Source organism: Streptacidiphilus sp. MAP12-16 (assembly GCF_041262165.1).
Taxonomy (GTDB): Bacteria; Actinomycetota; Actinomycetes; order Streptomycetales; family Streptomycetaceae; genus Streptacidiphilus.
This window is the reverse complement of sequence record NZ_JBGCBY010000007.1, coordinates 1-56,526: the sequence shown is the minus strand read 5'-3', so window position 1 is coordinate 56,526 and position 56,526 is coordinate 1. Positions and strand designations below refer to the sequence as shown.

At 70.0% G+C, this 56,526-nt stretch carries 53 protein-coding genes (1 of these 53 only partly in view); 28 read left to right on the top strand and 25 right to left on the bottom strand.

Features of this window, described 5'->3' with window-relative positions; translation table 11 throughout:
- From ABIA33_RS11000 to ABIA33_RS10985, 4 genes are all read left to right on the top strand, one after another.
- Positions 1-439, top strand: the end of a protein-coding gene (locus ABIA33_RS11000) for an ABC transporter ATP-binding protein (RefSeq protein ID WP_370079920.1). It extends 464 nt beyond the left edge of the window; the window shows 439 of its 903 coding nt (coding positions 465-903); its start codon lies off the left edge, out of view; its stop codon occupies positions 437-439.
- Entirely contained in the window at positions 436-1,647 is a 1,212-nt protein-coding gene (locus tag ABIA33_RS10995; protein WP_370079918.1) for an ABC transporter permease, read from the top strand. The genes ABIA33_RS11000 and ABIA33_RS10995 overlap by 4 nt, the downstream gene beginning before the upstream one ends.
- Before the next feature lie 46 nt (positions 1,648-1,693).
- Positions 1,694-2,359, top strand: a complete 666-nt coding sequence (locus ABIA33_RS10990; protein WP_370079916.1) for a hypothetical protein — start codon at positions 1,694-1,696, stop codon at positions 2,357-2,359.
- A gap of 76 nt (positions 2,360-2,435) precedes the next feature.
- Positions 2,436-3,164, top strand: coding sequence for a response regulator transcription factor (locus ABIA33_RS10985; protein WP_370079914.1), 729 nt, complete (start codon positions 2,436-2,438; stop codon positions 3,162-3,164).
- A 37-nt stretch (positions 3,165-3,201) separates the two neighbouring features.
- Here the strand turns inward: ABIA33_RS10985 and ABIA33_RS10980 are convergent, their stop codons facing one another.
- The 7 genes from ABIA33_RS10980 to ABIA33_RS10950 all read right to left on the bottom strand — a co-directional run bounded on the left by ABIA33_RS10980 (position 3,202) and on the right by ABIA33_RS10950 (position 11,761).
- Complete coding sequence (locus ABIA33_RS10980) at positions 3,202-4,638, bottom strand: GDSL-type esterase/lipase family protein (protein ID WP_370079912.1); 1,437 nt, start codon at positions 4,636-4,638, stop codon at positions 3,202-3,204.
- A gap of 210 nt (positions 4,639-4,848) precedes the next feature.
- Complete coding sequence (locus ABIA33_RS10975; protein WP_370079910.1) at positions 4,849-6,702, bottom strand: leucine-rich repeat domain-containing protein; 1,854 nt, start codon at positions 6,700-6,702, stop codon at positions 4,849-4,851.
- A 30-nt stretch (positions 6,703-6,732) separates the two neighbouring features.
- Positions 6,733-7,083 (bottom strand): UBP-type zinc finger domain-containing protein, encoded by a 351-nt coding sequence (locus tag ABIA33_RS10970; protein ID WP_370079908.1) that lies wholly within the window; start codon positions 7,081-7,083, stop codon positions 6,733-6,735.
- Positions 7,080-8,528 (bottom strand): ATP-binding protein, encoded by a 1,449-nt coding sequence (locus ABIA33_RS10965; protein WP_370079906.1) that lies wholly within the window; start codon positions 8,526-8,528, stop codon positions 7,080-7,082. Before ABIA33_RS10965 ends, ABIA33_RS10970 begins: the two co-directional genes overlap by 4 nt.
- Positions 8,525-10,201, bottom strand: a complete 1,677-nt coding sequence (locus tag ABIA33_RS10960) for an FAD-dependent oxidoreductase (RefSeq protein ID WP_370079904.1) — start codon at positions 10,199-10,201, stop codon at positions 8,525-8,527. The genes ABIA33_RS10965 and ABIA33_RS10960 overlap by 4 nt, the downstream gene beginning before the upstream one ends.
- Before the next feature lie 282 nt (positions 10,202-10,483).
- Positions 10,484-10,876 (bottom strand): DUF1206 domain-containing protein, encoded by a 393-nt coding sequence (locus tag ABIA33_RS10955; protein WP_370079902.1) that lies wholly within the window; start codon positions 10,874-10,876, stop codon positions 10,484-10,486.
- Positions 10,877-10,990: 114 nt separating this feature from the next.
- Complete coding sequence (locus ABIA33_RS10950) at positions 10,991-11,761, bottom strand: hypothetical protein (protein WP_370079900.1); 771 nt, start codon at positions 11,759-11,761, stop codon at positions 10,991-10,993.
- A 313-nt stretch (positions 11,762-12,074) separates the two neighbouring features.
- On the opposite strand from ABIA33_RS10950, the gene ABIA33_RS10945 reads away from it, so the two are divergent.
- The gene (locus tag ABIA33_RS10945) at positions 12,075-12,269 is read left to right on the top strand and encodes a DUF4236 domain-containing protein (protein ID WP_370079898.1); all 195 of its coding nucleotides are present in this window, start codon (positions 12,075-12,077) and stop codon (positions 12,267-12,269) included.
- A gap of 356 nt (positions 12,270-12,625) precedes the next feature.
- On the opposite strand, the gene ABIA33_RS10940 is transcribed toward ABIA33_RS10945, so the two are convergent.
- Positions 12,626-13,477, bottom strand: coding sequence for a DUF1206 domain-containing protein (locus tag ABIA33_RS10940; protein ID WP_370079896.1), 852 nt, complete (start codon positions 13,475-13,477; stop codon positions 12,626-12,628).
- A gap of 138 nt (positions 13,478-13,615) precedes the next feature.
- Here ABIA33_RS10940 and ABIA33_RS10935 point away from each other — a divergent pair, with 138 nt between their 5' ends.
- The 4 genes from ABIA33_RS10935 to ABIA33_RS10920 all read left to right on the top strand — a co-directional run bounded on the left by ABIA33_RS10935 (position 13,616) and on the right by ABIA33_RS10920 (position 18,869).
- Positions 13,616-15,118 (top strand): bifunctional phosphatase PAP2/diacylglycerol kinase family protein, encoded by a 1,503-nt coding sequence (locus ABIA33_RS10935; RefSeq protein WP_370079894.1) that lies wholly within the window; start codon positions 13,616-13,618, stop codon positions 15,116-15,118.
- A 57-nt stretch (positions 15,119-15,175) separates the two neighbouring features.
- A complete protein-coding gene (locus ABIA33_RS10930) occupies positions 15,176-15,637 on the top strand; it encodes a hypothetical protein (protein WP_370079892.1) in 462 nt (153 codons plus the stop codon).
- 125 nt (positions 15,638-15,762) lie between these two features.
- Positions 15,763-17,052, top strand: a complete 1,290-nt coding sequence (locus ABIA33_RS10925) for a magnesium transporter MgtE N-terminal domain-containing protein (RefSeq protein ID WP_370079890.1) — start codon at positions 15,763-15,765, stop codon at positions 17,050-17,052.
- Positions 17,049-18,869, top strand: coding sequence for an Nramp family divalent metal transporter (locus tag ABIA33_RS10920; RefSeq protein WP_370079888.1), 1,821 nt, complete (start codon positions 17,049-17,051; stop codon positions 18,867-18,869). The genes ABIA33_RS10925 and ABIA33_RS10920 overlap by 4 nt, the downstream gene beginning before the upstream one ends.
- Before the next feature lie 162 nt (positions 18,870-19,031).
- Here the strand turns inward: ABIA33_RS10920 and ABIA33_RS10915 are convergent, their stop codons facing one another.
- The 8 genes from ABIA33_RS10915 to ABIA33_RS10880 form a co-directional block, all read right to left on the bottom strand.
- Complete coding sequence (locus ABIA33_RS10915; protein ID WP_370079886.1) at positions 19,032-20,093, bottom strand: phosphatidylinositol-specific phospholipase C domain-containing protein; 1,062 nt, start codon at positions 20,091-20,093, stop codon at positions 19,032-19,034.
- A gap of 187 nt (positions 20,094-20,280) precedes the next feature.
- Positions 20,281-21,528, bottom strand: a complete 1,248-nt coding sequence (locus ABIA33_RS10910) for an MFS transporter (RefSeq protein WP_370079884.1) — start codon at positions 21,526-21,528, stop codon at positions 20,281-20,283.
- 19 nt (positions 21,529-21,547) lie between these two features.
- Complete coding sequence (locus tag ABIA33_RS10905; protein ID WP_370079882.1) at positions 21,548-22,225, bottom strand: TetR/AcrR family transcriptional regulator; 678 nt, start codon at positions 22,223-22,225, stop codon at positions 21,548-21,550.
- Positions 22,226-22,333: 108 nt separating this feature from the next.
- Complete coding sequence (locus tag ABIA33_RS10900) at positions 22,334-22,618, bottom strand: hypothetical protein (RefSeq protein ID WP_370079880.1); 285 nt, start codon at positions 22,616-22,618, stop codon at positions 22,334-22,336.
- A 79-nt stretch (positions 22,619-22,697) separates the two neighbouring features.
- On the bottom strand, positions 22,698-23,564 hold the full coding sequence (locus ABIA33_RS10895; RefSeq protein ID WP_370079878.1) for an NAD-dependent epimerase/dehydratase family protein: 867 nt from the start codon (positions 23,562-23,564) through the stop codon (positions 22,698-22,700).
- Positions 23,565-23,682: 118 nt separating this feature from the next.
- Positions 23,683-24,543, bottom strand: a complete 861-nt coding sequence (locus ABIA33_RS10890) for a LysR family transcriptional regulator (protein WP_370079876.1) — start codon at positions 24,541-24,543, stop codon at positions 23,683-23,685.
- A 321-nt stretch (positions 24,544-24,864) separates the two neighbouring features.
- Entirely contained in the window at positions 24,865-27,603 is a 2,739-nt protein-coding gene (locus ABIA33_RS10885; RefSeq protein WP_370079874.1) for a GNAT family N-acetyltransferase, read from the bottom strand.
- A 201-nt stretch (positions 27,604-27,804) separates the two neighbouring features.
- Positions 27,805-28,170, bottom strand: coding sequence for an STAS domain-containing protein (locus tag ABIA33_RS10880; RefSeq protein ID WP_370079872.1), 366 nt, complete (start codon positions 28,168-28,170; stop codon positions 27,805-27,807).
- A 340-nt stretch (positions 28,171-28,510) separates the two neighbouring features.
- Here ABIA33_RS10880 and ABIA33_RS10875 point away from each other — a divergent pair, with 340 nt between their 5' ends.
- From ABIA33_RS10875 to ABIA33_RS10850, 6 genes are all read left to right on the top strand, one after another.
- A complete protein-coding gene (locus ABIA33_RS10875; RefSeq protein ID WP_370079870.1) occupies positions 28,511-29,203 on the top strand; it encodes a CBS domain-containing protein in 693 nt (230 codons plus the stop codon).
- A complete protein-coding gene (locus ABIA33_RS10870) occupies positions 29,193-30,404 on the top strand; it encodes a hypothetical protein (protein ID WP_370079868.1) in 1,212 nt (403 codons plus the stop codon). The genes ABIA33_RS10875 and ABIA33_RS10870 overlap by 11 nt, the downstream gene beginning before the upstream one ends.
- Positions 30,405-30,417: 13 nt before the next feature.
- Positions 30,418-30,759 (top strand): hypothetical protein, encoded by a 342-nt coding sequence (locus ABIA33_RS10865; protein WP_370079866.1) that lies wholly within the window; start codon positions 30,418-30,420, stop codon positions 30,757-30,759.
- A 49-nt stretch (positions 30,760-30,808) separates the two neighbouring features.
- Positions 30,809-31,738 (top strand): ABC transporter ATP-binding protein, encoded by a 930-nt coding sequence (locus tag ABIA33_RS10860; RefSeq protein ID WP_370079864.1) that lies wholly within the window; start codon positions 30,809-30,811, stop codon positions 31,736-31,738.
- Positions 31,735-32,565, top strand: a complete 831-nt coding sequence (locus ABIA33_RS10855) for an ABC transporter permease (protein WP_370079862.1) — start codon at positions 31,735-31,737, stop codon at positions 32,563-32,565. The genes ABIA33_RS10860 and ABIA33_RS10855 overlap by 4 nt, the downstream gene beginning before the upstream one ends.
- A gap of 73 nt (positions 32,566-32,638) precedes the next feature.
- Complete coding sequence (locus ABIA33_RS10850; protein WP_370079860.1) at positions 32,639-33,262, top strand: hypothetical protein; 624 nt, start codon at positions 32,639-32,641, stop codon at positions 33,260-33,262.
- Between the two features lie 138 nt (positions 33,263-33,400).
- On the opposite strand, the gene ABIA33_RS10845 is transcribed toward ABIA33_RS10850, so the two are convergent.
- Positions 33,401-34,276: a universal stress protein gene (locus ABIA33_RS10845; protein WP_370079858.1), complete on the bottom strand. Its 876-nt coding sequence runs from the start codon at positions 34,274-34,276 to the stop codon at positions 33,401-33,403.
- A 424-nt stretch (positions 34,277-34,700) separates the two neighbouring features.
- Between ABIA33_RS10845 and ABIA33_RS10840 the strand changes: the two genes are divergently transcribed.
- From ABIA33_RS10840 to ABIA33_RS10825, 4 genes are all read left to right on the top strand, one after another.
- The gene (locus tag ABIA33_RS10840; protein WP_370079856.1) at positions 34,701-35,474 is read left to right on the top strand and encodes a PspA/IM30 family protein; all 774 of its coding nucleotides are present in this window, start codon (positions 34,701-34,703) and stop codon (positions 35,472-35,474) included.
- Complete coding sequence (locus ABIA33_RS10835) at positions 35,471-35,755, top strand: hypothetical protein (RefSeq protein WP_370079854.1); 285 nt, start codon at positions 35,471-35,473, stop codon at positions 35,753-35,755. Before ABIA33_RS10840 ends, ABIA33_RS10835 begins: the two co-directional genes overlap by 4 nt.
- Positions 35,756-35,760: 5 nt before the next feature.
- Entirely contained in the window at positions 35,761-36,666 is a 906-nt protein-coding gene (gene htpX, locus ABIA33_RS10830) for a zinc metalloprotease HtpX (RefSeq protein WP_370079852.1), read from the top strand.
- A 212-nt stretch (positions 36,667-36,878) separates the two neighbouring features.
- Positions 36,879-38,591: a GAF domain-containing protein gene (locus ABIA33_RS10825; protein WP_370079850.1), complete on the top strand. Its 1,713-nt coding sequence runs from the start codon at positions 36,879-36,881 to the stop codon at positions 38,589-38,591.
- 78 nt (positions 38,592-38,669) lie between these two features.
- Here the strand turns inward: ABIA33_RS10825 and ABIA33_RS10820 are convergent, their stop codons facing one another.
- A complete protein-coding gene (locus tag ABIA33_RS10820; protein ID WP_370079848.1) occupies positions 38,670-39,362 on the bottom strand; it encodes a CBS domain-containing protein in 693 nt (230 codons plus the stop codon).
- A gap of 559 nt (positions 39,363-39,921) precedes the next feature.
- On the opposite strand from ABIA33_RS10820, the gene ABIA33_RS10815 reads away from it, so the two are divergent.
- Complete coding sequence (locus ABIA33_RS10815) at positions 39,922-40,536, top strand: hypothetical protein (protein WP_370079846.1); 615 nt, start codon at positions 39,922-39,924, stop codon at positions 40,534-40,536.
- A 44-nt stretch (positions 40,537-40,580) separates the two neighbouring features.
- Here ABIA33_RS10815 and ABIA33_RS10810 read toward each other — a convergent pair whose 3' ends face one another.
- Positions 40,581-41,087 (bottom strand): hypothetical protein, encoded by a 507-nt coding sequence (locus tag ABIA33_RS10810; protein WP_370079844.1) that lies wholly within the window; start codon positions 41,085-41,087, stop codon positions 40,581-40,583.
- Positions 41,088-41,552: 465 nt separating this feature from the next.
- Here ABIA33_RS10810 and ABIA33_RS10805 point away from each other — a divergent pair, with 465 nt between their 5' ends.
- The 5 genes from ABIA33_RS10805 to ABIA33_RS10785 all read left to right on the top strand — a co-directional run bounded on the left by ABIA33_RS10805 (position 41,553) and on the right by ABIA33_RS10785 (position 47,593).
- Positions 41,553-42,596 carry a zinc-dependent alcohol dehydrogenase family protein gene (locus ABIA33_RS10805; RefSeq protein WP_370079842.1) on the top strand — a complete coding sequence of 348 codons (1,044 nt, stop codon included), beginning with the start codon at positions 41,553-41,555 and terminating at the stop codon, positions 42,594-42,596.
- Positions 42,597-42,725: 129 nt separating this feature from the next.
- Positions 42,726-43,013, top strand: a complete 288-nt coding sequence (locus ABIA33_RS10800) for a hypothetical protein (RefSeq protein ID WP_370079840.1) — start codon at positions 42,726-42,728, stop codon at positions 43,011-43,013.
- 328 nt (positions 43,014-43,341) lie between these two features.
- Positions 43,342-45,576, top strand: coding sequence for an ATP-binding protein (locus tag ABIA33_RS10795; RefSeq protein WP_370079838.1), 2,235 nt, complete (start codon positions 43,342-43,344; stop codon positions 45,574-45,576).
- The gene (locus tag ABIA33_RS10790; RefSeq protein ID WP_370079836.1) at positions 45,573-46,928 is read left to right on the top strand and encodes a hypothetical protein; all 1,356 of its coding nucleotides are present in this window, start codon (positions 45,573-45,575) and stop codon (positions 46,926-46,928) included. The genes ABIA33_RS10795 and ABIA33_RS10790 overlap by 4 nt, the downstream gene beginning before the upstream one ends.
- The gene (locus tag ABIA33_RS10785) at positions 46,925-47,593 is read left to right on the top strand and encodes a LuxR C-terminal-related transcriptional regulator (protein WP_370079834.1); all 669 of its coding nucleotides are present in this window, start codon (positions 46,925-46,927) and stop codon (positions 47,591-47,593) included. The genes ABIA33_RS10790 and ABIA33_RS10785 overlap by 4 nt, the downstream gene beginning before the upstream one ends.
- Positions 47,594-47,692: 99 nt before the next feature.
- Here the strand turns inward: ABIA33_RS10785 and ABIA33_RS10780 are convergent, their stop codons facing one another.
- Positions 47,693-49,471: a CHRD domain-containing protein gene (locus ABIA33_RS10780; RefSeq protein ID WP_370079832.1), complete on the bottom strand. Its 1,779-nt coding sequence runs from the start codon at positions 49,469-49,471 to the stop codon at positions 47,693-47,695.
- 240 nt (positions 49,472-49,711) lie between these two features.
- Positions 49,712-50,239: an NUDIX hydrolase family protein gene (locus ABIA33_RS10775; protein ID WP_370080393.1), complete on the bottom strand. Its 528-nt coding sequence runs from the start codon at positions 50,237-50,239 to the stop codon at positions 49,712-49,714.
- Positions 50,240-50,470: 231 nt separating this feature from the next.
- Between ABIA33_RS10775 and ABIA33_RS10770 the strand changes: the two genes are divergently transcribed.
- Positions 50,471-51,703 (top strand): hypothetical protein, encoded by a 1,233-nt coding sequence (locus tag ABIA33_RS10770; protein ID WP_370079830.1) that lies wholly within the window; start codon positions 50,471-50,473, stop codon positions 51,701-51,703.
- A 63-nt stretch (positions 51,704-51,766) separates the two neighbouring features.
- Positions 51,767-52,306, top strand: a complete 540-nt coding sequence (locus ABIA33_RS10765) for an NUDIX domain-containing protein (RefSeq protein WP_370079828.1) — start codon at positions 51,767-51,769, stop codon at positions 52,304-52,306.
- On the opposite strand, the gene ABIA33_RS10760 is transcribed toward ABIA33_RS10765, so the two are convergent.
- The 4 genes from ABIA33_RS10760 to ABIA33_RS10745 all read right to left on the bottom strand — a co-directional run bounded on the left by ABIA33_RS10760 (position 52,300) and on the right by ABIA33_RS10745 (position 55,003).
- On the bottom strand, positions 52,300-53,241 hold the full coding sequence (locus ABIA33_RS10760; RefSeq protein ID WP_370079826.1) for a hypothetical protein: 942 nt from the start codon (positions 53,239-53,241) through the stop codon (positions 52,300-52,302). The genes ABIA33_RS10765 and ABIA33_RS10760 overlap by 7 nt on opposite strands.
- Entirely contained in the window at positions 53,238-53,912 is a 675-nt protein-coding gene (locus ABIA33_RS10755; protein WP_370079824.1) for a cytochrome b N-terminal domain-containing protein, read from the bottom strand. Before ABIA33_RS10755 ends, ABIA33_RS10760 begins: the two co-directional genes overlap by 4 nt.
- Positions 53,905-54,096 carry a hypothetical protein gene (locus ABIA33_RS10750; protein WP_370079822.1) on the bottom strand — a complete coding sequence of 64 codons (192 nt, stop codon included), beginning with the start codon at positions 54,094-54,096 and terminating at the stop codon, positions 53,905-53,907. The genes ABIA33_RS10755 and ABIA33_RS10750 overlap by 8 nt, the downstream gene beginning before the upstream one ends.
- A 133-nt stretch (positions 54,097-54,229) precedes the next feature.
- Positions 54,230-55,003 carry a CBS domain-containing protein gene (locus ABIA33_RS10745; protein ID WP_370079820.1) on the bottom strand — a complete coding sequence of 258 codons (774 nt, stop codon included), beginning with the start codon at positions 55,001-55,003 and terminating at the stop codon, positions 54,230-54,232.
- 315 nt (positions 55,004-55,318) lie between these two features.
- Between ABIA33_RS10745 and ABIA33_RS10740 the strand changes: the two genes are divergently transcribed.
- Complete coding sequence (locus ABIA33_RS10740) at positions 55,319-56,311, top strand: nitroreductase family protein (protein WP_370079818.1); 993 nt, start codon at positions 55,319-55,321, stop codon at positions 56,309-56,311.
- Positions 56,312-56,526 lie beyond the last annotated feature (215 nt).

The following is a 56,526-nucleotide window of genomic DNA, read 5'->3' as shown; positions in this document are numbered from 1 at the left end:
GGTGAAGGCCAAGGAGCGCCGCCGTCGGGCGATGGCGGCGTTGGGGCTGGTGGGTCTGGCCGAGCGGGCGGGCCACCGTCCCCAGGAGCTGTCAGGTGGCCAGCAGCAGCGTGTGGCGGTGGCCCGTGCGCTGGTGACGGCACCGGCGATGCTGCTGGCGGACGAGCCGACCGGCAACCTGGACAGCCGTAGCACCGACGACGTCCTGGCCATCGTCGACCGGCTCAACGCCTCCGGCCGCACCGTGGTCCTGATCACGCACGAGGACGAGGTGGCCCGGCACGCCAAACGCGTGGTGCGCCTGGTGGACGGCCGGGTCTACGAGGACGTGCGGCAGGCGCAGATCGTCGGCCCACCGCCGGCGCTGCTCGACCCGCTCGGATTCGCGGAGAACTCACTGCACGTACAGAACCACGTACAGACGGGAGTCCAGGGGTGAACCCGCTCCAGACACTTCGCTTCGCCGTCGGCGGACTCGCTGCCAACAAGGTCCGCTCGGGGCTGACCATGCTCGGCATCCTGATCGGTGTCGCCGCGGTCATCCTCCTGCTGGCGGTCGGCAACGGCTCCTCTCAGGCGGTGGTGAACTCCATCGACGCGCTGGGCACCAACGCCCTCACCGTGTCGTCGGGGACCTCGTCCGCCACCTCCACCGCGACCAGCACCAAGCCGCTGACGGTCACCGACGCCAAGGCGCTGGCGGACACCAGCCAGGCCCCGGACATAGCGGGAGTGGCCCCCGAGGTCACCACCTCGCAGACAGCCCTGTACAACGGCACCTCCCACACGGTCAGCTCGGTGGTCGGGACCTACCCGGCGTACTTCGAGGCGTCCAACAGCAAGGTCGCCTCCGGCGACTACTTCAGCGACGACGACGTCCTGAACTCCCGCAAGGTGTGCGTCATCGGCTCGACGACGGCCACCGACCTGTTCGGCACGGCGAGCCCGATCGGCAAGGTGATCACCCTCGGCGGCACGCCGTTCACCGTCGTCGGCGAACTCGCCACCAAGGGCAGCGGCAGCGGCTTCCAGGACCCGGACGACACCATCATCGCCCCGCTGCCGACGGTGCAGAACGCCTTCACCGGCTTCGGGTCGGTCAACCAGATCCTGGTCGAGGCGAAGTCCGCCTCCGCCACCACCCAGGCCACCAACGAGATCACCACGATCCTGATGGGCACGCACGGCATCTCCAGCGCCACGGCGGTCGACTTCCGGGTCAGCAGCCAGGCGACCCTGCTGGCCACCCGCTCCTCCAGTACCCAGACGTTCACGGTGCTGCTGGGCGCGGTCGCGGCCATCTCGCTGCTGGTCGGCGGGATCGGGATCACCAACATCATGCTGGTCACCGTCACCGAACGGACCCGGGAGATCGGCATCCGCAAGGCCATCGGCGCGCCCAAGGGCGTGATCCTCGGACAGTTCCTGGCCGAGTCGACCCTGCTGTCACTGATCGGCGGTGGCCTGGGGGTGGTGACCGCACTCATCGGGGCGCACTTCACCATCGTCGGCATCAAACCGGTGGTGATCCCCTCCTCGGTGTACGGGGCCTTCGGGATCGCCGTCGCCATCGGACTGTTCTTCGGCAGCTACCCCGCCAACCGCGCGGCCGGGCTACGCCCGATCGACGCGCTGCGCCATGAGTGAGACCCCCATGAGTGACTACCACGACAACCCAAGGAGGGAAACGGAGATGGCCACACACCGTGCCGAGATCGTCGAAGCCGACGGCTCACTCGTCCCCGGGTTTCACCAGGACCCGTTGGCTGCGACCGAGCTCCTGGACAGCACCCAGGAGATCGGAACGAACCCGGAGGACATCCTCGCCGAGTCCCCGGACGCCCGCGACGTCGCAGCCGAACTCGCCGCCCCGCCACGCCGCAAGCTGCCCTGGCTCACCCTGCTGCTCGCCACCGGGGTGATCGCTGCGGGCGCCTTCGCCGGCGGGGCCTACGTCGAGAAGAACAACAACCCGACAGCCGCCAACCCCTTCACAGCCGCCCGATCCGGCGCGGCTGCGGGCGCGGGCCGAACCGGGACCGCCGGCGCCGGGTCGGGTTCCGGCAGCGGCAGCGCAGGTAGTGGCTCCACCACCGGAACAGTGAAGCTGATCGACGGCAACACCATCTATGTCACGGACAGCTCGGGCAACGTCGTCAAGGTCACCACCGGCAGCTCCACCACGGTCAGCGTCGCCAAGACCGGCAAGACCTCCGATCTGCAGCCCGGACAGACCGTCACCATCCGGGGCACCACCGACTCCACCGGCAATGTCGCCGCCAGCAGCGTCACCGAAGGCGGCACCACCTTCGGCGGCGGTGGCGGTGGCGGGTTCGGTGGCGGCGCACCCGCCGGCTGATATCCGGTCCTCACCGATGTCATACCCACGCCTGCGCTCCGACCAGCTCCTCTCCCATCCTCTCGGGGGTCGAACCATGCACACCACCGAAGCGAAACTCCTGATCGTCGACGACGAACCCAACATCCGCGAACTGCTCTCGGCATCCCTGCGGTTCGCCGGCTTCCACGTGTCCTCCGCCGCCTCCGGTTCGGAGGCGGCGGAGGCCGTCGCCCGGGACCGTCCAGATCTCGTGGTCCTGGACGTGATGCTGCCCGACATGGACGGCTTCACCGTGCTGCGGCGGCTGCGGGACCAGTCCGCGGCTCCGCCCAAGGACGCCGCGCACGACCGCATCCCGGTGATTCTCCTCACCGCCAAGGACAGCGCGGACGACAAAATCAGCGGGCTGAAGGCCGGCAGCGACGACTACGTCACCAAGCCCTTCAGCCTGGAAGAACTGATCGCCCGCATCCGGGCGATCCTGCGCCGCACCAGCGGTCCCGCAGCAGACAACCGCCTCGTGGTGGCCGATCTGGAACTCGACCGGATCGGCCACCAGGCGCTGCGCGCCGGACGGCCCGCCTTCCTGTCGCCCACCGAGTTCAGGCTGCTCGAGTACCTCATGAGCAACACCGGCCGGGTGGTGTCCAAGGTGCAGATCCTGGACCACGTCTGGGCCTACGACTTCGGCGGCGACCTCAGCATCGTCGAGTCCTACATCTCCTACCTGCGCCGCAAGATCGACTCCGGCGCCGACGGCAGCCCCAAGCTGATCCACACCCTTCGAGGCATCGGCTACGTCCTGCGGCCTCCGGCGGCCTGACCGAATCCGGCGGCACCCGAAACCGCAACCGTCATGTTCACGGTCCGGCCTGGGACGCCGGTGCCGAGGGGGCCGGGCTGGTCGTGCTCCGTCCGGACTGCGGTGGCGGCGTGGTCGCGGCGCTCTGCATCTGGGCCAGAGCCTGTTGGTCGGCCAAGGCGATGGCCAGTTCACCGGCTGCCGTCGGATGCAGCGGGGCCTGGTCGGCGGTCCCCTGGACGAAGGGCTGGTCGCTGCACAGTTGGTGGCCGTCGAAGTGCGGAACGGCGGTGGCGAAGCGGAAGGTCGCCGCCCCCTGATTCAGGACGGTGTTCAGGTCCGCCAGGCGCGAGCGAAGAACAGCGGTCTTCGCCGTGGTCAGTCCTTCCTTCCCCAGGCAGTCGCTGTTTGGACCGAAGGGTTCGAAATAGTCGTTGACCAGGACACTCGGATGGTGGGGAAGAGCGGAGAGCTGGTCGAGCAGATCGAAGTAGTCCTGGGTGAACGCCGCGAGCTGCTTTTGGAAGTAGGCCGTCGACGCCTTGTCGTCGCAAACCGGGGAGGAGGCGCACACGCCGGTCAGCACAGCCCAGTTCATGTCGTTCGCGCCGATACTCACGATGATCGTCGACGCGCTGGTGGCACGCTGGGCGACGGCAAGTTGGGCAGGCACCACCTGGTCGCCACGGAACTGCACGCCGAGGACGCCGTCGCGGATGGTGGCTCCCTGACAGGCCAGGTTCAGCACGTTCCATCCGTTCACCTCGGCAAGGTCCGCAGCATAGGAATCCGAACTGCGTCCGCACGCCCTGTCCAGCGCGGTGGCGTGATCGACGAGCCGATTGCCGATCCCTGCGGCTGTGGAGTCGCCGAGCACGACCACCCGCACTCCGGTCAGTGCGGATCCCTTCGCGGCCGGCACCGGCTGTGCGGGACTCCGTCCGACCAGGTCATCGAGTGTGCGCACCTGTTGCAGAGCCCGCGGCGTGCTCGAGGCCAGGAGGTAGACCCCGATCGCGTTCACGACGCAGACACTCACCACGCCTGCGGCGAGCATCGTGAACATGCTGCGCCGGGAGGCGCGGCGAACACCGGCGAAGGCGACGAAGACGACCGCGGTGCAGCCGGCGGCGATGACTGTCTCCCACAAGCAGTAGCGGGTCCACCCCGCGGCCAGTTGCCGACTCAGCGTCAGTTCCAGGGTGTCGTGCCCGTCCGAGCGGACGATCTGGTGCACCTGGGAGTCGATGGTGATGTGCGCGAGCCTCAGACGTGGGCGGATCGGCCCGTCGAAATGCGGCTTGGTCGGTATCGCCTCACCGAAGAGATCGAGCTCTCCGGGACCGGACAGGCTCAAGCCCGGCTGAACGGCCCCCACCTGCATGCTCTGCCCCGCTGCGGTGACCGACTGCACCGGCGTGATCCGCACTGCCAACCAGATCGCCGCGGCACATACCGCCAGCAGCACGAGACCCCTGACAAGCACGGTCCGCATCCAACGGAGCCACCGGCCGACTGCAACGTCGTTCCGCAAGACCAGCACACTCAGCCACCTCCGCGACCATCCATCGAGGGACCCACCTGACGCCTCTACCCCCGATGCGGCCCGATCCAGCAGGTCTTCGCTCTGACCATGGTCAACTGGCTCCTCGCCGAGCGCCCGGAACGCCCTTGGATGGACGCCCAGCATCACACAGTCGCCCGGTCACAAGCGCTCGTGGTTCTTGACCTCGTCCACCCCGTTCGCCAGGAGCTGGGCAAGAACGGATTCGAACCCCAGAGGCAGGCCGCGATTGCGGTTGAAGCGGATGCGTCGCAGGGCAGGCAGGGAAAGGAGTGGACGCCAGTCCTCGACCTGGCGGGAGGATTCCAGTCCAAGGCCCACAAGTTCCGGGAACTCGGTTATCGCACTAATGTCCCGAAGATCGTCCAGGTACAGGTCTGCGGTAATCAGGGATTCCATGCCCTTCATCGGAGACAGGTCGATCCAGGGGAATCCGCGGACTTCCAACTGGACGATGCGAGTGGGCAGGTCTTCCATCGAAGGGCATCGAGACAACGACAGTCTCCGCAGTTCAGACAGGTCCTGAAGGGGATTCAGGCTCCGCACCAGTGGGAGCTCGATCATCGAGATCGAGTCGATGCGGGATGCGGACAGGCCGCCGATATCCGAAAGCGAGGGCAGGCGATGGAGTTCCAGGGAATCCACGTCGGGAAAGCTTCCTGCCACCCCCAGGTTCTTGACTTCTGAACACTCCCAGATGTTCAGTTCGCGGAGGGCGGGCAGGCGCTCTATTCCGCTCACGGTCTCCAGGGAATCGCAACCCCATATCCAGAGGGCTTTCAGAGCGGGATAATGGCTCATTCCGTCAAGGTCGGCCAGAGAAGCGCACCTCATGATCCGCACGGTCTCCATGGCGGGCATCCCGGGGAGCGCCGAAAGGCCGATGAGTCCGGTCAGATCCACAAGATCGAGAGAACTCAGCCGCGGCAGGTGCGCGAGGGCGGAGAAGTCCGCAAGGACCGGGCACTGCTCTGCCCTGAAGAATTGCAGAGGGGTGCCTTGAAGCCCGTCAAGGGTGGTCAGCTGCCGGCTTCCCACGACGATCAGCCTGGTGAGGCCGGTGAGGCCGGACAGTCCGTGCAGGTCGCGGAGGCTGGTGCACCCATCGGTATTGAGCTGGCTGAGGTGGGGGTGAGTCCCCAGACCGGACAGGGTTTTCAGACGCCGGCAGTCGGTGATCGCGAGTTCGGTCAGGCCGGTCAGCGTGGACGCCCCGGTCAGGGTGGTCAGCGAGGCACAGTTGCTCAGGTCCAGGCGCTTCAGGGCGGGAAGTGCTCGGACGCCGCGCAGGTCCCGGATTCCGGTCCAGCCGAGGTCGAGATCGGTGAGACGGGTGAGACCGGAGAGCTGGCAGGCGTCGCGGAACGAGCGGCAGCCCCGCATGCCCAGCGTCAGCAGGTGCGGGAACGCGGCGGCGAAACCGTCGACACTGCGCACCTTCGTCATGCTCAGGTCCAGGTGCAGCAGGTTGCCGAGCGCCGTCAACGGCCTCACATCAGCGACTTCGCGGCAACGGTGCAGATTCAGGTGCGTCAGCGCGGTCAGCCCGCTCAGCGGAGTCAGGTCCTCGACGCCCGCGCAACCGTTCAGGTCCAGCTCCACCAATTCGGCGAGGCCGGCGAGGTCGGTGAGGTCGGTGACCTCCTTGCAGCGATCGACGTGGAGTTTGCGGAGCATGGTCAGATGGCGCAGGCCGCGCAGTGATGCCGCCCTGCGTACCCGTAGCTCGGTGCGCCCTTCGCGTGCGAACGCCGGGGCAAGCAGGATCTCGCAGAAACCGTCCGGGTCCGCGGCGAGCGGCCACTGCCGTAACAGCAGCTCGCTGGAGTGGTGGACCCTCGCGGCGAAGCGAGCCGCCAGCTCCAGAGCCTGTCCGTCGTCGGCGACGGTGATCAGTTCACGGACCGCCTTGCGGGCACGACCGGGTGACGCGGTCGCCAGGAGACCACGCAGTTCATCGACCAGGGCAGTGGAGGAGTGCGTTTCGGAGACCATACGACGAACGATAGGAGCAGGGTCTGACAGTCAGTGGAGGTGGTCCCGCCAGTCCGCGGGCACGCGGCCGGTAGGTCCTGGTACCGGCTGATCGGTGGGGTGCGACTCCGGCGGGGCGAGCGGCGGTCCGGTCTCGAAGAACTCTTCGGTCGGGTAGTTCCAGTACCAGGCTTCTCCGGGCTCGAAGCTGCGGATGAGCGGGTGCCCGGTAGCGGCGGCGTGAGCGGTCGCGTGTTGCGACGGCGAGGTGTCGCAACAGCCGATGTGGCCGCAGAGCGCGCACCGGCGCAGGTGCAGCCACCAGCCTGAGGCCGCCTCGCACTCGGCACAGCCGCTCCCGCTGGGCGTCGCGGTGGGGTCGATTCCTGGCATTGTCGTCATAGCTGCTCCTGCTGGCTGTCGGACTCCGGGGCGGTGAGCGGGAGGCGCACCCGGAAGCGCGTGTCCCCGGGGGCGGACTCCACCTGGAGGTCGCCGTGGTGCTTGTTCACCACGATGCGCCACGAGATGTCGAGCCCGAGCCCGGTGCCCTCGCCTACGGGCTTGGTGGTGAAGAACGGCTCGAAGATCCGCTCGCGGATCTCCGGGGAGACACCCGGCCCGGTGTCGCCGAACTCGACGAGCAGTTGGTCGCGGTCGAGCGCCGTGCGCACGGTGAGTGTGCCGGTTCCGTTCATCGCGGACACCGCGTTGTCGATCAGATTTGACCAGACCTGGTTGAGCTCGCCCGGATATGCCGGGACCTTGGGCAGCGTCCGGTCGTAGTCCTTGACAACGGTCACGCCGGAGCCGATCTTACCGGCAAGCATCTGCAGGGTGCTGTCCAGCAACTCGTGCACGTCGACGACCTGGTAGGGCGACCGGTCCAGCTGCGAGTACTGCCGCGCCGCGCCCACCAGCGCCGAGATCCGGGCGGTGGAGTCCTCGATCTCGTTCATCAACAGCTCGGTCTCGACCGTGTAGTTGAGCCACCGCAACGCACCTTCCAAAGCTGCCTCGTCGACGACGGCCGCGACCTGGTTCAGCCACTGCGTGTCCAGTCCCGCCTGCACGAAGGCCGGCGCGAGTTCCCAGCCGCCGGTGATGTCGTGGGCGTCGATCCAGTCGGCGACTTCGTCCTCCCGGTCGGACGCCTCGATCGGGCTGAGCGACGGGGCCTTGGATACCTGGTCCGCGGCGCCTTCCTGCAGGCCGATCAGGGTCTCCAAGGCGGCGCGCTCGTACGGGCCGGCCGCGATGGTGCCCAGTTTGTGGCGCATCCCGGCGACCCGCTCGCGCAGCGCGGAGGTCGCGCGGAGGGCGGCGGCCGCGGGGTTGTTCAGCTCGTGAGTGAGTCCGGCCGACAACGACCCCAGCGCCAGCAGCCGTTCCCGCTGGCCGATGGCCCGCTGGGTGGTCTGGTTGCCGAAGAACAGCCCTTCCAGCATGTGGACGGCCATCGGGAACCACTCGCGCATCATCCCCGCGAACGCGTCGGCGGCGAGCACGAAGAACCGCGAGGGCACGGTGGCCCGCAGCGAGCTGTTGTAGACCTGAGGAACCCGGTCACCGAGGTAGGCCTGGAACGCACCGGCATACACTCCGGGCTCGGAGGTGCGGGTCACCTCGACGTCGTCCGCCCCGACCCGGCGGGACAGGACGACGGTGCCCTCGAGCAGGACGTAGAAGCAGCTCGCGGGATCGCCCTCGGCGTACACCTGCCCGGGCCCGGCGAGCTCCACCCGGCCCTCACGGCACAGCCACGCCAGCTGGCCGGGGGCCAGCTTCTCGAAGAGGAACAGCGCGCGCAGCTCGTCCACGCTGCACGGATTCGGCTGCGCGGTCATAGCCGCTCCAGGTACCGGTGTACGAGCATCACGGCCATGGCGCCCTCGCCGACGGCGGAAGCGACGCGCTTGGCGGACTCCGCGCGCACGTCGCCCGCCACGAACACGCCCGGGACGGATGTCTCCAGGTGGTAAGGAGGCCGGTCCAGCTGCCAGCCCTTGGGCGGATGCCCGTCGACGAGGGTGTCGGGGCCTGCCACGACGAAGCCGTGGCTGTCGCGCATCACGACGCCGTCCAGCCAGTCGGTCAGCGGAGCCGCGCCGATGAACACGTACAGCCACGACGTGGTGACCTGCTCGGTCACGCCGGTCGTGGCGTCGCGCAGCGTGAGTCCCTCCAGATGGTCGGTGCCGTGCGCGGCCACGACCTCGGTGCGGGTACGGACCGAGATGGTGGGAATGCCCTCGACCTGCTGGACCAGGTAGTGCGACATCGACGCGACCAGTGAGGTTCCGCGCACCAGGATCGTCACGGACTTGGCGCCCCTGGCCAGGTAGACGGCGGCCTGCCCGGCGGAGTTCGCGCCGCCGACGATGTACACGTCCTGTCCCTGGCAGTTGGCCGCCTCGGTGAGAGCGGAGCCGTAGTAGACCCCGCGGCCGGTCAGTTCCGGCACTCCGGGAGCGTTCAGCTGCCGGTAGGAGACCCCCGTCGCGAGGATCACTGTGTGCGCGGCGATGGCGGACCCGTCCGAGAAGCGTACGGTGCGTGACGGGCCGTTGATCTCAAGGCCGGTCACCTCACGTGCGGTGAGGATCTCGGCGCCGAACTTGGTGGCCTGGCGGCGCGCGCGGTCCGCCAACTGCGCACCGGACACCCCGTCCGGGAAGCCCAGGTAGTTCTCGATCCGCGAGCTCTGGCCCGCCTGACCACCGGTGGCCGTGCGCTCGACCAGCACGGTCCGCAGCCCCTCGGACGCGCCGTACACGGCCGCGCCCAGTCCGGCCGGGCCGCCGCCGATCACGACGAGGTCGTAGAACTCCGCCGCCGGTACGGTCGACAGCCCGACACGGCCGGCCAGGTCCTGATCGGTCGGCTCCACCAGTGGTTTCCCGTCCGGTGTGATCACCAGCGGCAGACTGAGCCCGTCCTCGCCGGCGGCGGCGAGCAACCGCTGGCCCTCCGGTTCGTCGGAGGCGTACCAGCGGTAGGGAACCTGATTGCGGGCGAGGAACTCACGGACCCCGGACGAGCGCGCCGACCAACGGTGCCCGACGACCTTGGTCTCCGGTACCGGCCGGTGATCCGAGGCCAGCCACGTCTCCAGCAGGTCGTCCACCACCGGGTAGAGCTTCTCCTCGGGCGGGTCCCAGGGCTTGAGCAGGTAGTGGTCGAGGTCCACGACATTGATCGCCTCGATGGCGGCGTTGGTGTCGGCATAGGCCGTGAGCAGCACCCGCCGCGCGCCCGGATACACGTCCATGGCCTGTTCGAGGAACTCGATGCCGTTCATCCGCGGCATGCGGTAGTCGGCGAGAATGACCGCGACCAGATTTCCGCGCAGCTTCAACTCACGCAGAGCGTCCAGTGCCGATTCGCCGGACTCCGCGCGCACCACCCGATGCAGCTCCCCGTAGCGGCGGCGAAGGTCACGGGCCACAGCGCGGGACACTCCGGGATCGTCGTCAACGGTCACGATCACGGGCCGCGTCACGTCACTGGGCTCTGTCACTCGCACCCCTGCCCCGAATCGTTCGGTGTCTCTTCTTTCTGCCGGACCACGGCACTCCCCCATCGTAGGTATCCCAGCCCCGCGCCGCAGGCGCACGGGCCACGGCGCACCGGCACCGGACGGACGAGGCCGCCGCCGCGGGCGTTGCTCGCCGACGCTCAGCGCACGGGCCCCAGCGGGCCGGCGACGCTGATCTCGTGCCGCGCCGTGCAGGAACCGAGGTCACCGTAGGTGAGGTCGGCCCGGGTCGCGTGCAAGCCATGGCTGGCGTGGTCTGCAGGGTCAGCGAGGTACACCACCCAGGGTGCGCCGCCAGCGAGCCTCCGCGAAGGAGTAGAGGCCGAACGAGGTCAGCGCGAAGGAGCGCAGCGTCGCGTCCAGGCCCTTGGCCTTACCCGGTGTGGCCGACAAGGCTGCCCGCAGAGCAAGGAAGCCGACCGCTACCGCGATCACGCCTCGGGCTAAGTATCCGAACTGGCCCAAGCGCAGAACCGCTTCGCGGGTGCGGTAAGTCGTCCAGCCGGTGCGCAGCCGCTCGCGAAGCGCTTGCTGGCTCCGTGAGCGATGATGGCGATCCCGACGGCGATGGCCACCAGCGCGAGGACGATCATCAGGACGCGTCCGCCGTCGGTCTGCAACATGCGGGCGCTGATCCCGGTCGGCGAAGGACCCCACGGCCTGTGCGTCTACCCGCAACCCGGCCGCTACTCACTCGGCCACACCGGCATCTTCCGCTGACCACCCGCGACAAGGCCGCGGGCCGCCAACAGCCCTCCTCACCGCTACCTCCTAGCGTGCCTGCTCTGGCTCTGACGTCTCCGGAGGCAGCAGCCGACCTCGCAGCGAGAAAACCATGTAGGTGACCAGGCCCAGAATGGTCAGCAGGAAGAGCGTGCTCGTCCACACTGTCCCCAGGCCGAAGCCACCCTCATGATGCGGCTGCGACAAGAGATCACCGAGGGATGCGCCTAGCGGACGGGTCAGGATGTAGGCGATCCAGAAGGCCGCGATCGCATTCAGCCTGAATCGCAGGTGAGCAACCGTCACCGCCGCAATCAGTGAGCCGAACAGGAGCGCGGAGACCCCATAGCCGAGATTGAGGCGCTCTGCCGTGAGATCGCCGGCCGCCGTACCCAACGCGAAGGTGAACAGGATCGCCATCCAGTAGAAACCCTCCCGTCGGGTCGTATGGATGGAGTGGATGGACAGCGTCCGTTCCCTGGCATACCAGGCCGCGAAGGTCGCCATTAGCGCCACAGCAAAGGCGACGGTGGCCGTCTCCAGGGCGACCCCGTAATTGTCCGTCAGATTGTCGGTGATGAGCGTGCCCACGATGCTGACCAGGACGACCGCGAGCCAGTAGATCCCCGGCACATAGGTCCTGGCCCGGAACTGGAAGAAGAGCGTGATCGCCAACAAGCTCCCCATCAGGCAGGTGATGCCCGTCAGACCCAGGTGCAGGTGAGTGTTCAGAAGGTCCGCGGCAGTCTCGCCCACGGTCGTGGCCAGGACCTTGACGATCCAGAAGGAGAGCGTGACCTCTGGGACCTTGTTCAACATCTGCCGGGCTCCAGGGCTGACTGCGCGTTGTCGCAAATCGTTCGCCATGGAGCGAGCCTCACACAACCGACCAGCCACACCTTGGATCGCCACGGAGCCGCCGCAGGCCCGATCAGGTGAATCCCGGTACGTCTCGCCCTAACGGCGTATCACTCACCGGCTCGCGTCACTGAACGTCGAAGGCGAGACGCAAGCGGCGATCGCTTTTGCACCGGTACAACGTCGCGCTCGATGGGAGCGCAGACCGCTGCTGAAACGGCACAACCGGGGTAGGCGGACTTCCGTACCCAACCCACCGCTGAAGGGGCCTCACATGCCGCTGCGCTTCCACAAGTCCATCCGGATCCTTCCGGGCGTGCGCCTGAACATCAACAAGCGCTCGATGTCCATCACCACGGGCGGCAAGCACGAACACCTCACCGTCAACACCAAGGGACAACGCACCGAGTCCGTCGACCTGCCCGGCCCGTTCTCGTGGCGGCGCACTACCACGCGCAAGCATCGCTGACGCTCGCCCCCCACCCGCAGTGGGCAGCGTCCGAGGAGTCCGCGGACCTCCCAAAGGGGCGTGATGTCAGCGAACCTGGAGCGCAGGGCCGGATCTGGTGCTGGTGATCGTGGTGGCCCCGCGCCACCGCGCCCCGTTCTGGTTCGACGGGTCCGTGCACCGGTGGGCTGTGGCCCATCGCATGGCGGGATGGACGGATGCCGGGAGGCGCGTGACGTCCACCGGCACGGGGATTCCCTACGCCCTGCGGCCCCGGCCGGCGCGATCGCCACCGGCAGCCGTACGTGGTGGTGGCGCGGGGCCCTGGTGGGCGCCGCAGCGCCGAGGATATGACGGTCCGTCAACAACGGTCGCCGCTACAGCTTGCGCCAGCGGGCCGAGGCGAAGGAGAAGACGCCGAACAGGATCAAGCCGACCGCCACTACGACCAGCAACCATGGACCCGCCGGGGTCTGCGTGAAGCTGCGCAGGGTGGCGTCCATGCCCTTCGCCTGCTTCGGGTCGAACGTGACGGCTGCTACGAGTACGAACATCCCGGCTGCGGCGAAGATCGCGCCGCGTGCCGCGCCGCCGGCCACGCCGAGCGCGGTGACGACCTCACGGGTGCGCTTGGTCATCCTGGCGGTGTCCAGCTTCTTCAGAAAGCGATGCCGCAGCGCGCTCACCGCGATGCCCACGCCCACCGCCGCGAACAGAAGGCCGGCGACGCCCACCAGGACCTGCCCGCCGGGGAGTTTGAGGGCCGATGCCGTCCAGTCCTGCGATTGGGCGTTACCCGTGGACTGGCCTCCGCTCCCGGACGCATAGGCGGCCACGCCCCAGCACACCGAGGCGTAGAAGACCGCGCGGGCGGCGCTGAGCACCCGACTGCCGGTCTTCTTGCGGCCCCGTTCGCCGAGGACGGCCAGCGAAGCCCGCCACAGTGCCATGCAGGCGAAGCCGACGACCAGGAGCCACAGCATCACCGCCCCGAACGGCTGAGCTGCGACCTGGTGCAAGGCTCCTTGGCGGTCCGCCTGCGCACCGCGGTTGCCCAAGGCGATCTCGATGGCCAGCACGCCGATCAGGACATAGACGATGCCGCGTGCGACGAAGCCGGCACGACCTGCCGACCTCAGTGCTGCTCTCTCATCGGACCGGGCGGCTGGGGAGTTGACGCTCCGGCCGCCACGCCGTGACCGGTGGCCGTGTGTGTGAGACGACGTCACGGTGTGCTCCCTGATCGGTGGATGCGCGGAGCGCCTCCTGCCTCCTCGTCTGCCCGCCCGCGCCGATGCCAAGCGCTCCGTGGGCAGGTGTGCTCCCAGCGACCGTGTGCACGAGCCGACTTGGGGTAGCCGGTGGTCATGGGACGACTCCACGAACTCGACGCTCGCCTGCTCGACCGCGTCGCCACCGCCCGGCTGCCCGGCATAGATCCTCTGCTGCCCCGGCTCGGGAGGGCAGCGGACCACGGTGTGCTGTGGATTGCGGGCGCCGCAGCAATGGGCGTGTCCCGCAACCGCACCGCGCGGCGCGCGGCGCTGCGTGGCGTCGGTTCCCTGGCGCTGGCCTCGGCCGCCGCCAACGTCGTCGCCAAGCAGGTCACCGGCCGCAGCCGCCCGTTGACGAGTAGGGTGCCGCTGGCCCGGCGCCTGCTGCGCGCGCCGATCACCACCTCGTTTCCCTCGGGGCACTCGGCCTCGGCCGCCGCGTTCGCCACCGCCGTCACCCTGGAATCACCCTGGCTGGGCGCCGTCGTGATCCCCCTCGCCGTCGGGGTGGCGACTTCCCGCGTCTACACGGGTGCGCACTACCCCGGTGACGTCCTGGCCGGAGTCGCCCTGGGGACGGTCATCGCGGTGGCGACACTTCGCTGGTGGCCGCTGCGCTTGGACGACGCCGCCGAAACCGCCCGTGCACGGGTGCCCTTGCCCGCGCTGCCCCAGGGCGAGGGACTGATCCTGGTGGTCAACAGCTCGTCCGGGAGTGGCGGGGGCATCGAGGCCGAACTGCGTGACGCGCTCCCCCAGGCCGATGTACGGGTTTGTGATCCCGACCAGGACCTGGTCGCCCTGCTCCAGCAGGCAGCCGCCGACGTCGCGGCAACCCACGGTGTCGGCGCGCTGGGAGTCGCCGGCGGCGACGGCACCGTCAACGCGGCCGCCCTGCTGGCCGCCGAACACCGCCTGCCGCTGGCGGTCTTCCCGGCCGGCACCCTGAACCACTTCGCCTCGGACCTGGGCCTGTTCACCCCGCAGTGCACTGTTGAGGCAGTCCAGCGAGGCCACGGCGGCTCGGTCGACCTGGGCCGGGTCACCAGCAAGGGTCACGCCGGCGGACCTGAGGCAGCAGAACCGGCAACCGCCTACTTCCTCAACACCTTCAGCATCGGCGTCTACCCCGAACTGGTGCGCGCCCGGGAGTCATTGGAAAAGTACCTGGGCAAATGGCCCGCACTCGGCGTGGGCCTGCTTCGAGTCCTGGTCGAGGGCAGACCCACCCAGGCCGTCATCGACGGAAGGAAGCGCAGCCTGTGGCTGCTGTTCGCCGGAAACGGCCGTTTCGATCCACCCGGCTTCGCCCCGAGCTTCCGCCGCAGCCTGGATGACGGAAAGCTCGACATCCGCGCCGTGGACGGCAGCCACCCGTTCGCCCGCACCCGCCTGGTAGCCGCGTTCCTCACCGGCACCCTCGCCCGCTCCCGCGTCTACCAGGCAGCAGCCGTCACCCACCTACGCATCGAGGGCATCCACGACACCGAACACTACGCACGCGACGGCGAGATCAGCCCCGCCGCCGACACCATCATCCTCGACAAAGTCACCCGCGCCCTCACCGTCTACCTACCGGTACCACCCGACGCCTGATCGCCTCGGACGGCTCAGACAGCGATGATGGAGTGGCGCACGGAAAGGACGACAGCGATGAGAGCGGTACCCCGCCCGCAGACCGTCGAGGGCTTGGCCGCTCTTGCTGCGATTGCCGTGATTCTCGTCGCCGCGGTCGCCATCGGTCTGTCCCCGGTCCGCGACCGGCCCCTGGTCGCCATCGGCTTCCTCGCGGTCGCCGTCGCCGCGGGCGGCGTCCTTGGGGCGGTCGTCCACGCTCGCCGGGCACGTACCCGTCGAGTTTCGCAGGAGCACGCAGGGGACGCCGTCGGGGCATGGTTCAGTGCGCCGACCTTGGACGGCTTTCCGGCGGAGGCCCTGGCGCCGCTGCTGCCCGCGAACAACCCGCCCAACCTGAGCCGCCTGCAGACCGCCTGGGTGCTGGCCACCCACGGTCACGACGCAGTCTGGCTCGAGCGACACCTGGGTCTGCCCGGCAACGTGGCCCGGCTGCTGGCCGACACAGCCCACCGGCGCGGCGCGTCCCCGATGTGGTGACCACCGGGCGATGCGGTAGCGCGTCGGACCTCGTTGGTCCCTTCGGGCGGCTCCACGGCCCCGTCGGGGTGCGTCCCGTCGGCCGGGGCTGCCGGGCGGGCTAGTTTCGTGGTGTGGACCGCGTCGTGTCTTTGTCCCAGCTTCTTCGTCGCCCGCTGGTGGGACGCGGCGGGGAGGCGGTGGGCCGTCTGTCCGATGTCATCGTCCGCCTGCGCGGACGCGACTACCCCATGGTCACCGGGCTGGTGGCCCGGGTCGGCAGGGGTGAGGTCTTCCTGCCCGTCGAGCAGGTCGCCGGCTTCGACGGCGCGCAGGTCCAGCTCACCAGCGAGGTCGTGGACCTGCGCCCGTTCGAGCGACGCGAGGGCGAGGTGCTGCTGCGCGCGGACGTACTCGGTCACCGGGTGCTCGACGTTGCCGACGTCGAGCTGGTCCGGGCCCACGACCTCCGGCTGCGCCAGGGCCCGGACGGGTGGGTGGTCGACGGCCTGGACACCCACCCGCACCGTCCGCGCGTGTTCGGCCTCGTCGGTGGTCAGGCCCAGCAGCAGTGGCGTGACTGGAAGTCCTTCGAGCCTCTGATCGGGCACGCCCGCTCGGCGCACGTGCGCGGCCCCTTCGGGCGTCTCGGTCGGCTCAAGGCAGCCGACATCGCCGACCTGCTGGAGGACGCCAACCGCACCGAGTCGCACGAGATCCTGGAGACCGTCCACGCCGACCCCGAGTTGGAGGCGGACGTCTTCGAGGAACTGGAACCCGACTCGCAGACCCGACTGCTGCGCGAGAAGAGCGACCAGGAGATCGCCGAGGTCCTCACGCGCATGCGCGCGGACGACGCCGCCGACGCGATCAACGATCTGCCGCAGGCCCGCCGCCAACCGGTGCTGGACGCACTGCCGGTCGGCCAGCGCACCAAAGTGCTGACCCTGATGGGCTTCAACCCCTCCAGCGCGGGCGGCCTGATGTCCCTGGACATACTCACGGCAGCTCCGTCCTGCACCGTCAGCCAGGCGCTCAGCCTGGTGAGCGAGGCCCGCACCCTGCAACCCGAGGCACTCGTCAGCGTCCATGTGGTCGAGGAGGGGAACCGGCTGATCGGCACCGCGACGGTGGTGGTGCTGCTGCAGGCGGATCCGGGCGCCGCTCTGGAGCAGGTCATGGTCACCGAACCGGTACGGGTCCTCCCGGACTCCGATGTCGAGGACGTCGCCCTGCTGATGACCGACTACAACCTCCTGACCGTGCCTGTGGTCGACGAGGGGGACCGCATCCTGGGCGTCATCACCGTCGACGACATTCTGGAGACCGTCATTCCCGAGGACTGGCGCCGACGCGAACCCGCCCCGCACCCGGCGCACCGCGCCGAGGAGATCGCCCCCAGCGAACGTCCGAACGTCACGGACACCCGGGAATGAGCGCCCCCGGCAAGCCCCCGGAGCACCCCGATCGGCCGGACCGAACCGGACCCGAACACCCAGCCCCGCCCCCGGGCCGCGAGCCGCCGCACACCGCCGAACCCCCGGCACCCACACCCGCACCCGCGCCTGCGCCTGCGCCAAAGCCCACGCCCACGCCCACGGCGGCACCGACACCCCCGCCCCGGCCGGCGTCCACGTCGCGGCCCAGCGCCGTCCTCGACGAGGCGCATCTCGGCGACATCGAGGGCGCGTTCGGGCGTATCCCCCGCGGCCATGCCGAGGAACGCCCCGGCTTCAAGACGCGGCTGCTGACGCTGCTGGCGATCGTCGGTCCGGGCATCATCGTCATGGTCGGCGACAACGACGCCGGCGGAGTGGCCACCTACTCCCAGGCCGGGCAGAACTACGGCTACTCGCTGCTGTGGGTGCTGCTGCTGCTCATCCCGGTCCTGATCGTCAATCAGGAGATGGTGGTCCGCCTCGGCGCGGTCACCGGCGTCGGACACGCCCGACTGATCAACGAGCGGTTCGGGAAGTTCTGGGGCTGGTTCAGCGTCGGCGACCTGTTCATCCTCAACTTCCTGACCATCGTCACCGAGTTCATCGGAATCTCCCTGGCCTCCGAGTACCTAGGCGCATCCAAGTACTGGGTGGTGCCACTCGCGGCCCTCCTGCTGATCGCCGTCACCGCCAGCGGATCCTTCCGCCGCTGGGAACGCGCCATGTTCGCCCTGATCGCGGTCAGCCTGCTGCTCATCCCACTCACCCTGCGCTCCGAGCCCAACTGGGGCCAGGCCGCACGCGACTTCGTGGTCCCCGGCATCCAGGGCGGCATCACCAGCGACGCCGTCCTGCTCATCATCGCCATCGTCGGCACCACCGTCGCGCCCTGGCAACTCTTCTTCCAGCAGTCCAATGTCATCGACAAACGCATCACCCCCCGCTTCATCGCCTACGAGCGCGCGGACACCGTCATCGGCTCCCTCGTCGTCGTCATCGGCGCAGCGGCCCTGGTCATGATCGCCGACTTCGCCGCCCGCGGCACCGCCTACGCGGGCCACTTCACCGACGCCGCCGGCGTCGCCCGCGCGCTGGAGCAGCACAGCCGGGCCCTGGGGGTGATGTTCGCGATCGTGCTGATGGACGCCAGCATCATCGGCGCCGCGGCGGTGACCCTGGCCACCAGCTACGCCTTCGGCGACGTGTTCAACCTGCGCCACTCACTGCACCGGGGCTTCGGCGAAGCCAAGAAGTTCTACGCCTCCTACAGCCTCATGGTGCTGCTGGCCGCGGGGATCGTCCTGATCCCCGGCGCGCCGCTGGGAGTGATCACCGAGGCGGTCCAGGCCCTGGCCGGACTCCTGCTGCCCTCGGCCAGCGTCTTCCTGCTCCTGCTCTGCAACGACCCGGAGGTACTCGGCCCCTGGGTCAACCCGCGCTGGCTCAACCTCCTGGCCACCCTCATCATCACCGTCCTGCTTCTGCTCTCCGGCACCCTGATGACCACCACGCTCTTCCCCACCATCAACGTCAAGGCCCTCACCGCCTGGCTCGCCATCGCCCTCGCGGTCGGCCTGGTCACAGCGGCGATCGGACTGCGGATCGCGCGCAGCCGCTCCGGCACCTCCGTGGCGGCAGCGGTGCCCGCGATGCCCACGCCGGAGAAACTGGCCTGGAGGATGCCCCCACTGGCCCTGCTCAAGCCCGTCGAATGGTCACCCGGACTGCGCCTCGGCATGCTGGCGCTGCGCGGCTACCTGGTGCTGAGCGCCGTTCTGCTGCTGATCAAAGCCGTCCGCCTCGGCGGCGGCTGAGTCCGTCAGGGTGTACGGATCCGATGCCGGGTCACCGGTGGCTTCGACGCGGTCGAGGCCGCGTGCCGGGGTCTCCCACCGGTACACGGCCTCGACACGCGTGCTCGCCAACCGCCCGTCACATGCGCACCCGGACGGTGCTTCTGGCGGTCGGCGGGGTCCCTACCCTCGGGAGATCTGCTCGCCGAGGACGGCGGGAAGCCCGGTCCAGTCGCAGGAGACGAAAGACGCGTGAGCCTTGGCGAGTTGGGCGACCCGCGCTGTTGCGTCGGACTGGCTGGGAGCGGTGTCCGACAGTGCCGGAGTCACGTTCTGCGCGTCGGTCATGACCAGCAGGTAGTGGTTGCTGTCGTACCAGGACGTGTCGATGCCGCCGTCGACGTAGGCGTGCGCGTCTCCGTCGAACACCACGAACCACGGCCGCAACGAGGTATCCGGGTAACGCGTGCGCGGATCGCCGGAAGCCGCGCCGAGAACCGAGGGGAAGATCTGGGCGTTGCCGAGGCTCCCGGAGGCTTGCAGACGGTTCAGGTACTGCGCGTACTCGGTGTCCGTCCACAGGTGGTCGAACGGGTTGTTCATCTCGAAAGTGCCGGGGATCGTCTCAAGGATGACCTTTCCCGCCAGGGACGCGCGCGAGGGCCAGTTGCCCGCCCGCGCGGCAGCGTCCAGCGACGGGTAGCCACCCAGCAGGTCGACCGGACGGTAGACATCGGAGCCCAGGTGCGCCTGGACCAGCGCGTCCATCTCCGCCGGGCCGAGGCCGACCGTGGCGTCAAACCCCGCCTTCATCTCCAGTTTCACCATGATCGGCGGGTGCCCGGGATGGGTGCCGAGCCAGATCCTGATGTCGTCCAGGCAACTGCCCAGGTCCTTGTTGGCTCCGCCCCGGTACAGATCGGCCGCGGTGGAGGCGTCGACGCAGTTGTTCTTGTTCCCCAGCGGGCTCGAGTGGCTCACCTTCCACTCGTGGGTGAACGGGTCCACCCAGGTGTCCAGCTCGATGAGCGACGCACCGGTGTCGAGCGCGTTCGCCAGGAAGGGGAACTGGCTGGTGTCGTCGTAGGTGTTGTGAATACCGACTGACGTGCCCGCCGCGAGCGAGAGCCCGCCGGTGTCGGCGGAAGCCGTAGCGGTCGACAGCGGCAGAACGCAGACGACAGCCGCGAGGGCGACGACCAGTACGCGATAGGAACGGGTCAGGGCAATGCGGAGGAAGGACATGGAGCCTCCGTGACGACAGGCGGCCGGTCCGCCATGTACATGATGCAAGCCTATCCAGGGTTCATGGCCTGCACATGACCGTCAATCAAACACCGTCGGCACAAAGATCCGTCCTCGGTGACACCGCCGCCGACGTGTCCGACTTCCCCACGACCCCGCCCCCGTACGGCCGGTGACGGATTGCGAGTCAGCCGGTAGTGACGGTCGACCCGCCCTGCCGCATGCGCTCCGCGATCCAGATGACCAGACCGACTGCCATGAGGGCTGCGGCCATGACCGTGACGCCGGTCCAGCCCCAGGCGGCGAGAACCGGGCCGGTGGCCGCGGACGAAGCGGCTCCGCCGAGGAAGACGCTCGTCATGTAGACGGAATTGACCCGCGCACGCGCGTCAGGGCGCAGGGCGTAGATGTCCCGCTGGCTGAGCACCTGGTGGCTTTGGACGGCGAAGTCCAGGAGCACGCCGCCCAGAGCAAGGACGACCAGGTTGGCTGCGCCGAGCCCCGCCACCAGCATCGAAACGAGTCCCAGTGCTATGGCTCCCGCGCGCATCACCACGCCGTGGCCCGCATCGCCCAGGCGTCCGGCGACCGGGGCCGCGGCGGCTCCGGCGGCTCCGACGAGGGCGAAGACGGCAACGCCGTTCTGGGTCAGATGGTGACGACTGATGAGTTCGAAGGAGATCGCCGTCCAGTACGTGGTGAAGGCTCCGAACAGGAGCGCCTGGGTGAGCGCCCGGCGCACCAGTACCGGTTCGGTCCGCGCCAGGTGGACGACCGATGTCAGGAGAGCGCCGTAGCGCGCGGTCTGCACGGGCTGTCGAAGCGGCAGCATCTTGGCCAGCGCGACGGCAGTGAGCAGCATGACTCCTGCGGAGATGGCGTAGATGCTGCGCCATCCCCAGGCTGCGGCGGCGAAGCTGGAGATGGAACGGGCCAGCATGATGCCCAGGAGCAGGCCGCTCATCACCTGTCCGACGAGCTTTCCGCGTGCTTCCGGGGGCGCGAGGTGTGCGGCGAGGGGTACCAGGATCTGGGCGACCACCGAGGTCACTCCGATCAGAGCGGACAGCACCAGGAAGATCCAGAAGTCGGGGGCGACGGCGGCCATGGCCAGGGCGCCGGCCGTCAGCAGGAGTGTGCGCGAGGCCAGCCTCCGGTTCTCCAGCAGGTCGCCCAGAGGCAGCAGAAGGGCCAGGCCCAGCGCGTATCCGACCTGAGTCGCGGTCACTACGACCGTCGCCGCGCCCTGACCCACGCCGAACGCGTGGCCGATGGGGCTCAGCAGCGGCTGGGCGTAGTAGAGGTTGGCCACGCTCGCCCCGCAGGCGAAAGCCAGAGTGACCGTGATCCAGCGCAACGAGCGGGAAGACCGGGCCGATCCGCTCTGCCGCTCGGCGACAGTTTTTGATGCGGAGGGTGCGGTGTCTGTTCTCATCGGAGCACTCCGGAGCTAGTTACTGAACGGTGCGTTCTGTTCCAGCATCTGGCGGCGCCGGGGTATTCCCCGGTGCCGCGATCCCCGAGAGCACATGCTCGATGGAGCGCTCAGCGAAGGTCTCGTCCAGCGGCTCGTGGGTGAACAGAAGCCGGTAGTAAACGGGCGCGAAGACCAGGTCCAGCGTCGTCGCCAGGTCCAGATCCGGACGGAGCTCCCCGGCCAGGATGCCGTTGCGGATGATCTCGGCAGCCACCGCGCGGCGCGGCCCGAGCCACTGCTCGCGCAGCGCGCGGCCGACCTCGGGGTCCGACTGCGCATCGGCGGCCAGAGACCGCATCAGCGGTCCGGCCGGCGTGTCCGTGAACAGGCGCACCGCGGCAGTCGCGAGGATCCGCAGTGCCTCGGGCGCCGAGACGCCCTCGGGCAGCGACCAGGAATCGGACGCCCGGAGCATGAAACCCTCCAGGGCGACCGCCCCACGTGAGGGCCACCACTTGTAGACGGTGGCCTTGCCCACCCCGGCGCGGGCGGCGATCGCCTCCATCGTCGCGGCCCGCAGACCGCCTTCGATCATGAGGTCGCCGGCCGCCGCCAGGATCGCCGCGCGCCGCGCCTCACTTCGCGGACGCCCGGAACGGGCGCTCGCGCCCTCGGCCCTCTCCTCGGCGCCGCCCCCTGCCGCTTTCACCGGCACCGCCCCGCCTCGCGCGAACGCGACAACTTACTGAACATAGCGTTCAGACTACTCGCCACACCACCGGATCCTAGAGCTGATCACCGAATGGCACTGTCGATCGCGCCGTCACATCTCAGCCGGAGCTGGGAGCTGATCCGGCGGTGGGGCCTTCCTGTGCCAGGGAGGAGTCCCCTCGACGATCTCGGCCGTCGGATCCCGCAGATCTGGGTCGACTCGCTCGAACAGCGCCTCAATGAGCACTCCGCCCAGCACGAGCAGCGCAGCCCCGATTCGGAAGGCCATGACGTAGCCCGCCGTCACCGCGACCTGCCCGGGCACCCGACGACGGACCTCGTCACCGGCGTAGCGGAGCGCGAGGGCCACCAGGACAGCGAGATCGGCCTCGACCATCGCGGCCAGGACTTCGCGCTCGCCGATCTTCGGCCACCGACCCCTGCTTCGCGCCCTGACCTGCGCCTGTTCGCGCGGCTCAGCCCTGGGAGAGTTCGGCCAGGGCGTCGAGCCGGGTGGGCGTCCAGCCGAGCTCGCGTCGGGCGCGGGCGCCGGTGAGCTGCTGGTCGAGGGCGAACGCCTCGGCGATCGGGCCCATCTGCTTCAGAGCCTCCTCCAGGGACAGCGAGTGGATCCTGCCTGGGCATCCGGCAGCCTGGCTGAGGGCAGCGGTGATGTCTGCCAGCGGGAGGTTCTGTCCGCTGACCCCGGCGTAGCGGGACCCGGCCGGGGCGTTCAGGGCCAGAACGTACAACTCGGCGATGTCCTCGACGTGGACCAGCGCCCAGTGGGCGGAGCCGTCCCCGATGCAGGGGACAGCGCCGGCGGCGCGCCCCGGCTCGACGAAGAAGGACTGCGCCAGTCCACCCGAGCGGCCGTAGACCAGTCCGGGCATCACCACCACCGGGCGCTCTCCGGTGGCGGCCCGTGCGAGCACGCGCTTCTCGTTCTCCAGCCGCCAGGCGGTGATCTGCGGCGGGTTCAGCGGGGCGTCCTCGTCCGCGACCCCGTCGGTGTCGCCGTACACCCACACACCGCCGGTGTGCACATAGGGGCGGCTTCCGGCGCCGTCCTGCATTGCCTCCGCCGCGGCGCCGTCGACGTCCGCGGTGCCCGCCGCGTAGTCCACCCCGAGGTGGATCACCCCGTCCGCCCGGCGGGCGGCCTCGCGGAGGACGTCGGTGTCGGCGAGCGCCCCCGCGACGGGGGTGCCGCCCAGATCCGCGACGGTGCGCGCGGACTGTTCGCTGCGCGCCAGCGCCGTCACCTCGATGCCGTGCCTGACAAGCGCCTGGATGGTGGATCGGCCGATGTAGCCGGAGCCGCCGGTGAGGAAGACCTTCATCGCCTTCACGGTCCTTTCGGATGTCGGATGCGGCGGGGACGGTGCCGCTCCTCCACCCTGCGGCCGCGCTCGTTGAGCGTCCAACACCTCTTCTGTCAGCGGTGATGCCCCCAGGGCATCATTGCTGCGCAGCGGTGATGTCAGCGAACTCGGACAGCAGCGGAGAGTGCCGGTCCGCGCTCCAGGCGAGGCAGACCTCGTTGGGGCCGATGTCGTCGATGGGCACGTGGGCGACGTCGGTGTGGGTGTAGTAGGCCGCCGTCGACAGCGGAAGGACCAGCACGCCCCCCGAGGTCGCGACGTGCTCCAGCTTCTCCTCGACACTGCGGAAAACAGGCCGCGATCCTGCCTCCTCGGCACCGATGCGGTCGGGGAGGTCGCGCCACTCGGGGACCGCGTCGGGGTCCTGCAGCAGGCGCTCGGCGGCGAGGTCCGCGATACCGATGGACTCCTTGCCTGCCAGGCGGTGGTGTGCCGGAATGATGGCGACGCGCGGCTCGCGGAAGAGCGGACGCAGCGTCAAGCCTCGGTGCTCGACAGGGAGGCGCACGAAGCTCACGTCGAGGAGGCCCTCGTGCACGGCCTGAACCTGGGTGTCCCAGGAGGTGCGCACCACCTGCACGTCCAGTTCGGGATGCCTGGCGGTGAACTCCCGCACGGCGCGGGTCACGGTGATCCCGGGCATGAATCCGACGGTGAACGTCGCCGCCCCGTGCGCGGCCTGCAGGACGCGGCGGCCGAGCGCCTGGGCGGAGGCCAGCAGGGGCCGCGCGTCCTCCAGCAGCTGGCGGCCGGCGGCCGTCAGCTCGGTGGACTGCTTGCCCCGGGTGAACAGCCGCACGCCCAGCTCGTGCTCCAGTGCGCGGATCTGCCGGGAGAGCACCGGTTGTGTGATGTGCAGCCGCTCAGCTGCCCGGCCAAAGTGCGACTCCTCGGCCACGGCCACGAAGTAGCGCAGCTTGCGCATATCGACATCCACGACATCTCCCACGGTTCCAACAGCAACCCCTCAGCCTAAGACCGACCGGCAAATGGAGGGCGGCGTCGCGGGCAAGGGGGCACCTCCCGCCCGAAGGGTGGGGGAGGCTCTCGCCCAGACGGCTTCTCCTCAGTCGCCAGGGCTCCGCCATGGCTCCCTCGTCGGCACCGCCTGGACTCGGCCCTCGACCCTCCCCCAACCTTCGGCCGGGGGGACCCCCTTCTTCTTCCACCCTCCATTTGCCGGTCGGTCTAAGCCCTGTCCGGGTCGATCTTCCCGGGCGCCACCGGCGCGGGGCGCCGCCACCCTTGGCGAAGGACATCACTCCTGGGTGGGGTCGGGCAGGCGGCGGAGCCTGCGCAGGTAGGGGTCGGGGGCGGGGCGGGGTTCCAGCCGGAGCCGGGCGTCGACGCAGGTGATGCCGTCCTTTGAGGCGATCACCGGGTTGAGGTCGATATCGGTGAGCTGCGGCAGGTCGGTGGCCAGGACGCTCAGCCGGGCCAACAGGTCCTCCAGTGCGTCCAGGTCGGCGGGCGGCGCACCCCGGTAGCCGAACAGCAGCGGCGATCCGTGCGGGCTGGTGAGCAGCGTGCGGATGTCGACAGTGCTGAGCGGCGCCAGCCGCGCGGCGCGGTCGTCCAGCAGGTCCACGGCGGTACCGCCCATGCCGAACAGCACCAGCGGGCCGAAGACCTGGTCCTGGACCATTCCGGCGAACAGCTCCGTGCCGGGGGTCGCCTGCGGCTGGACCACGACACCGGTGAGGCGCTCGCCGAAGTCGCGGACGAAGCCGCGGTAGGCGTCCCTGACCGCGTCGCGGCCGTGCAGCCCGGTGCGGACCGCGCCCAGGTCGCTCTTGTGGACCTGGCCGGGCCAGTACGCCTTGAGGACCACGCGGTGCTCGTGCCCGGTCAGGGCGAGCCTCCCGGCCGCCTCAACGGCGTCGTGCTCGCCGGTGGCCCAGACGCTGGTGGCCAGCGGGATGCGGTAGCTGTGCAGCAGTTGTGCCGTGACCTCCGGGTCGAGCCAGCCGCCCTCCGGGTGCCGTGACAGGAAGCCGGCCACCATCGCTTCGGCGGCGTCGCGGTCGATCCCCTCGGGCCGGGGTACGGCTGCGGGCACCTCCGCCAGCCAGCGCGCACGGTCGGCGGCGTGGGCCAGGGCACGGGCGGCGGACTGCGGATCGGCGTAGCAGGGCAGCCTGCCTCCGTCGTGGGTTGTCAGGTAGTCGACCGGGGTGCGCTGGTCCAGGCGGACCACTGCGATCGGGCGGGTGCGCCGCGCGGGGGCAGCGAGCAGTTCCTGTACCGGGTCGGTACCCAGCGCGGTCGGAGCCAGACAGAGCAGCACCGCGTCCACCGTGCCGCTCTCGACCAGCAGGTCGACGGCGGCGGCCAGGGCCTGCGCGTCGACGGCTGCGGTGGTGTCGACCGGGTTGGCCGCACTCGAGCCCTGCGGCAGCTCAGCGATCAGGCGCTGCATCAGCGGGGCGGGGAGTTCGGGCAGGACCAGGCCGGCCTCGGCGCACGCGTCGGCCGCCAGCACGCCGATGCCGCCGGCGTTGGAGATCACCGCGACCTTGCCCGAGATGCCCGGCAGCGGCTGGGAGTGCAGCAGAGCGGCCGCCTCCAGCAGTTCACCGATCCCGCTGGTGGCGGTGATCCCGGCTTGGGCGAAGAGCGCCTGCCGGGTCACCGTCGGGGTGGCGGCGGCCGCGGTGTGCGAGGCGGCGCCCCGGCGTCCTGCGGCCGAGCGCCCGGCGTCCACGGTCAGCACCGGCATGGTGCGCGCGACCCTGCGGGCGGTCCGGGCGAAGGCCCGGGGACTGCCGAAGGACTCCAGGTGCAGGATCGCGAGTCGGGTTCGCTGATCGTTCTCCCACCACTGCAGCAGGTCGTTGCCGCTGACGTCGTACTTGTCACCGAGCGACACGAAGCTGGAGACACCGATACCCAGCGCGTTCAGACGCTCCATCAGCGCGATCCCCACCCCGCCGGACTGCACCGCGACCCCGGCGCTGCCGGCTGCGGCGACGACCGCGCCGAACTGCGCGTCCAAACGTACCGCGGGGTCGGTCTGCGCGATGCCCAGGCAGTTGGGGCCGACCAGGCGCATGCTGTGGCGCCGGCAGGCGTCCAGCAGCCGCTCGGACTGGTGCCGGTCGAGACCGGAGGTCAGCACGACAAGGGCGCGCACGCCCAGACGCCCGCAGTCCACAGCCACATCGGGCACCCGATCGGCGGGTACGGCCACGACTGCCAGATCGGGAACGCCGGGCAGCTGCCCGACCGAGGGGTAGCAGGCCAGGCCGGCGACGGTCTCGGCGTGCGGGTTCACGGCCCACACCGGTCCTTCGAAGTGGCCTTGGCGGATCTTCACCAGCACGGTGTGCCCCACGGATCCAGGCCGCGCGGAGACGCCGACCACGGCGATCGAGCGGGGCATCAGCAGGGGGAGCAGGCTGGCGACGTCGGCACTGCGGGCGCGCTCGTCCACCGTTGTCAGGTACTCCTCGGCGCTCTCGTCGAGCCACACCACCACTCGCACCTCCGGACCGGTGTGGTGGCGCTCGACCCGCAACCCCAGGGCGGCGAAGACCTTGAGCATCACCTGGTTCTCGGCCAGGGCGTCGGCCTCGAAGATCAGCAGGCCCGCGTTGCGGGCGGCATGGACCAGATGCTCTATCAGCAGCGTGCCCACACCCTGGTGGTGCCGGTCGTCGGCGACGGCCACGGCGATCTCCGCGACCATCGGGCGCTGGGCATCCACGTCGTACTCGACCACACCCAGCAGTTGCTCCTCCGGAAGCCCGATCGCGCTGAACGCACCGAGTGCCAGGAAGCCCTCGCGGACCGGGGCGCACAGCCGGTCGGCGGAGGCTTCCGGCGCCCGCCTGCTCATGGCGAAGAAGCGCAGCCGCTGGTTGCCCGGCGACATCCGCTTCGCATGCAGGTCCAGGACGGCAAGGTGGTCGCCTGGCCGGAGCGGGCGGATGGTGACGGTGCTTCCGTCTGTGAGCAGTGCTTCCGCCGCTGCGGGCGGCGACGCGGTCGTGGCCATGGTCGAACTCCCTCGTGCCGTGGGTGTCACCCGTACCAGGTGGCGTGCTCCTCACCCTCCGCTCGGGCGCCGCTGGAGCACAGGGCCCAACAGGGCCCTGCGAGTGGGCCGGTAGCCCCCGAATCCGGCCTGTCAGCGGCGGTGACCTCACCACGACGCGCACGGTGAGGCCGCCGACGAGGGAGTGCTCAACGCACTCACTCACCGCGCTGGGAACCCGGGTGGACTGGTCCGACCTGCACGGGCGTCAGCGATGGTGGCGTAGCGGGGGAACCGGTCGGCGAGCCTGGTGGCACGCAGCAGTCGCGCGACAGTGGGATCGGTGTAGACGAGGCGGACCCAACCGCCCTGCTGCTCGAACCGGTTCGTGGCGATGCAGAGTTCGCGCAGGGGACTGACGTCCATGAAGGTGACGTCACTGAGGTCGACCACAACGCGGGCCGCCGGAGTGAACGACGCCCCGCCGTGCAGGGTGCTACGGAAGGAGGGAGCGCTGACGAGGTCGAGCTCGCCCTGCGCTCTCACGGTCCTGGTGGTCTCAACGGGCACAGCGGTGGTGCCGGCCATGGCGTAGGGCTCCTCGGCTTGTCCTGCGTGCGTGTTGTCCTGCGTGCGTGTTGTCCTGCGTGCGTGCGAACGTGAAGACAAAAGCTGCGTCGGGGCCGCACAGAGGCGGCGCACGAGCCGTGCACGTATCGATACGGAGAGTTAGCATGTCGCGCTTTCCATCTGTCCCAAAGGGCCACATGGTGCCGCAGATCGGGCCCTTCGGCCCATCGCTGCCGAGCCGTCGCAGTGGCCAGACTGGCAGCAGGGGCACCGGGAAGCGCACCACGACCGGTCCCGTCCGAATGCCTGGACAGGCGTGCGCCCTGCCAAGGAAGTGGACCCGAAGGGATGGCGCCTCATGGGGCACTGCAGCGTCGAGGACGTGATGACAACCCCGGTCGTCCGGGTCGCCCCCGACACCGGCTTCCAGGAGATCGTGGCACTGCTGGCCGAGTACGACATCACGGCAGTGGCCGTGACAGACCTCCAGGACCGACTCGTCGGCGTGGTCTCCGAGGCCGACCTGCTGCGCAAGCAGGCATCCCAGGAGGATCCCTCCGCCATGCGACCCGCGCCGCGGCCGAGCCGGGACGGGCCCGACCGAGCTCAGGGGGCTACCGCCCGGGAACTGATGAGCAGCCCCGCTGTCTGCACCGGTCCGCGGGCGAGTGTGGTGGCAGCCGCCCGGCTCATGGACAGTCACCGGGTCAAGCGACTCCCCGTGGTGGCTGACGACGGCCGGCTCGTCGGCATGGTCAGCCGCAGCGACCTGCTGCGCGTCTTCCTGCGCGGCGACGAGGCCATCCACCGGGAGGTCGTTGAGGACGTCCTCAACCAGGTGAGCGGGGTGAGTCCCGCCGCAGTGGGCGTCGAGGTCGACCAGGGACGCGTCGTCCTCAGTGGCACGGTCGCACGTGCGGACCTCGTTCCGATCATCGTGCGACTGTGCCTGGCCGTCGACGGCGTGGTCTCGGTCACCGAGCATCTCAGCCGCCGACCCGTACCCGTCCCTACGCTGCCCGAGGCGGACGGTGCCTCCCATGCAAGCTGATCTGGAACAGTCCGTTGACCGACCTGGTGCGGCGCGGGCGGTAAGCCGCCGCAAGGCCCTGCAGATCCTCGGCCTGGGGTCCGGTCTCGTCGCGGTGTCCGGGGCCTCCGGCCTGACCTGGCGAGCCGTTGAGGGTGGGGTGTTCTCGACCGGGACCGGCTCCGCCTACGACGCCTGGGGCCGGTCGAAGCCGGGCGGCCATACGTTGAACCTGGTCAACGCGGCGATTCTGGCCGCGAACGCCCACAACACCCAGCCGTGGCTGTTCACGGTTTCCGATGACCGGATCGAGCTGTTCTCCGACATGTCCCGCACCATCGGGGCGATGGACCCACTGCTGCGCGAGATGCAGATCTCCCTCGGCTGCGCCGTGGAGAATCTGGCACTGGCCGCCGCACCCAACGGCATGACCGCGAAGGTGTCCCTGCTGCCCGTCCCCTACGACGCCACCCACATCGCCACGGTGTCCCTGGCCCCGGCGCCGGCCTCGGGGTCGGCCCTGTTCGATGCCATCGCCGCACGCCACACCAACCGCGGCGGGTACGACACGACCCGCCCGGTGACCGGCCGTCAACTCGACGCCTTGAGCGCCTTGGTCGACGCCCCCGCTACGCAGCTGGTCTGGTTCACCACCAACACCCAGAAACGGGCGTTCAGCGACCTGACCGTTCGCGCGACCCAGGCCATCATCGCCGACCCGCAGCAAGCCGCCGACGACTACCGCTGGTACCGCTCGGACTGGCACGACATCCAGCTGCACAAGGACGGCATCACCATCGATCCCTCCGGCCAGTCCGCTCTGATCCGGGCCCTGTCCAAGCTGCTGCCCACCACCCGCAAACAGGACGACGACGGCTGGCTCAGCGGCACCCGTGACACCCAGCTGCCGACCGCGGCGGCCTTCGGCGCCCTGGTGGTACGTGATCCCCACGATCCCCTCCAGCGGCTTCAGGTCGGACGCATCTGGCAGCGCATGCACCTTGCGGCCACCACCGAAGGGCTGGGGATGCAGCCGCTGTGCCAGATCCCCGAACGCGTCGACCGGGAGACCTCGGCCGGCCTTGCACCGGACGTCACCGAAGCCGTCGCGGCGATGCTGCCCGCCGACTCCCACGCGATCATGACGTTTCGGATCGGGTACCCCACCGCCGCCGCGCTGCTGAGCCCTCGCCGGCCCGCCGGCGATGTGGTTCGCGCATAACCGGGAGGTTCCGTTGAACGAGACATTGCGTCGGACCTGGCCCAGCGTGCTGGTGGCCGTGGTCGCATTGCTCTACATCTGGATCGGCCTCGCGGCGCACGGATGGGACCGGATCCTGGGTCTCGCCGGTGGCCTGGTCGTTCTCGCCGCGCTCATCGCGGCCCGCCGATCCGTGCCGATCGCCATGGTGCTGCTGGCTGTCGGCGCGCTTCCCCTTGCCATCACCACCTGGTGGAGCATCGCCACGCCGGTCCTGGCCGTCCTGGTCCTCCTGCTGGGCTGGTTCGCGATCCGCGACCTCAGCCGACCGCAGCCCGACACCGCCTCCGCCACCACCTTGGAGTCACCGCCATGAACCCCAGCCCGCAGCACGTGATCTTCCGCACGCCCTCCGGGCCGCGATCATGATTGAGGCACAGCAGCTGACCAAGCGCTACGGCACGACGCTGGCCGTGGACGACCTCAGCTTCACCGTCGCGGCCGGGCAGGTCACAGGGTTTCTCGGGCCCAACGGCAGCGGCAAGTCCACGACGATGCGGATGATCGTCGGATTGGACGCACCCTCTGCCGGGCGAATCACCGTCGCGGGCCGCAGCTACAGCAGGCTGCGGTTCCCACTGCACGAGGTCGGCGCACTGTTGGACGCCAACGCGGTCCATCCCGGCCGCAGCGCCCGAAACCACCTGGTCTGGCTCGCCGACTCCAACGGCATCGCGCGACAGCGAGTCGACGTGGTCCTCGCGATGGTCGGCCTGACCGAGGTGGCCCACCGCCGGGCCGGCACCTTCTCCCTGGGCATGGGCCAGCGGCTGGGTATCGCCGTCGCGCTGCTCGGCGACCCGCAGGTGCTGATCTTCGACGAGCCGATCAACGGCCTGGACCCCGAGGGCATCCTGTGGGTACGCCGCCTCCTGCGCTCCCTCGCCGACGAGGGACGGACCGTACTGGTCTCCAGTCACCTGATGTCGGAGATGGCTCTGACCGCAGACCACCTCATCGTCATCGGACGAGGCCGTCTGCTGGCAACCGGACGGGTGGCCGACTTCATCGAACAGACGTCGGGCCACCACGTACGCGCGGCGACACCCGAGGCCTCGACGCTCACCACCCTGCTGCGCGAAAAAGGCGCGACGGTCACAGCGGACGGGACAGAAGGACTGTCGATCAAAGGAATGGAGTGCCGCGACGTGGGGATCCTCGCGGCCGGGGCCGGACTGACCCTCTACGAACTGTCAGCACAACGCGCCTCTCTGGAAGACGCCTACATGGAACTCACACACGAGCACGCCGACTTCCGCGCCACAGCCGACAGTCCGCTGCGGAGCACCCGATGAGCCAGACCCTCGCCCCCCAGCACGTTGCCGCCTCACCGACTCCCACGCTGCCCAAGGTGTTCGCCGCAGCCGCTCGTGCGGAGTGGACCAAGCTGCGCACGGTCCGCTCCAGCATGTGGGCCCTGATCTTCACGACGGTGAGCACGGTCGGTCTCGGCGTCCTCCTCACGTCGCTCGAAGTAAGCCGATGGGACCACCGCACGCCCGCGGAGGCTACCGGCTTCGACCCGTTGCTCTACAGCTTCGCCGGGATCAACCTCGCCCAGCTGTCCATCGGCGTCCTCGGCGTGCTCGTCATGACCTCCGAATACGCCACCGGCACCATCAGACTCACCTTCGGCGCCACCCCGCAGCGGCGCCTGTTGCTGGCCGCGAAGGCCGCGACGTTCAGCTCGGTGGTCGGCGCGGTCAGCCTCATCTCCTGCTTCTCGGCGTTCTTCATCTGCCAAGCCCTCCTCGCGCCCAAGCATGCCGGCGTCTCGATCTCCGACCCGGGCGTCCTGCGGGCCGTGATCGGCGGCGCGGGGCATCTCGTCCTGATCGGCGCCATCGCCGTCGCAGTGGGGGCCGCCCTGCGCCGAACAGCGGGAGCCGTCGCGGTCCTGTTCGCGGTCCTCCTCGTCGTACCGGGCCTGGTGACCCTGCTGCCCTCGCCCTGGAACAACGACATCACCCAGTACCTGCCGAGCTCAGCCGGTGTGGCGATGTCCGCCGTTGTCCGCTTCCCCAACCTACTGACCCCGGCGGCAGGGCTTCTCGTCCTGTGCGGCTACACCGCGGCCATGCTCCTCGTCGCGGCGGTCGCCCTTGTGCGACGTGACGCATGAACAGCCCACTCTCCCTCCGAAGGAACCTGCACCGCTCGCTTCGCCACCGACCCCAGACCCCGAGGAGACCGCGATGAACAGCCGGTCCATTGCCGTAAGAGGCATCGCCGCAGTAGCCGCACTCGCCGCCGCCGGCTACCCACTGCTCTGGCGCAGGCAGTGCCTGACGTGGGGCGCGAGCCGCGAGGAAGCCTGTCGCGAGATGCCCGGCGACGAGTTCCTGCCCAGCGCACCGCTGGTGTCGACACGCGCGATCGGGGTGGACGCACCACCCTCGGCGATCTGGCCCTGGCTGGTGCAGATGGGCCCCGGCCGCGGCGGCGCCTACACCTACGACTGGGTCGAGAACCTCTTCGGCCTGGGTATGCACAGCGCGACCACGATCCTGCCCGAGTTCCAGGACGCGAAAGTCGGCGATGTCACTCCCTTGGGCGCCCACGGTCCGCGCATGCGGGTCGAGGTCCTTGAGCCCGACCGCGCGCTGGTGCTGCGCTCCGAGGACGGCTCGTGGGTCTGGGCGTTCGGCCTCTACCCGCAGAACGGCGGCACCAGGCTCGTCAGCCGCAACCGCATCGCGACCCCTGACCCCTCCGTGGCGTCCAGGATCCTCTCCTGTTACCTCATGGAACCCGGAAGTCTCATCATGGAGCGCAAGATGCTTCTCGGCATCAAGGAGCGCGCCGAGTCCCTGGTGTGACCGTCGTGTGTCCGGGCCCGCGCGGTGGGACGGCGGTGGGGAGCGTTGTCCACAGGTCGGGCGGGAAGGGCCAGGACCAGCCGAGGCGGCCGCCGCACCGGAGCAGTCCCGGTCCGCAGGCGACCGCCGGACGATTCGCTACCGGGCTTGTCCCGCGGGCACGACCAGCAACGGGCAGTGCGTTCGGTGCACCAGACCGCGGCTGGTCGAGCCGAGCACCATGCCGCGAAAGCCGCCGAGCCCGCGCGAGGCGACCACCAGGCAGCGCGCCCTGCGCGAGGCAGTGGCGAGCATCAGGGCCGGGTGACCGGTCAGCACCTCCCACTGCACGTCCGTGTCGGGATACTTCTCCGACCAGCCCGCGAGCGCCTGCGACACATCGAGACGGGCCTCCTCCAGGAAGTCGGGCAGCCCTGCCTCACGCGGTCGGCGGACCTCGACCGCGAGCAGCCCCACGTCGCCGCGGACTGCTTCCTCGAAGGCCATCTCGACGGCGCGCTCCGAGGCGGCGGATCCGTCCACGCCCACCACCACCGGCCCATCGGTCACGTACTCCGCAGCCTGCTGCGGTACCAGGGCGATGGGGCATGGGGTGTGACCGACAAGGGAGAGGCCCTTGCCACCGGCCGCGAAGAGGATGTCGCTCTCGGTCAACCGCCGTACACCGAGTACCAGTTGGGACGCGTGCTCCGCCGCCTCGCGCAGCACGCGGACGGTTCGTCCCTCAGCGAGTTTTGTGGTGACGACCAGCCCGGGGTGACGCTCCACGGCACGAGCGCGGGCCTCCTCGAGCAGCCGCTCGCCCGTTGCGCGGAAGTGCGTGGACCACAGGTGAGCCGGGTGGTCGGGTTCGGTCCGCGGCGACGTGCCAGTGGGCCACTCCTGAGCGTGTATCAGCAGGAGCGTCAGTCCACGCCAGGCGGCTTCGTCCGCGGCCCAGAGCAGCGCGCTGTCGCTCGCCTCGGAGCGCGATACGCCAACACTCACGGGCCCACGACTCTGGGTGCTGTTCATGTGACGGTCCCTCTCCTGTGGGTCTCGCGACGGTCCGTCGCCCTTCCAGCATCAGCCCGACGGGTTGTGGGCGGATAGGGCCGGTCGGCCCTGGTGCGACCAGCCAGAAAGATCCAGACGGCGGCGATCCCGGTCGCAGCAGCCGGCAACCATGCGCTGCCCTCGGCCGACGAGTGCACCTCTCCCTCGCCCGGCTCCAAGGGCCGCGGCGGTACTCCCGCAGCGGCGGGCTACGGCGACTCCCACGGCGCAGTCACCGCCTGCGGGGATCGCGGGCAACCGCGGCGCACAGTCGCCGGTGGTCCCTGCGGCGAGGGCCGGTCGGCCCTGCCCAGGTCGGGGGAAGACAACCATGCTGAATGGTGTGGCACCCGATACAGCTGAGCGTCGGAATCCACGCCGGCGAAGGAGACGTGAAAGAGGCATGAGCATCACCCGCCGCATCGCGGCACTGTTCACGGCCAAGGCCAACAAGGCGCTGGACAACGCCGAGGACCCCCGAGAACTGCTGGACTACTCCTACACCAAGCAGCTGGAGCTGGTGCAGCAGGTCCGCCGCGGGTTGGCCGACGTGGCCACCAGCCGCAAACGCGTCGAACTACAGCTGACCGGACTCCAGCAGTCTGCAGGCAAGCTGCAGCAGCAGGCACAGCAGGCGCTGGCGATCGGACGCGAAGACCTGGCCCGCGAGGCACTGGCCCGCCGTACCGCAGTGCTCGCCCAGAGCACCGACCTGGAAGCACAGGAGTCCTCACTGCAGGCCGAGGAGGCGAAGCTGACGCTCGCCTCACAGCGGCTGCAGGCGAAGGTCGACGCCTTCCGCACCCGCAAGGAGTCGATCAAGGCCACCTACACCGCCGCCGAGGCCGAAGCGCATATCAACGAGGCGGTCTCCGGCATCTCCGAGGAGATGGGCGATGTGGGCGTCGCCATGCAGCGCGCCCAGGACAAGACCGCGCAGCTCCAGGCCCGCGCCGGCGCCCTCGACGAGCTGATGGCCTCCGGGGCCCTGCAGGACGCCACCCTGCCCGTGGCCCACGACGACCTGCAGACCCAGCTCGACGCCATCACCTCCGGCGGCGACGTGGACGCCGAACTCGCCCGGATGCGAGCCGAGCTGGCGCAGGCCCCCACCCCGCCGGCCCTTGCCGAACACCCCTCCGCCGACCCGGCGGCGCAGAAGGAGGCGACCTCGTGATCGCACGAATCCTCGGCGAAGCCCAGTACGAGATCCCGGACCAGCACGTGAAGGAGCTCGACGAGCTGGATGCGGACCTTCAGGAGGCCGTCGAGTCCGGCAGCCAGGCGGCGTTCGCCACCGCACTGCCGGCATTGCTGGCCGCCGTGCGCCGCCTGGGCGCGCGGCTACCCGACACCACCCTTCAACCCTCGGAACTGGTTCTTCCCGACCAGGACATGTCCCTTGCCCAGGTGACAGCGCTACTCTCGGAGAACGTCCCAATCCCGGCGTGGAGGTGAGTGCCATGGGCTCCCGCTTCGCTCCCGACCGGCAGCTGGCGCTTCGGATGCTGACCGTTGTGTTTCTGCTCGGGCTGCTGTACGTGGCCTTCCTCGCCGCGCTGATCGTGCTGCTGAAGTCCGTGGTCCTGGTCGTGGTCATCGCCGCCGGACTGCTGGCCGCCCAGTACTGGTACTCGGATCGGATCGCCCTGTTCGCCATGCGTGCGCACGAGGTGACACCCGAGCAGCAGCCGCACCTCCACGGTGCCGTCGACCGGCTGTGCACCCTCGCGGACATGCCCAAACCACGAATCGCCCTGGCCGAGACCGACCTGCCCAACGCCTTCGCGACCGGACGCAACGCCGACCACGCCGTGCTGTGTGTCACCACCGGCCTGCTGCGCCGTCTCGAGAACGAGGAACTGGAAGGCGTCCTGGCCCATGAGCTTTCCCATGTGGCCCACCGCGACGTCGCGGTCATCACCATCGCCTCCTTCCTCGGCGTCGTCGCCGGGCTCGTCGCCCGCTTCGCCCTCTACTCCGGGCTCGGACGCGGCCGGAGTACCAGCCCTCACATTCTTCTTGTCTTCGCTGCGATCACGACGGTCTCCGCCAGCGTGTACACGCTCAGCTTTGTGCTCATCCGCACCCTGTCCCGCTACCGGGAACTGGCCGCCGACCGCTCCGCGGCCCAACTCACCGGCCGACCTTCCGCCCTGGCCTCCGCCCTGGTCAAGGTCAGCGGAGAGATCGCCCGCATCCCCACCAAGGACCTGCGCACGGCACAGACCTTCAACGCCTTCTTCTTTGTCCCGGCTGTGGGCAAGGAGCGGGGTCTGGCTGACCTCTTCTCCACCCATCCCACCCTGCAGCACCGTCTGGACGCCCTCGCTCGCGTCTCCGTGCAACTGGGAGAACCCCCTGCCTGACCCGGTGCGCGACTGCCTGACCCGGCGCCCGACGACGGGCAGTCCGCGTTGTTCGGGGTGGGCCGGTCGCGGCGGGGTAGGGAGCACGTGACCCGTAGCGGCGGACTTCTGGTGCCTGAGCGGCAGCGGCGACCTGCGGTACAGGTTCCCCTACCGTGCTGTTGATCTCCGTGTCGGCGGAGACGGCCGGCGGTAGTCCCACGGAGGCTCATGTGACCGGCGAGGTACAGGACGATCGCACCGAACCGAGGCTGGACCAGTTGCTGGACGAACTCCAGGCGCGGCTGGACCTGGCCCGGGATGCCCGGGACAGGGTGCGCAGTCTGCTCGAGGCGGTGCTCGCGGTCGGCCGGGATCTGGAGCTGGGCCAGGTCCTGCGGCACATCGTGGAGTCCGCTGTGGTGCTGGTGGACGCCCGTTACGGGGCACTGGGCGTGGTCAGCGAGAGCCAGAGGTTGTCCCAGTTCATCACCGTGGGCATCGACGACGCCGATGTGGCGGCGATCGGCCCGCTGCCGCAGGGCCACGGCATCCTGGGCGAGCTGATCCGCCACCCGGACCCGCTGCGGCTGCCGGAGCTGGCCGCGCATCCCGCCTCCTACGGCTTTCCGCGGAACCACCCGCCGATGCAGTCCTTCCTCGGGGTACCCATCCGCGTGCGCGGCGAGGTCTTCGGCAACCTGTATCTCACCGAGAAGCAAGGCGCCGGCGAGTTCGACGCCGAGGACGAGTCGGTACTGTCCACCCTCGCAGTGGCCGCCGGGGTCGCGATCGACAACGCACGCCTGTACCGCGAGGCGCGCCAGCGCGAGCGCTGGCTGACCGCGAGCGCGGAGATCATCAACGGCCTACTCTCCGGAAGCCCGGAGGCCGAGGTGCTGCATCTGCTGGTCGACCGGGCCCGGGAGGTCGCCGATGCGGATCTTGCCGTGATCGCACTGCCGCTCGGCGCGGCCGGGGAGCTGGTGGTGGAGCTGGCCGTAGGCGAGGGCGCCGACGCGCACCACGGTCTGGTACTGCCCGCAGAGGGCTCGTTCGTCGGTGCCGCGTTGCGCTCCGGGCAGCCGATCATCAGCCCGGACGTCAACAAGGACCCGAGGATCACCGCAGGGCCGCTGCGCTGGGAAGGCATCGGTCCGGCCGTCGCCGTGCGGATGGGCACGGACAAGGGAGGAGTGCGCGGAGTTCTCATGCTTGCCCGGATCGTGGGAGGCGCCGAGTTCACCCCGGAGGACTCCGTTCCGCTGCTGGGCTTCGCCGGGCAGGCCGCACTGGGTCTGGAGCTGTCGGAGCGGCGTAGGGACGCCGAGCAGATCACCTTGTTGGAGGACCGCGACCGGATCGCCCGCGACCTGCACGACCTGGCGATCCAGCGGCTGTTCGCCACCGGGATGACCCTGCAGAGCGCCGAGCGCTTCATCGAGCACCCGGAGGCCGTCGAGCGCGTCCAGCGCGCCGTGGACGACCTCGACGCCACCGTGAAGATCATCAGATCCACCATCTTCGGCCTCCGGGCCCGGGACGCCGGGCCCAGCGGCCACGGCCTGCGAGCACGCGTGGTCGACACGGTCGAGCGAGCCGTGCCCGTCCTCGGCTTCACCCCGGGACTTCGCATGGAGGGCTTGCTGGACACCGAAGTACCCCCCGAACCCCGCGAAAGCCTGCTCGCCGTTCTGAGCGAGGCATTGAGCAACACCGCCCGCCACGCGCGGGCAACCGCCGTCGAGGTCACCGTTTCGGCCTCCCGCACCAATGTCACGCTCAGCGTGGTCGACGACGGGGTGGGCATCCCGGACGGCGTTCCGCGCAGCGGCCTGGCGAACCTGGCGGAGCGCGCGAAGCAATGCGGTGGGACGTTCGCCGTCACGCCCGGGCTTTCGGGCGGCACCCGGCTGGTCTGGCAGGTTCCGCTGAAACGAATCTGAGGGCACCACCAGCACTCCCGGGCGCGTCCCCGCCACCAGCAAGGGCGCGTATCCTGCGCGACGGACCACTTCGGGGGGCTACAGGATGCCGTGCACCGTTTCCGGCTCGACGTCGGCCCTGCGGTCGTCGAAGGAGTAGCTGAGGTTGTCGTGGACGGCTACGACGCCGTCGACGGTGCGGCACAGCCGCAGCACGATCGGGACCGTGCTCCGCCGTTCCACCTTGCCACGCAGGGTCACCACCCCTTCCACCACCTCGACCCGAACGGCGTCAGGGGCGAGGAACAGGGTGCGCTCCAGCACGTCATGCACGATCTCCTCGCGGATCGCGGTGTCGTGGCGCAGGAACACCCGCAGGAGGTCGCTGCGGCTGACGACGCCGACCAGCACGCCGGAATCGTCGACCACCGGCAGCCGCTTGACGTGCTGGCGGTCCATGACGCGGGCGGCCTCGACCACGCTCCAGTCCGGGCGGGCGGTGAACACCATGGTGCTCATCAGACCCTCGGCGGTCTCCGCCTCGGCGCGGGCACGGTCCCTGGGAGGCAGCCGCGGGATGGGGTCGCGGCCCCCGGGCTCCGGTTGTACGGACTCCTTACGCAGCAGGTCTGCCTCGGAGACGATCCCGATCGGGCGGTGTTGCCCGTCGACCACGGGGACAGCGGTCACGTCGTGGCCGGCCAGCAGTTCGGCAACGGTCTTGAACGGGGTGTCACGGCGAACGGTGACGACCTCGTGTGTCATCACGTCCTGAACGGTGCGGTGCTGCATGGTCTCTCACTCCTCGATGCGCGGCACGGTCGCCGCGGTAGCGGTCACATCTCGTACGTGACCCCACATGCGCTGCGCCGTGGGCCGACAAATCGCTACGCGCCGGTACCAGACCCTCGCCTTGACGTGCGCCTCCGCGGCGGGCGGACCGGTGCACAGGTTCACTTTCCGCCCGGCTGCCCGCCGGGAACAGGGCCCATCGGGCCCAGAAACGGGGACCGTCAGTCCCCGTGGCTACGCCGCATGGCGGGTACGACTCCAGTCGCGGGCCGGGCGGCACACAACCCGAGGCCCTTCACGCCGTACTCGGCGGATGACTCGCCCGGGAGCAGGGCCGATCGGCCACGTCCCGAGTCCCTGGTGGCCCAGGACAGGGTCACCGGTCGGCGAGACAGTGAATCGGGTCATCGCCGCACGGATCGGTGCCCCTGCACCCGAGAGCCTCCCGTCTGTCCTGGCCAGGCCGGCAGGTCCACGTCTTCCAACGGAAGCCGCCCGCGCATCGACTCCCCGACGACCTACCTGAAGTCTCCCACCACGGCCCAGAAGGCGAACTCCCATGGCAGCGCCAGAAGCCGCACCGACCCCGCCCTTTCCCACACAGCGACGTTCCCGCCTCGGCGCGGCACGCGCCCGGCACCGCAGTCCGCTGCGGCGACGGAACGACACTCTGCGCACCTGGCTCCGCACCTCGATGGTGCTGGGCCTGCTCACCGCCGCATCCCTGTCCGCCCTCATCGGTCTGCTCTCCTATCAGACTCACCGCGCCACCGCGGTGCGGCACGAAGGCCAGTTGCACAAGGTCCAGGCCCTGGCCCTCACGGACGCCACCCGGTCCCAGGGCAACGCTACCGCCGCCCGGATCCGGTACACCGACCTGGTAGGAGCGGTTCATGAGGCCCGCCTCACCGTTCCCGCAACTACGGCCCAGGGTGATCGCTTCCCCCTGTGGCTGAACGACCGCAATCAAGCGAGCACCCCGCCCGACTCCCTCGCCGACTCGGCGAGCGCCGCCGTCTGTCTGGGCGTCCTCACCCTGATCGGCACGGCCATCGTCATCGTGGCCGCCCAGACCCTCGCTCGCGCCCGCCTGGAACGCACCAACCTGCGGCACTGGGAACGTGAATGGCTCCAGATCGAACCCGCATGGTCGCACCGCAACCAGTCCCCGTAGGCGCACAAGGCGCAGCCCTGCCTGGTGGGCGTCCTGTCGTGCTCTCAGACGCCGGACGACCCCGGGGAAGGCAGATACGCGACGGAAGAAGGCAGGGGGATTGGACCAGCCCTGGCGCCCGTCCTGCGGTCGCACGGCGCGAACAGCACCCACAGCCCCGAGCGCAGCCTGGCCGCGACGGCGTACTCCGGGAGCCCCAGCACCTCGGACGCCTTCGCGCAGGTGCGGTCACCCAGGAGATCCAGTGCAATCTCGACACGGTCGAGCGGCGAAGCGCCGCGCGGGCACCGGTCCCTGGAGACGGCACGGGCGGGGTTGGCATCCCGTCGCGTCCTGCGGGGTGCGGGCAGGTCCTGCGGCTCCGCGAGCAGCTCGGCCAGGGCCGCGGCGATGACCCTCGGTTCGTCAGCCATGAGCGCGGCCAGGGCGTGCATGGTCGTCAGATGACGGTCGCACCAGGCGATGATCGAGCTCCGTCCCGTGAGGAGTCCTTCCTCCCGAGAATCGCCGGACGAGGTGGCGGCAGGCGGCCCGCCGGCCACGATCACCATGTCTGGTGCGACTCCGGGGGCTGGGGCGTATCGCCCCTCGGAACGTGCGGTGCCGGAGGACGGAGGGACTGCGGCCCGTATCGTTTCCTTCATCGTCGATCCCCAGATGCGGTTGCGTCCGGCAGAATGCCGGGCTGTGGCCACGTCGGGGTCCAGGACGCTGGAACACCAGACTAATCCCACCCACGGGCTCGGACCAGAGTCCGTCCCCCGCGCCCACCTTCCGCACGGGGCTTCTGCGATCCGGAACTGGCAGCACTGTCCTGGGACCTGAGCGTCGCCGGGGAACCGGGGCGTCCAGGTGTCATACGTCGTTGCTGACCTGCTCGTTCACAGGGGCAAAGGCCGAAGGTCCCCCGTCCGTCACCGATTGCCGGGCCTACCGGCCCTGTGTGCAGCCCTGTCCGGAGCGCCAGGCTGGGGTGGACCCGTCACTACCGTGACGGCCAGGAAGGCGGATCAGACATGAAGGCACTGACCTATCACGGTCCCGGAAAGCGACGTTGGAGCGACGTACCCGACCCGGTCGTCCTCGACCCCGAGGACGCAGTGGTTCGCGTGGACGCGGTGACCATCTGCGGCACCGACCTGCACATCCTCAAGGGTGATCTCCCTGATGTGACCGAGGGCCGCGTCCTGGGTCACGAGGCCGTCGGCACCGTCGTCGCCACCGGTCCCGCAGTGCGGACCGTGACGGTGGGAGACCGCGTACTCGTCTCCTGCATCTCCGCCTGCGGACGCTGCGCCTACTGCCGCACGGGCACCTACGGCCAGTGCACCGGCGGCGGGGGCTGGATCCTGGGCCACCTCGTCGACGGCACCCAGGCCGAGTTCGTCCGCACCCCCTTCGCCGACAACTCCCTGTACAAGCTCCCCGCAGGCGTCAGCGACGAGACGGCCCTGCTGCTCGCCGACATCCTCCCCACCTCCTACGAGGTCGGGGTCCGCAACGGCCAGGTCGGCCCCGGGGACACTGTGGTGGTCGTCGGCGCGGGACCGATCGGCCTGGCCGCCATCATCACCGCGAGGCTCTACAGCCCTGGAAGGATCATCGCGATCGACCTGTCTTCCAGTCGCCTGGACGCCGCCAAGCAGGCCGGCGCCGATGTGACGCTCACCGCTTCGGAAGCCACAGACGAGGTCGTGCGCGCGATCAGCCCCGACGGACTGGGTGCGCATGTCGCCATCGAGGCCGTCGGCGTCCCCGACTCCTTCGAACTCTGCACCCGCGTGGTGCGCCCCGGCGGGCGGGTCGCCAACGTCGGCGTCCACGGCAAGTCCGCCACCTTGCATCTCGAGGACCTGTGGATCAGGAACGTCACCATCACCACCGGCCTCGTCGACACCAGCAGCACACCCCTGCTGCTCGACCTGCTCGCCTCCGGCCGACTGGACGTCTCCGGCCTGGTCACCCACCGGTTCGCCCTCGACGAGATGCAGGATGCCTATGACCTCTTCAGCGACGCCGGACAGAACGGTGCGCTGAAAGTCGCTCTCTTCCGGACCTGATCCACGCTCGACGACGAGCGCGCCCTTCCGTGAAACGGGATGCCTCGGGCATGACCTGTACAGAGCCCTGCAGGCGTGGGATCTTGACGAATCGCATCCGCGCCACGAAGGGAAAGCAGCATGTCAGACTTGTCCGATCTCACCCCACAGGCCCCCGGCAAGCCGGACAGATGGGCTGCGTTCCGTGGGCTGCCGAAGTGGCAGGTCGTGCTTGTTGTTGTCCCGTTGACACTGATCGCATTCGGCGGCCTGATAGGCGGCGCCTTCGGCGGGCTGGGCATGGCGACCAACCTGAAGCTGGCTCGCACGAATCTTGCCACCGCGCCGAAGGCGCTGGCGATGATGGGTGTCGTGCTGGCGGCGTTGGCCATCTACCTTGTGGTTGCGGCACTGTTGACGACTGCGATCAAGTCGTAGGCGAGCAGGTCTGAAGGCGAACACCAGGTCCGTCAGCGGCGATGAGCAGAAGGGATAAATCTCAAGCCAGAGGGAAACCTCTCATTGCCTTGACTGCGTCTTCCTGACAGACAGGAAGGCGCGCGGCCGTGTGGGGCGGCCCCGGCATGACGCCGTCGGTGATCGCCTTGCTGTCGCCAGTGTCGCCGTCACTTGCGACGCCGGTCGCCTGCGGTGCCGAAGGGGGAGCACGTTGACGTGTCCAGAGGGCGCGGGTGCTCTCACCACTTCGCACGTTCCTTGGTGTTCCTCCACCGCCCGACACCGACTCTCCCGAGCGTCGCTACGGGTGGCCGTCGTCGGCTACGTCGGCGGCCTGCTGCTGTGGCTGGGTCTGGGCCTGCTCCCGTACCTGGCCGTGGCGGTGCCTGCCGTACACAGTCTGCTCGGGAGCATCGCCGCAGGCCACGGTGTGCTGGCGGGAGACGCCGAGCGAGTCCTGAGCGCGGACATGATGGGTCTGGCGGGCGGCCCCGATGTCGTGCTCCAGTATCTGTTCAGCCTGGTCAACCTGGTGATGGGCATGCTGCTGCTGTTACGGCGCTTCGACGACCGCGTAGCCAGGCTCATGGCGTTGGCCCTCCTCGGCACCGCCGCCACGTTCAACGGACCGAGCCACGCCGCCTTCCATGTGATCAGCCCGGGACCGCTGGTGACGGTGATTCACTTCACCTTCCACATCGTCAGCGGCGTCGCCTACCTCTGGGCGGTCGTACTGTTCCCGGACGGAGAACTGCCGCTGCGGGTGCGCTCCGGTGCCCTCCGCAGGGCTGGGATCGCGGCCGTCACCGCCGCGATCACGGTCGTCTGCTGGCGCAGCAGCTTCATCGCACACCCCCCGTTCTTCGTCGTCTTCTTCGGTGTCTTCATCGCCCTCTCCGGCCTGGCCGCCCAGACCGTCCGGCTGCGCCGACCGGCCACACCCGAGCAGTACCAGCAGGCCCGCCTGCTGCGCTCCGCGCTGCTGCCCGCCCTGCTCGCCGCCGGCGCCTGGCTGCTGGTACGCGCCGTTGCCGTCGTCAACGACCTCGTCGGCGGCCACGGCTCGGCAACCGCGCTCGGCTGGGATCAGGGACTCGAGGGCTGGTTCCCCGCAGCGTTCGTGATCGTCCCGGCGGTGCTCTTCGCCGGGATCCTGCGCTACCGGCTCTGGGAACTCGACGTCGTGCTGAACCGCACCCTGGTGTACGGCTCGCTGACGGCGCTGGTCAGCAGTGCGTACGTGGCCGGGGTAGTCCTGGCCGGGCGGACCGTCACCGGAGGGCCGGTCGGAGTGGTGCTGGTCATGGCCGCCGTGGGCCTCGCCGTCGCTCCGCTCCGCACGGGGCTGCAGGCCCTCGCCAACCGTGTCGTCTTCGGCCAGTCCCTGAGCCCGACCGAGGCGATGAGCCGGCTCGCCGCAGGTCTTACCCACCTCGCCCCCGCCGAGGAGCTTCGCGAACTGACCCGGGTCGTCGTCGAAGCCACCCGCGCGATCACCTCGGCCCGGGTCTGGCTGCTGGTCGACGACCGTCTCCTCTCAGTCGCGCAGTGGCCCGACGACGGGGAGGCCGCCGAGCAGCGGCTCCTGGCGACTGGTCAGAGCCGGGAGCAGGGCGCGCTGGCAGCCGTCGAGTCGGCAGCCGGGCATCGGGCCACTCCCCTGCGCCACCAAGGCCGGCTGCTCGGTCTGCTCGACACCGCCGAGCGCAGGGACGTCCCCCTCGGACCGGAGGAGCAGCGGCTGCTCGACGATCTCGCCGGACACGCGGGACTGCTGGTGCACAACGCCCAGCTGACCGCCGAGCTGGCACGCCATGTGGACCGACTCGCCGAACAGGCGGCAGAGCTGCGCCGGTCCCGGCGCAACGTGGTCACCGCCCGGGACGCCGAGCGTCGACAGCTGGAGCGCGACCTGCACGACGGGGCTCAGCAGGACCTGGTCGCTGTGATCATCGCCCTGCGCGCGCTGCGAACCGCCTCCGCTGGCCCGGCCGACCGCGGCGAACTCGTGCGGCAGGTCGACGAGTTGCATGCCCTGGTCCGGTCGACCGGACAGGCTCTGGGCGAGCTGTGCGGGAGCGGCCTGCCGCACGCCCTGCTGGACGGCGGACTGGTCAAGGCCCTGGATGCGGCGGCGACGTCGGCCCGCCGCACCGGCCTGGACGTGACCGTCACCGTCGACTCCCCGGCCTGGGTACCACTCACCCTGGAGACCGCCGTCTACTTCTGCTGCGCCGAGGCACTGCAGAACGCGACCAAGCACGCCCGCGCGACCCGCATCTCGCTCAGCGTCAACACCAGCGCCAGCGACTCCGGGGCCTGGCAGGCCCTTGAGTTCGCGGTGATCGACGACGGAGTCGGCTTCGATCCGCAGGCAGCCATGCACAGCAGCGGGCTGGCCAATATGCAGCACCGGCTGTCCGCGTTCGACGGGGCATTGACCGTGGTCACCCGACCGGGTGCGGGCACCTGCGTGCGTGGCCGGGTGCCGCTCACCCCGTCCGTCCCAGGGCAGGCCGTATCCAGGGAGGTCCTGCGGTGACCCGGCCCGCCTGCCTGCGCGCGGTGGTCGTGGGCGGAGCGCTGGCCGCCGGCGCCCTTGCCGTCGACGCCTTCGCTGTCCTGGTCTGGCGGGTCGCCGCGGGCAGGAACGCCGTGCCACCGCTGTGGGTGCTGCTGCTCGCCACCGTCGCCGTCGCCACCGTGCTCCCTCGGGTCCAGCGACGGGCCGGGCGGTTTGCGAACCGCCTGGTCTACGGCGAACGCGCGGACGGCTACTCGGTGATGAACGAGTTCGTCCGGCGGCTGGCCGACACCATGTCCGTCGACGACGTGATGCCCCGACTCGCCGAGACGGCGGCCCGGCAGGCGCACGGCACCCGCGGCGAGGTGCGGCTGTGGTTGGCCGACGGTCGCGAACAGCGCCAGGTCTGGCCTCCCGACGCCGCCGCCGGAGCCGCCGCCGGAGCCGCTGAGGTGTCCGTGGCCGTACGGCACGGCGGCGCCCCGGTCGGCGAACTCGCCGTCGCGGATGCCGATTCCGGTCTGGGCAGGCCGGGTCTCGACGGGCTGGCGGGACCGGCGGGTCTGGCGCTGTCGACGGTACGGCTGACCGTCGACCTCCGCAGGCGCCTCGCCGAGGTAGCCGAGCAGAGCGCCCAACTCGCGGCGTCGCAGCAGCGCATCCTCGACGCGCGGAGCAGCCAACGGCGTCAGGTGCGCGCCGAGGTCGAAGAGTCCATCAGCCCGCATCTGGCAGCGGCAGCGAAGGCGCTCGCCGCCGTCTCCGTGTCACGACACGGTGCCGGGGAACAGCTGGCGAGCGCTGACGAGGCCGCCCGCGCCGCACTGGAGAACCTGCGACGGCTGTCCCATGGCGTCTTCCCGGCACTGCTCGGCCAGGTCGGTCCGGGCGCGGCCCTGCGGGCCTGGACCGACCAGGAGCAGTTGGCCGTCCGGCTGCGGGACGAGGAGCCGGACGGCGGGATCCTGGACGGGGCCCGCTGCGCTCCCTCCATTGAGGCCTGCCTCTACTTCTGCTGCGTCACCGCCCTCGCCGGATTGCGCGCGACGGCCGCGACCGCGGAGTCGCTGGCCTTCACGCTCACCGGGCACGAGGTCGGATTCGAGCTGACCTGGTCCGGCTACGGCGCAGGCGGCGCGCTGCCGCAGGGCGCGGCGCTCGACCTCCGGGACCGGCTGGAGGCCCTGGACGGCAGTCTCAGCCTGCCGGTGGGCGAGGCACGGGCGACCGGTCGGCTGCCGCTGCGGCGGGACGCGCCGGAGGGAGCGGATGCCGTGGAACCGAAGGCCGGGGGAACAGTGACCGAGCGAACAGTGACCGAGCGAACAGTGACCGAGGGACCAGGGATCGAGGGAACAGGGACAGCATGACCATCCGCGTCGTCCTCGCCGAGGACCACTATCTCCTGCGTGCAGGCATCGTCCAGCTGCTGCGAACCGAGCCGGACCTGGAGCTGGTCGAGGTCTGCTCGGACCTGCCGGAGCTGCTCGCTGCCTGCGACCGGCACCGGCCCGACGCCGTGCTCACCGACATCCGGATGCCCCCCAGCCAGAACGACGAGGGCATCCGAGCCGCCGAGTACTGCCGCAGGCACCTGCCCGCCACCGGAGTCGTCCTGCTCAGCCAGTACGTCGAGCCGGCCTATGTGCGCCTGCTGCTGTCCCAGGGCGGGGAGGGCCGGGGCTATCTGCTGAAGGAGCGGGTCGGCGAGATCGACCAGCTCGCCGATGCACTGCGCAGCGTGGCGACGGGCGGTTCCGCGATCGACCCCAAGGTGGTGGAGGCGCTGGTCCGACGTCGCAGCGGGGTCGGCGGCGGCGACCTGTCCGTGCTCACCGCCCGCGAGCGCGAGGTGCTGGCGGTGATGGCTCAGGGGCGTACCAACGCCGGGGTCGCGTCCGCACTCGTGCTGAGCCAGAAGGCCGTGGAGAAACACATCAACTCCATCTTCTCCAAGCTCGGGCTGACGGGCACCCAGGACGGGCATCCCCGGGTGCGCGCGGTGCTGCGCTACCTCGCCGAGGACAGCGCCTGAGTGTTCGCGGGCATTGCGAAAGCCCCGGCCAGGAACGGCCGGGGCCCCGCTCAGGGGAACGGACTGCGCCGGGACTGGGCAGCCGTCCCCGCAGGTGGCTCAGATGTTGGCGCAGAGCAGCGGGCGGAAGCCCGGCGCGGGGCTGCCGTTCGCCAGGATGGTGTTGCTGTCGCCCTGGTGGACGTTGAGGTACCAGCCGCCGACCGGGGGCGCCGCCGTGACGCCGGTGATGGTCCTGGTCTGGTCGACGATGTTCCCCTGGGCATCCGCCTGAAGGTCCGTCAGCATGTACTTCACCCCGCCCTGCACCTGGCAGCTGCCCAGGTGGATGTGGGCCGCGTGGGCGCCGGGGGTCAGGCCGGTGGCGTTGACGGTGACCTTCAGGGTCCGCGCCGCGGCGTCGTAGGCGATCGCCGCCCGGCCGCTGAGCCTGCCGGCGTCGGCGCCGTTCGGGGCGACGTCCACCGCGGAGAGGGTGAACTCGTCTCCTCCGGGGCGGGAGGGCAGTTCGGCGGTACGCGCGATCGGTTCGGCGGCCATCGGATCGCCGTTGGCGCCCCCGCCGACGGTGCCGAGGTGGACGAGAAGGCGGCTGCCGCTCGGCAGGCTGCCGGTGAAGGAGGCGGCGGTGAGGGTGGCGTCGGCCTGGCCGGTGGCGTCGGCGCTCAGCACGCCGAAGCCGACGACGGTGGCCGTCCCGTGGCCGGGTACCTCGATGTCGATCTGGTGCGGAGAGCCGGGGGTCAGCCCGTACAGGTGCAGCTGGGCCCGCAACTGCCCCTGGGAGTCGTGGCTGAAGGCCACGCTGCCGGCGGGCATGGGATGCAGGGTGAGGTGCCGGACCGAGGTGGTGCGCTGCGGGGTGGCGAGCATGCCGTCCGTGTTTCCGGCCGCGTCCGTGTAGAACCCGACCAGGGCACCGGCGTCGTTGACGCCGTTGACCGTGGTCGCACCGACACCGTTGGGGTCGTCGACCGTGCCGAAGCCGTGCCCGGAGGTCCAGGTGAAGCCGTGCGTCTTGGCTGCGTTGCCGCTGCCGACCTGGTAGACGCCCACCACCTCGTCGCTGTCGTTGACGCCCAGCGCCTGCGTCATCGACGCGCCGGGGAAGGCCAGGGTGGTCAGCCGCCCGTGCCGCAGCAGGTAGCCGTCGACGGTCCCGCCCGCGCCGGTGAAGAAGCCGGCGATGTCGGCGTGGTTGTTGATCGCGGCGGCCGTGACGCTGGTCGCTCCGGTGACAGCGACCTGGTGGAAGCTGTGATCTTCGATGTCGTACGTGTAGCCGTGGTTGTTGCCTGCGGCGTCGGTGTAGAAGCCGACGGCCGTGCCGTCGTTGTTCACGCCCAGGAGCTGGTTGACCGGCGGCGCGGCATTGTCCGCTGTCGGGAAGGCCACGTTGTGGAAGCGCCCGCCGACGGCGTAGAAACCGGTGTTGTCGTTCGTCTGGTTCGCGTTGTTCATGGCCGACCAGAAGCCGACCGTCACGCCGTGGTCGTTGAGGCCGGTGACCTGGGTCTGCACCGAGCCGGTGACGTTCTCGCCGCGGAAGGTCCGGCCGTCGCGCTGCAGTTGGTACCCCTGGTTGGGGTGGCCCTGCGCGCCGGAGCCGAAGTATCCGGCGATCACGCCGCGGGCGTTGATGCCCAGCAGCTGGTTGAACGTGGTGTCGGCCGGGTCGTTCAGGGTGCTGAACGCGTATCCGGTGGGCTGGGTGAAGTCCGTGGCCTCGGCCGACTGGGCCTGCTGGGCCTGCTGGGCCACGGCGCTCCTCGCGGCGGTCCTGGCCGTCGGGTGGCCGTGACCGGCGACCGCGTTGGCACCCGCCCCCGCGCCTACGACTGCCAGCACGGTCATCGCACCAACAAGTGTCTTCTTCATGACTGGAGTTGTCCCCCTGCTTCGCCCGTCGTCTCCTCCGGCATTTCTGGAGGAGTCCCCCGACGGGATCGGCCTGCGCCGACGTACCCAGTCTCGGAGATCCGGCACCGCAGCGACGAGGACGCCTGCACCCCTGTCCGGACAGGGGTGCAGGCACCCCCACGGGACCCCGATTCACCGACTCAGCCAGAGCCCGACACCGACACCGACCGTGGTCCGGCGGCCCGCCGGTCGCGACTCTTAGGACAGACAGCCGACGTGTGCGAGGGCCTGCTTGAGGAGCGCTCCCTGCCCGCCGGGCATTTCCTGCTGGACCAGGGGCGACGAGGCCTCCTGCGGGGTGAACCAGACCAGGTCGAGAGCATCCTGCCGGGGCTGGCAGTCACCGGTGACCGGAACGACGTAAGCGAGGGACACGGCGTGCTGGCGGGGGTCGTGGTACGGCGTGATCCCGTGTGTCGGGAAGTACTCGGCGACGGTGAAGGGTTGCAGCGAAGTCGGGATCCGGGGCAGGGCCACCGGGCCTAGGTCCTTCTCCAGGTGGCGCAGGAGGGCGTCGCGGATCCGCTCGTGGTGCAGTACCCGTCCGGAGACGAGGGTGCGGCTGACCGTCCCGTCCGGCCCGATGCGTAGCAGGAGTCCGACATGGGTGACTTCCCCGCTGTCGTCGACCCGCACGGGTACGGCTTCGACATAGAGGATCGGCATCCGTGCGCGTGCCAGCCCCAGCTCGTCGGGAGTGAGCCATCCGGGCGAGGTTTCGGTCATGTCAGACATTGGGTGATCGTACTGTCTAAACGTTCCGGTTCGCGCGAGCCGCTCGGCCACCGCCGGCAGTGGAGACACCAACCGACGACGCGACTTCCGCAAGGACGAGAGCCACCTGAGAGACCCCTAAGAGGACGCATACCCGAGTCATATACAAAGGGCGCAACCTGGCCGTCCGGCCTCGGCGTCCCCGTAAATGCGGACGAATGCAGGCGTAGTGAAAGGGAGAACATGGTGCAGCGCAGTCTCCGCCCGGAGCTTGGAGCCGGCTCGTGGCACCGCTGGGTACTCGCGGGGTGGGCGTTCCTGTGGTTCCTGGTGGACGTGCCCGGGGGCGGATACTCGTGGCACTACTTCGCCCACGGCAGCGCCCTGCTCTTCAGCGGCTCCGGAGCGTCACCACCCGGCGGAATGCACCTGTACGCGAACTACCCCGGGCTGCAGATCGGCCCGGTGGCCTTCGCCTGTGCCCAGGTACTGCGAGCCATCGGAACCGGCAGCGGGCTCTTCGCCGGCCAGGTGTTCATGATGGCTGTCGGCCTGCTGGTCCTGCACATCCTGGAGCGGTCCGCGCTCCTCGCGAGGCCGAGCCTGCTGCGCCGTCCCGCGTCGCTGAGGTTCACCACCATCACCGCTGGCGGCACGTTCCTGATCCTGTGGGCCTCGCTGTCCGTGCACTACGGCCACCTCGACGACGTGCTGGCCCTGCTCTTCGCCGCACTGGCGGTCCGCGCCCTGGTGGCGGACACTCCCGCGCTCGCGGGACTGTGCCTCGGCCTGGCGGTGGACTCCAAGCCGTGGGCGCTCGTGTTCCTGCCGCTGGTGCTGGCCGTGGCCCGCTCCCGGCGACGCCATGCGCTGATCTATGCGGTCGCCACGATAGCTCTCGCCTGGCTGCCCTTCGTGATCGCGGACCCGGGCACCCTCAGCGCTGCTCAGTACGCCATCGTCAATGACCCCTCCTCCGCGCTGCGGGCGCTCGGGGTGTCCACTGCCGGCACACCGTCCTGGGACCGAATCGCGCAGCTCGCCCTGGGCTGCACGCTGGGGGTGCTCGCGATCCGCAGACACCGCTGGCCGGCAGTGCTGCTGCTGGGGATCGGCGCCCGGCTCGTCCTGGATCCCGGCGTCTACGACTACTACACGGCCGGGATCCTGCTGGGGACACTGTGCTGGGAACTCATAGGGCTGCGCCATCCCGTCCCGGCCTGGTCCCTGGTGTCCTTCACGGCCCTCTACCTGGCACCGAGGATGACCGACAACGCGCCGCTGCTGGGCGACCTTCGCCTGTGGCTGGTGCTGCTGCTGACCGCCGCCGTGCTGCTGATACCGCAGAGCTGGTGCGCGGAGCCGGAGCTGCTCGCGTCCGAACCCGTCCAGCCCCCGGATCCCTCAGTGGCAGACGGATCCGTCCACCGCCTGCCGACACGGCTCAGGGAGATGTCCGTCGGATCGGCGAAGTAGGCACTACCCGGAGACGACTGTGCCGAAGTTGTCGAGAGCGGACGCTGCAGCTACAGTCCGCGCGTGACCAGCCATCAGAAGGACTCCCACTGCTCCTCCTGCGGCGCGGCGTTCCCGCCCGACTCCGACTGGCCGCGCACCTGCGTCGTCTGCGGTGCCACCGCCTACCGCAATCCGCTGCCGGTGGCGATCGCCCTGCTCCCTGTGCGCGAGAGCACCGGCACCGGCCTCCTGGTGATCCGCCGCTCGATCCAGCCGAGACGCGGCCTGATCGCCCTACCCGGCGGGTTCATCGACTACGGCGAGACCTGGCAGCAGGCCGTCGTCCGGGAACTCGCCGAGGAGACCGGCATCACGGCGGCCCCCGGCGAGGTCCGGCTCGCCGACGCCCTCACCGATACCGAGGGCGGCTACCTGCTGCTCTTCGGGTTGCTTCCCGAATACGCCGCCGAGGACCTGCCGCCGTATGTCCCGACCGACGAGACCGACGCCCGCGAGGTCCTCACCACCCCCGCCGAACTGGCCTTCCCCCTGCACACCGAGGCAGCCCGGCGCTGGTTCTCCGGCGAATACTCCGCGGTCTCCAATCCGTCGCGTCAGTGATGGCTGCGGTAGTAGTCACGCCAGATCAGCCGGTGGACGCGGGTCCAGCGCGGGATCGAGCGCACCCCGGGGATGAAGGGAACCAGCACCAGCCCCAGGCTGAGCAGCGCCATCGTGCCCCAGACCAGGGCGTCGGCGTTGTGTGAGCTCTTGAACGGGTCGATCTGGTACCAGAAGGTGTACAGCCACAGCCAGGCCTGGCCCGGGTAGTTGCCGGTCTCGTTCATCATGCCCCACTGGCTGCCGGTGAGGTGCTGGGCGTCGGCCAGGCCGGGCAGGTAGGAGCCGTCGGCCAGGAACAGCAGCGGGTGGGTGTAGTCGGACTGGTAGAAGCCGCCCTCGGCCAGGAGCTGGCCGTCGAGTGAGCCGCTTCGGGCAAGGTCGAGCAGTGCGGTACTGATGGTGGGGACGGGGCCGTAGTCGCCCGGGGCGACCTTGGCCGGGTCGCCGTCGGGTGCCTTGCCCAGGGCGTCGGTGTAGGCACTGGTCCAGGACTGCTGCTTCGCGGCGGGCGCGGCGTTCCAGGTGGACAGGGCAGCGGTGACCGAGGCCGGCTCGGGGGAGCTGGACAGCGGGCGCAGCACGAAGTCCCGAGCGGTGTCGACCGGGATACGGACGCCGGCGGCGTTCTGCAGGCCGAGCGGGCCGAGTTTCTGTCCGGCGCCCGGTGTGTGGTTGTAGGGGGCGCCGTACTGGGCGCTGGTGCTCGTGCCGCCCAGCTCGGTGACCGCGGTGGCGGTGAAGTCGGCCGGGTCGGCCCGGGACCAGGAGGCCACGGTGACCGGGCGGTCGTCGGGCGAGGAGAACACGGCGGCGAGCCCGACGGTCAGCAGCGCCACGACGACCAGGGCGATCGTGACCTCCTTGACCAGGTCGTAGGGCCGGGTGGGGAAGGAGGAGGACTCCGGCGTGGTGTCAGCCGTGCGCCACTTCATGACTGCTCCTCCTCGACTGCCGGCGCGGATGCCTGCGCCTGCGCCTGGGCTTGCGGGGCGGTGGCGTCGATGGGCGGGACGATGCCGCGACGACGGACCAGCAGCAGGTGCCACACCGTCAGCAGGCCCAGTACCAGGGGCAGGACCACGATGTGCCACATCAGCATCTGGCCGAAGTTGAGGACGTTGAAGTACGCGCCGATACCGACGGAGTTCAGGCCGTCCTTGGCCTGGGTGGAGATCCACTGGGAGTCGAAGTTCTGCTGCACCAGGTAGCCGGTGAAGGCGGTGCCGACGGAGGAGAGGAACGCGACCGCGCCGGTGATCCAGGTCATCGCGCGCCGTCCGCGCCAGGCGGCCATGAAGAACTTGCCCCACAGGTGCACCACCATGAAGAACATGAACAGCTCCACACTCCACAGGTGCAGGCTGTTGACGTACTTCCCGGTGGCCGAGACGTGCCACCAGCCGGGCCCCTCCAGGGCGAGCAGCCCGCCGGTGGCAAGCACCACCAGCAGCGAGGCCAGCGTGAGGACGCCGAAGATGTAGATCCACGAGGCCATGTAGGAGGGCTGGGTGTCGGGGAGCAGCTTCTCCGGCGGCAACGCGCGTACCGCGCGGCGTCTGACCGCACCGGTCCAGCCGCCGGCCCGCGCGCCGGTGTCACTCATCTCTGTCGTGTCCCTTCGGGAACGGCAGCAGCAGGGCCGCCACGAAAACCAGCACCATCAGGCCGATGACCACCAGATTGGCCACCGAGAGTTGGATCACTCCCCAGTGCACGTAGGCGCCCGGGTGATTGAGATCGATCGGGGCGGCCAGCAGCCGCCCCGATCCCGCCGCAGTTGCAGCCATGTCCTTGGTTCCTCCGAATCGTCAGTCGAGTCCGCCGAGTGTCGGCGGCGGATGGATCAAGTCTGGTGTCCTTGAGGTCGCCGCCGAGGGTCACCACGCCGTCGGCCGCGGTGGGTACGACGGTTCCCTCGGCTCAGGAGCGAGAGTTCGCTGTGGGCGTGCGGGTGTCGTCCGTGTGCCAGCGCAGGCTGTCGAGCAGGTCGACGACGCCTTCGACCGCGCGCACGCGCTCGGCCAGCGCCTCGGCCTGGCTGCGCAGAGCCGCGGTGGCGTTCAGTACGACGTGGCCGTCCTTGCAGTCCACGATCAGCGTGGACCGGTCGACACCTGCGGTGTGCGCCACGGCGAGGTAGAGGACCTCGGAGCGGATGTCGTCGTCCTCGCGGTGCAGGGCGACGAGCAGATCGCACAGACACACCATGCCGGTCAGGTGCTGCTGTTCGTCGACGACGGGCAGGTGGTGGACGCGGTGCCGCACCGCCACCAGTGCCGCCTCGGCGGCACCGGTCGTCGTGGTGACCGTCAGGGGCGGGCTGGTCATCAGCTCGCGGGCGTTGACCGCGGGAGCGCGTCGGCGCAGGGCGCGGATCTGCCGGGACTCGACCAGCGACGCGTGCGATGGCAGCGCCGACACTGCGAGCTTGGCGAGCAGGTCCGAGGAACAGACCGTGCCCAGCACCCGGCGCTCGGGGTCGACGACGGGCAGCATGTCGTGGTGGTGCTCGCGCAGGGCGGCGACCACCGCGGCGAAGCCGGTCCTGGGGTCGACCGCGATCACCTCACGGGTCATCAGATCGCCCACCAGGGTGCGGCGCGGCAGCCCGCCCGCGGCCGACGGATCGGGCTCCGGGAGCGACACGACGGGTCGGGTCAGGTCCGCGGTGCTGCCGTGCGCTGTAGCGCGCATGGTGTCCTCCTTCTCCGACGGTGGGTACCGGTTTCGGCAGTGCTTACTGTGCTCCCTCGCCGGGCCCGGCGCGTTGGGCCGAAGGTCCCCTCAGTGGCGCTGACCGGACGCACCGGCCAGGCGCACGAAAGGGCAACCGGCCCTACCCCCCGACCCGGATGGCCCTGTTGCCGGTGCGCGACCGTGACGTGGACGCAGGGACGCCCCGCTGTACCCCGCTCGGCTGGTCCCTCGGGACATTCGGCCCATCCCCTTGCGGTGCCGCGCGACTGACGATGTGAGAGGCACTACGCCAATCCTCCGGAGGAGGCCGCGATGAGCACCGACGCAGTCCACCACGTCCTGGACGCTGCTTCCCTGGAGCAGCTGGTCTCGGCCGCGGTGGCAGCACCGTCCATCCACAACACCCAGCCCTGGCGGTACCGGTTGCGCCGCGAGACCGCCACCTTGGAGGTCCGGGCCGCGCCCGAGCGCGCACTGCGCGAGACCGACCCGACCGGGCGTGCCCTGCTGGTCTCCGTCGGCGCCGCCGTGTTCAACCTGAAGGTCGCAGCCCGGCACCTGGGCTGGGAGCCGGCGGTGCGTCTGCTGCCCGACCCGGCCGAGCCCCAACTGCTCGCCGCCGTCAGGCTGGGCGGAACCCCGCCCACCGGATCCGCCTCATGCCCGGACCTCTTCGACGCCATCTGGCGCCGTCACAGCAGCCGGATGCCCTTCAGCCCGCGCCCGGTTTCTGCCCGCATCGTCGCGGAGCTCGTCGAAGCCGCCCACACCGAGGGCACCCTGCTCCGGCCGACCGGCCCAGCCGAGACCCGCCGGGTGCTGCTCCTGACCGCGGAGGCCGAACACCGCAACGCCGCTGCCCCGCTGCGTCGTGAGGAGAGCCGCGCATGGATCCGCCGTCCCGAGGACGGCCCCTACGGGATCCCTTCCACGGCCCTCGGCCCCCAGGACGCCTTCGAGCGGATCCCGGTCCGCGACTTCACGGGTGCACGGTCCGCCGGCGACCTGCCCTCGGCCCCTTTCGAGGCGCACCCGCTCATCCTGGTCCTGGCCACCGCCCACGACCGCCGAACCGACTGGCTGCGCACCGGTCAGGCCCTGCAGCACGTCCTGCTGCTGGCGACCGCCCATCACCTGCGCAGTTCGCTGCTCCACCAGGTCCTGGAGTGGCCCGACCTGCGCTCGGCCGCAGGCGACCCGCGCCACGGGCAGAGCCACCTGCAGATGGTCATCCGGCTCGGCTACGGCCCCGAAGGGCCGGCCAGCCCCCGCCAGCGGGCCGCGGCGGCCATGGAGGGTGCGTGACGCGCGACCGGGGCACCGTTTCGTCCTCGGCCGCCGCAATCAGGCGGGCCGCACGGCCCTGAACGCAGGACCGTACGGCCCCTGCGTTCACCACCCGGGCGTGGGGGGGGGGGGGGGGGGGGGGGGGGGGGGCCCGCGGGGGGGGGGCGCGCCCCCCCCCCCACCAGGAGCGCAAGAAAAAAATGAGGGGGAAGGCCACGCGCCAGCGGAAAAAC

Excerpts from the sequence above, each read along its gene's own strand:
- ABIA33_RS10990 (WP_370079916.1), top strand. The coding sequence starts at position 1,694 with ATGGCCACACACCGTGCCGAGATCGTCGAAGCCGACGGCTCACTCGTC.
- ABIA33_RS10985 (WP_370079914.1), top strand. The coding sequence starts at position 2,436 with ATGCACACCACCGAAGCGAAACTCCTGATCGTCGACGACGAACCCAAC.
- ABIA33_RS10980 (WP_370079912.1), bottom strand. The coding sequence starts at position 4,638 with ATGCGGACCGTGCTTGTCAGGGGTCTCGTGCTGCTGGCGGTATGTGCC.
- ABIA33_RS10975 (WP_370079910.1), bottom strand. The coding sequence starts at position 6,702 with ATGGTCTCCGAAACGCACTCCTCCACTGCCCTGGTCGATGAACTGCGT.
- ABIA33_RS10970 (WP_370079908.1), bottom strand. The coding sequence starts at position 7,083 with ATGACGACAATGCCAGGAATCGACCCCACCGCGACGCCCAGCGGGAGC.
- ABIA33_RS10965 (WP_370079906.1), bottom strand. The coding sequence starts at position 8,528 with ATGACCGCGCAGCCGAATCCGTGCAGCGTGGACGAGCTGCGCGCGCTG.
- ABIA33_RS10950 (WP_370079900.1), bottom strand. The coding sequence starts at position 11,761 with ATGTTGAACAAGGTCCCAGAGGTCACGCTCTCCTTCTGGATCGTCAAG.
- ABIA33_RS10945 (WP_370079898.1), top strand. The coding sequence starts at position 12,075 with ATGCCGCTGCGCTTCCACAAGTCCATCCGGATCCTTCCGGGCGTGCGC.
- ABIA33_RS10935 (WP_370079894.1), top strand. The coding sequence starts at position 13,616 with ATGGGACGACTCCACGAACTCGACGCTCGCCTGCTCGACCGCGTCGCC.
- ABIA33_RS10930 (WP_370079892.1), top strand. The coding sequence starts at position 15,176 with ATGAGAGCGGTACCCCGCCCGCAGACCGTCGAGGGCTTGGCCGCTCTT.
- ABIA33_RS10920 (WP_370079888.1), top strand. The coding sequence starts at position 17,049 with ATGAGCGCCCCCGGCAAGCCCCCGGAGCACCCCGATCGGCCGGACCGA.
- ABIA33_RS10915 (WP_370079886.1), bottom strand. The coding sequence starts at position 20,093 with ATGTCCTTCCTCCGCATTGCCCTGACCCGTTCCTATCGCGTACTGGTC.
- ABIA33_RS10910 (WP_370079884.1), bottom strand. The coding sequence starts at position 21,528 with ATGAGAACAGACACCGCACCCTCCGCATCAAAAACTGTCGCCGAGCGG.
- ABIA33_RS10900 (WP_370079880.1), bottom strand. The coding sequence starts at position 22,618 with ATGGTCGAGGCCGATCTCGCTGTCCTGGTGGCCCTCGCGCTCCGCTAC.
- ABIA33_RS10895 (WP_370079878.1), bottom strand. The coding sequence starts at position 23,564 with ATGAAGGTCTTCCTCACCGGCGGCTCCGGCTACATCGGCCGATCCACC.
- ABIA33_RS10885 (WP_370079874.1), bottom strand. The coding sequence starts at position 27,603 with ATGGCCACGACCGCGTCGCCGCCCGCAGCGGCGGAAGCACTGCTCACA.
- ABIA33_RS10880 (WP_370079872.1), bottom strand. The coding sequence starts at position 28,170 with ATGGCCGGCACCACCGCTGTGCCCGTTGAGACCACCAGGACCGTGAGA.
- ABIA33_RS10875 (WP_370079870.1), top strand. The coding sequence starts at position 28,511 with ATGGGGCACTGCAGCGTCGAGGACGTGATGACAACCCCGGTCGTCCGG.
- ABIA33_RS10870 (WP_370079868.1), top strand. The coding sequence starts at position 29,193 with ATGCAAGCTGATCTGGAACAGTCCGTTGACCGACCTGGTGCGGCGCGG.
- ABIA33_RS10860 (WP_370079864.1), top strand. The coding sequence starts at position 30,809 with ATGATTGAGGCACAGCAGCTGACCAAGCGCTACGGCACGACGCTGGCC.
- ABIA33_RS10855 (WP_370079862.1), top strand. The coding sequence starts at position 31,735 with ATGAGCCAGACCCTCGCCCCCCAGCACGTTGCCGCCTCACCGACTCCC.
- ABIA33_RS10850 (WP_370079860.1), top strand. The coding sequence starts at position 32,639 with ATGAACAGCCGGTCCATTGCCGTAAGAGGCATCGCCGCAGTAGCCGCA.
- ABIA33_RS10845 (WP_370079858.1), bottom strand. The coding sequence starts at position 34,276 with ATGAACAGCACCCAGAGTCGTGGGCCCGTGAGTGTTGGCGTATCGCGC.
- ABIA33_RS10840 (WP_370079856.1), top strand. The coding sequence starts at position 34,701 with ATGAGCATCACCCGCCGCATCGCGGCACTGTTCACGGCCAAGGCCAAC.
- htpX (WP_370079852.1), top strand. The coding sequence starts at position 35,761 with ATGGGCTCCCGCTTCGCTCCCGACCGGCAGCTGGCGCTTCGGATGCTG.
- ABIA33_RS10820 (WP_370079848.1), bottom strand. The coding sequence starts at position 39,362 with ATGCAGCACCGCACCGTTCAGGACGTGATGACACACGAGGTCGTCACC.
- ABIA33_RS10815 (WP_370079846.1), top strand. The coding sequence starts at position 39,922 with ATGGCAGCGCCAGAAGCCGCACCGACCCCGCCCTTTCCCACACAGCGA.
- ABIA33_RS10810 (WP_370079844.1), bottom strand. The coding sequence starts at position 41,087 with ATGGTGATCGTGGCCGGCGGGCCGCCTGCCGCCACCTCGTCCGGCGAT.
- ABIA33_RS10805 (WP_370079842.1), top strand. The coding sequence starts at position 41,553 with ATGAAGGCACTGACCTATCACGGTCCCGGAAAGCGACGTTGGAGCGAC.
- ABIA33_RS10785 (WP_370079834.1), top strand. The coding sequence starts at position 46,925 with ATGACCATCCGCGTCGTCCTCGCCGAGGACCACTATCTCCTGCGTGCA.
- ABIA33_RS10780 (WP_370079832.1), bottom strand. The coding sequence starts at position 49,471 with ATGAAGAAGACACTTGTTGGTGCGATGACCGTGCTGGCAGTCGTAGGC.
- ABIA33_RS10775 (WP_370080393.1), bottom strand. The coding sequence starts at position 50,239 with ATGACCGAAACCTCGCCCGGATGGCTCACTCCCGACGAGCTGGGGCTG.
- ABIA33_RS10770 (WP_370079830.1), top strand. The coding sequence starts at position 50,471 with ATGGTGCAGCGCAGTCTCCGCCCGGAGCTTGGAGCCGGCTCGTGGCAC.
- ABIA33_RS10760 (WP_370079826.1), bottom strand. The coding sequence starts at position 53,241 with ATGAAGTGGCGCACGGCTGACACCACGCCGGAGTCCTCCTCCTTCCCC.
- ABIA33_RS10755 (WP_370079824.1), bottom strand. The coding sequence starts at position 53,912 with ATGAGTGACACCGGCGCGCGGGCCGGCGGCTGGACCGGTGCGGTCAGA.
- ABIA33_RS10750 (WP_370079822.1), bottom strand. The coding sequence starts at position 54,096 with ATGGCTGCAACTGCGGCGGGATCGGGGCGGCTGCTGGCCGCCCCGATC.
- ABIA33_RS10745 (WP_370079820.1), bottom strand. The coding sequence starts at position 55,003 with ATGCGCGCTACAGCGCACGGCAGCACCGCGGACCTGACCCGACCCGTC.
- ABIA33_RS10740 (WP_370079818.1), top strand. The coding sequence starts at position 55,319 with ATGAGCACCGACGCAGTCCACCACGTCCTGGACGCTGCTTCCCTGGAG.